This is a genomic window from Reyranella sp. (genome assembly GCF_004296935.1).
Taxonomy (GTDB): Bacteria; Pseudomonadota; Alphaproteobacteria; order Reyranellales; family Reyranellaceae; genus Reyranella.
In genome coordinates this window covers 1-57,671 of sequence record NZ_SCVH01000166.1, presented here as the reverse complement: position 1 = coordinate 57,671, position 57,671 = coordinate 1, and the positions used below count along the sequence as shown (strand labels likewise).

Genomic DNA, 57,671 nt, shown 5'->3' with positions numbered 1-57,671 from the left:
TTTTTCGGGATCCGATCTGTGTCGACGCCCACCTCCCCCATCGCGCGCTACAATTTCCACGAAACCGAAGCCAGGTGGCAGAAGGTCTGGGACGAACGCCAGACCTTCCGCGCCGTCATGGATCGCGCCAAGCCGAAATACTACGTGCTCGAGATGTTCCCCTATCCGTCGGGGCGCATCCACATGGGCCACGTGCGCAACTACACGCAGGGCGACGTGATCGCCCGCTACAAGCGCGCCAGGGGCTTCAACGTGCTGCATCCCATGGGCTGGGATGCCTTCGGCCTGCCGGCCGAGAACGCGGCCATGGAAAAGAAGGTCCACCCCAAGAAGTGGACCTACGAGAACATCGCCACCATGAAGACGCAGCTCAAGTCGATGGGCCTGTCGCTCGACTGGAGCCGCGAGCTCGCGACCTGCGATCCGAGTTACTACCGCCACCAGCAGAAGATGTTCCTCGATTTCTGGAACGCCGGCCTCGCCTACCGCAAGGAAGCCTGGGTCAACTGGGATCCCGTCGACAACACCGTGCTGGCCAACGAGCAGGTGATCGAGGGCAAGGGCTGGCGCACCGGCGCGCCCGTGGAACGGCGCAAGCTCACGCAGTGGAACCTCAAGATCACGCATTTTGCCGATGAGCTTCTGTCACGCCTCGACACACTCGGGCGCTGGCCGGAGAAGGTGCGGCTGATGCAGGCGAACTGGATCGGCAAGAGCCGCGGCGCCCGCGTCTTCTGGCAGCTCACCGACGGCTCGGGTGCGGCCTCATCGAAAAAAGATTGGGGCAAGCTGGAGATCTTCACGACGCGACCCGACACGCTCTATGGCGCCTCGTTCATGGCGCTGTCGCCGGAGCATCCGCTGACCGCCGAGTTGGCGCTGAAGGATCCGGGCCTGCAGCACTTCATCGCCGAGTGCCGCAAGACCGGCACCGCCGCGGCCGAGGTCGAGACCGCCGAGAAGCAGGGCTACAAGCTGCCGCTGCTGGCGAAGCATCCGTTGATCCCCGGCAAGACCGTGCAGGTCTACGCGGCCAACTTCGTGCTGATGGAATACGGCACCGGTGCCATCTTCGGCTGCCCCGGCCACGACGAACGCGACCACGAGTTCGCCATCAAATACGGCCTGCCGATCCTGCCCGTGGTGGCGCCGGCCGATGCCGACCTCAAGAGCTTCAGCGTCGCCCAGGCGCCGTTCATCGAGGACGGCGTCATCATCAACTCCGACTTCCTGAACGGCCTTGGCGTCGAGGAAGCGAAGGCCAAGGTCATCGCCCGCCTCGAGGAGATGGGCGTCGGCAAGGGCACGACGCAATACCGGCTGCGCGACTGGCTGGTGTCGCGCCAGCGCTACTGGGGCTGCCCGATTCCGGCGATCCACTGCGACAAGTGCGGCGTCGTGCCGGTGCCGGCGAAGGACCTGCCGGTGAAATTGCCGGACGACGTCACCTTCGACAAGCCGGGCAATCCGCTCGACCGCCATCCGACCTGGAAGCATGTCGATTGCCCCAAGTGCGGCGGCAAAGGCCAGCGTGAGACCGACACCTTCGACACCTTTATCGATTCGAGCTGGTACTTCGACCGGTTTACGTCGCCGGGACTGGAGACCGCGCCGTTTGACCGCCAGGAGAACGAATACTGGATGCCGGTCGACCAGTACATCGGCGGCGTCGAACACGCGATCCTGCACCTGCTCTATTCGCGCTTCTGGACGCGGGCCATGCGCGAAGTCCAGATGACCAGCCGTGACGAGCCGTTCGATGGCCTGTTCACCCAGGGCATGGTCTGCCACGAGACCTATCGTGCGACCGATGGCACCTGGTTGATGCCTGAGGAGATCGAGCGGGTGGACGGCAGCAAGGTCGTGCGCCTGTCCGACCGAACACCCGTCGAGGTCGGACGCTCGGAGAAGATGTCCAAGTCGAAGAAGAACGTCGTCGATCCGGACCAGATCATCCGCGACTACGGCGCCGACACCGCGCGCTGGTTCATGCTCTCGGACAGCCCGCCGGAGCGCGATCTCGAATGGACGGAGGCGGGCGTCACCGGCGCCTGGCGCTTCCAGCAGCGCCTGCACCGCATCGCCACGACGGCGCTCGCCGAGGTGCCGCCGGCCGGCGCGCCCAAGCCCGCGCAGTTCTCCGACGCCGCAACCGCCCTTCGCCGCGCGGCGCACAAGACCATCGCGGGCCTCACGGCCGACATAGAAGCCTTCCACTTCAACAAGGCCGTGGCGCGTCTTTACGAGCTCGCCAGCAGCATCGATTCTGCCAAGGCGGCAGGCGACGACTCGCTGAAGTGGGTGCTGCGCGAGGCGCTGGAGATCTTCGTGCGGCTGATCGGCCCGATGACGCCGCACCTCGCCGAGGAGCTGTGGCAGGCGCTCGGCCATCGCTCGCTGCTGGCCGAGCAGCCCTGGCCGCTGCCTGAGGATGCCTTGCTGGTCGACGACACGGTGACCGTCGCGGTACAGCTTAACGGCAAGCTGCGCGGCACCATCGCCCTGCCCAAGGACGCGCCGAAGGAAGCGGCCGAGAAGGCGGCCCTCGTTCAGCCCGACCTCGTGCGCGGACTGGAGGGCCGGACGCCCAAGCGGGTGATCGTGGTGCCGAACAGGATCGTAAACATAGTGGTGTGAATCCACCCACCGTCTTACTACCAGGCCAGGAGGCCATCGCCATGGCACGCAAGCCGAATTACGACTTCGAACGCCGCGAACGCGAACGGCTCAAGGCCATCAAGGTCGCCGAGAAGGCCGAAGCCAAGCGCCAGGCCCGCGAGAAGGCCCGTGCGGAGAATGCAGGAGCCGAGAATGCCGGCGAAGCGCCGCCGGCTGGCGTCGAGCCGGCTCCCGACAAGGGCTGATCACGCCCTCTCCGGGGTCAGGTCGAGATGAAGATCGAGCCGCGCCAGGTCGAAGCGTTCCTGAAGAAGCCTGATCCGCGGATTCGCGGCGTCGTGATCTACGGCAACGACGACGGCCTGGTCGCCGAGCGGGCGGTGGCACTGGCCAAAGCCGTCTGCGAGGACCTCAATGATCCGTTCCGCGTCGTCGACATCGCGGGCGACGTCCTGAAGAACGATCCAGCCCGGCTGGCCGATGAATTCGGCGCCATGTCGATGATGGGCGGCCGCCGTGTCATCCGCGTGCGACCGGCCGGCGAGGAATCGGTCGCGGCGCTGGAGAACCTCGTGGCTGCCACCGCCGGCGACGCGCTGATCGTGGTCGAGGGCGGCAACCTTACGCCGCGCTCCGGCCTGCGCGCGCTGGCCGAGACCGAGGCCTGCCTGGCCGCCATGCCCTGCTACATGGACAACGAGGCGGCGCTGGAAGGCCTGGTCGAGAGTGCGGCCCGCGCCCAGGGCCTCGCCGTCGACGCCGATGCGTTGTCCTGGATCGTCGAGCGGCTGGGCGGGGATCGCGGCCAGACCCGCAGCGAGATCGACAAGCTGCTGCTCTACAAAGCCAGTGACACCAACAAAACGATCACGCTCGAGGATGCCGTCGACATCCTGGGCGACACCGCGGCGATCGGCATCGACGACGTGATCGCCGCCACCTTCGATGGCGAGCTGGTGGCGCTCGACCGCGCGCTCGACCGCGTCTTCTCCGAGGGCGGCCATCCGGTGCAGCTCGTGCGCTCGCTGCAGCGCCACGCCGACCAGCTCCATCTCGTGTCGGCCCATGCCGGCAAGGGTGGCAACATGGAAGCCGCGATGTTCAAGGCCCGCGGCCTGCCGCGCGGTGGCCCGGTGCGCCAGCGCTTCGAGCGTCACCTGCGCGCCTGGCCGCTGCCGCGCCTCAGCGCCTCGCTGACGGTGATCCTCGATGCTGAAATCGACTGCAAGCGCACCGGCCTTCCCGACGAGGCGATCGCCCGGCGGCTCTGCCTGCGCCTGGCGCAGGCGGCACGATCGGCCAAGGCCGCGCGGCGCTAGTCCTCGGGCGGCACGAACATGTAGCCGGCGCCGCGCACCGTGCGGATGCAGGTCGGGTGCGCCGGATCGGCTTCGATCTTGCGGCGGATTCGCAGGATGCGGATGTCGATGGCGCGGTCGAACGCCTCCATCTCGCGATGGCTGGTCGTCTCGAGCAGCCAGTCGCGCGTGAGCGGCCGGTTGGGGTTCTCGGCAAACAGCCTCAGGAGCTCGAATTCGCCGGAGCGCAACGGGACTTCCTCGCCGCTGAGCGCCGTCAGCCGCCTCGACTGCAGATCGAGCAGGCACTTGCCCATGCGCACGCGCGGCGACGGCGTCGCGGCGTCGGCACCACCGGCCCGGCGCAGCACGGCCTTGATGCGGGCCAGCAGGGCGCGCGGCTCGTAGGGCTTGGCGATGTAGTCGTCGGCACCGGTCTCCAGCCCCACGACCTGGTCGATCGTATCGCCGCTCGCCGTCACCATGATGATGCCCACGCGGCGGCTGCGTTCGCGCAGGAACCGGGCGAGGACGAAGCCGTCCTCGTCGCCGGGCAGGCGCAGATCGAGCAGCACGAGAGCCGGAGGGTCCTTTTCGACCAGCTTGCGCAGCGCCGCACCGGAGTCGACGCCGGAAGCGCGATAATGATTCTCGTTGAGAAAGTCTATCAGCGTCTCGCGTTGGAAAGCTTCGTCCTCGACGACGATGATATGGGGACGCGTATCCTTCTGCTTCGCCACTGCGGAAAAAGTTAGCGCAATCCCGTTACATACGAAAGGCCCTTCAGAATTTCAGCGACCAGCGCAAGCTCGCGGCCACCAGGCCGATCGAACTCTGGTCGAAGTAGTAACGGTGAGCGCTGAGCCCGATCGCGAGCGTGCCACCCGAAACGTCGGCGATCGCGTGTCCGATCGAGACGCTGGTGAGCCTGGCTGAGCCCACCGTGAAGCTCGGCATGACGTATTGGGTGTAGTGCATCTGGCCGCCGGACACGCCGAGCGAAAAGCCGGCGTGCGACCACGAGAGGCCAACCGTGGCCATCCGCGTCGTCGTCAGCCGATCGTCGGAGAGATTGTCGGACAGGGCCGTGTCGACGCCTGTGATACCGAGCGCAAAACCATGGCGTCCGCCGAAGTCGGTGACCGCTGCGGTGGCGCCTTCCGGGCTGAAGGCGCGGGCTTCGCCACCGAAGAAGAGAGCGATGAAGAGCAGCGCGAGAGAGCGGAGCATCGGCGTCATCCTTCCTTGCATGAACCCAGCATGACCGTGCCGGGTATCACGCCGATTGCGCGGGCCGGCCTTCGTGTATCGTCGATTGCGCGGGCCGCGATCGATCTGGTGCCAGATCTCGAACGAAAACGGCGCCCCGCGAGGGGCGCCGCTGATCGTGAGGCCGCGAGGCTTACTTCGTGCCCGGCAGCTTGCCCGGCAGTGTCGGCTTCGAGGGCGGCTTCGGCGCGGGCACGCTCACGGGCGGCTTCGCCGGTACGCTCACGACCGGAGTGCTGACCGGCGGCTTGGGAATGCTGACGGCGGGCTTGTTCATGTTGATGGACGGTGCGGAAACGCGCTGGGCATTGGCCGACGGGCTGGCAGCGACGGCGAGAAGGGCGGCAGTGGCGGTGGCGATGGCGAACTTGGCAAACATTGGATCTCTCCCCTGAGATATGGCGGGCGGCGGGATGCCGTCCGTCGATGGGAGCAAGCTAGGCCTCCGTGATTTCCCGCCGACTGCGCGACACGGCCGATTGGTTTCGCCGGTTGCGCGGCGTGACGGAAGGACGGGGCGGAACGCCCGCCGGGGCTCGCGTAACCCACGAAACATTTCCGGCCCGGCGCGTTACAAAGGGGAAACGGGGGAGGGCGTAAAAGGCATCATGTCCGACAACCGAAATTCGACTGCCAACGAACCGCCGAACGCCAGCGATGCAGCGACGGCACAAGCCCAGCTTCGCGAGGCGCGCGCGGAACTTGCCGCCGTGCGCGACCTCATGAAAACCCTGTGCGAGAACATGACGGACGGCATCGCCCTGTTCGACGCCGACCGCCGGCTGGTCCACATCAACAAGGCGGCGCAGGACTTCCTGGATGTCGGGCCCGTGCCGGCGGGCACGAAAGCCGAGGATATCCTGCGGGCCCGAGAGGCCGCCGGCGACGTGGCGACCGTCGACGGCAGGGTGTTGTCCATCGAGGAGCGGTTGGCCCACATCCTCGTTCCCCAGGGCAGCCGGTTCGAACGCAAGCTGCCACATGGCCGCCACGGTGAGATCGTGTTCCGTCCCCTGGACGGCGGACGCACGCTTTGCGTCTGCCGCGACATCACCGAATTGAAGCTGCGGGAAAAGGAGCTGGGACAGGCGCATGCCGAGACGGCGGCGGCGCGGGCATCGTTGAGCGAAGTGCTCGACAGCCTGACTGACGGCGTCGTTCTGTTCGGTTCGGACCAGCAGCTCCTCTATTCGAACAAGGCGCTGCGCGACTATTTCGGAGTGAGCTCGGCAGCGGCCATTCAAGGCAAGAAGCTCGTCGCACTCCTGCAGTACCAGCATGACGCCGGCGAGCGCGTGGTCGTCGAGGGCAAGGCGCTATCGGTCGAGGAAAGACTGGCGCGCATCCTCGATCCGGCGGGCGAGCGTATCGAACGCGTGCTTCCCTCGGGGCGGCACATCGAGCGCTTCTATCGCCCGCTGAGCGACGGCAAGAGGGTGGGTATCTACCGCGACATCACCGACCTGAAGCAGCGCCAGGTCTCGCTGGAGCGCGCCCTCGACAGGGTGGAATCCATCCAGCGACTGCTGAGCGTCGTCCTCGACGGCATGCCGGAGGGGGTCGTGCTGCTGGAAGGCCAGCGCATCGTCTATTCCAACAAGATGATGAGCGAGCTGTTCGGCTTCGCCGGGGTGATCATCCAGCCCGGCATCAACCTCTCGGAGGTGATTGCCGCCCAGGAGAAGGCGGGCGACCAGGTCATCGTCGATGGCAGGTCCCTCTCGGTCGAGGAGCGGCTGGCGCGCGTTCTGGCGCCTGAGGGCAGCCGCTTCGATCGTGAGCTGCTCTCGGGCCGCCATGTCGAGTTCCAGTTCATGCCGATCGGCGAGGGCCGCACGCTGGGCATCTATCGCGACATCACCAACCTCAAGCACAAGCAGCGTGAACTCGCCAAGGCGCGCGACGAAGTCGCGGCGACCCAGGACCTGATGGCCGCGATCCTCAAGGGCGTGCCCATCGGCATCAGCGTCTTCGACCAGCAGCGCCGGCTGGTCTATTCCAACCGCGAGGTGTCGGCAAAGGCGCTGGGGATTGCCGAGGATTCGCTGCCCAGTCCCATCAGGCTGGACGACATCATTCGCGCCCAGATGGCCGTTGGCGATCACCTCTACGCTTCCGACGGCACGCAGCTGACGCTCGAGCAGCGGCTGGCCCTGTGTGTCGATCCCAAGGGCAGCCGCTCCGACCGGATGTTGCCGTCCGGCCGCCATGTCGAGTTCGCCTTTCGACCGGTCGGCGAGGGCAACACGATGGTCGTCGTCCGCGATATCTCGGACCTCAAGCGCCGGCAGGCCGACCTCGAGCTCGCGCGCGACGAGGTCGCCTCGGCGCACAAGCTCACGAGCACCATCCTGGAGACCATGACGGACGGCATCAGCCTGTTCCAGGCCGACGGCCGCGTCGCCTTCATGAACAACGCGGTCCGCGAGGAGTTCGGAATCCCGGAAGAAGCGGCGCGCAACCTCACGCTGCCTCAACTTGTGCGGCTGCAGATCGAGGCTGGCGATCAGGTCGTCGTCGACGGCAAGACCCTCTCGATCGAGGAACGAGTGGCGCGCATCCTCGACCCCGCCGGTTGCCAGTTCGAACGCATGATGCCCTCGGGAACCCACGTCGAGTTCAACTTCCGGCCCGTGGGCGATGGCCGCACGCTCGGCATCTACCGCAACATCACCGAGCTCAAGCGGCGGCAGACCGAGCTCGAGCGGGCGCGCGACGCCGCGGAGGCGGCCAACCAGGCCAAGTCGACCTTCCTCGCCACCATCAGCCACGAGATCCGGACACCGATGAACGGCGTCATGGGCACCGCCGAGCTACTGGAACGCGAGCCGCTCGACGACCGCCAGAAGAGGCTGGTGACGACCATGCGGACCTCGGCGACGGCGCTGCTGCGGATCATCGACGACGTGCTCGACTTCTCGAAGATCGAGGCCGGCCGCATGGAACTCGAGGAGGCGCCGTTCCTGCTGCGCGCCCTCGTCGAGGGCACGGCCGATACGCTGTCCGTCCAGGCCGAGCGTCGCGGCCTCGCCATCGCGACCGCGATCGAGCCCGGCACGCCGGATCTGCTGCGCGGCGACGCCACGCGCGTCCGCCAGATCCTGTTCAATCTGGTGGGCAACGCCATCAAGTTCACGGAAGCGGGCGAAATCCGCATCTCGGTGCGGGCGCTGTCGGTCGCCGGCCGGCGGGTCCGCGTCGCCCTGTCGGTCTCCGACACCGGCATCGGCATGACGGCGGAGCAGGTGGCGCGCATGTTCCAGCCCTTTTCGCAGGCCGACAGCTCGACGACGCGGCGCTATGGCGGCACCGGCCTCGGCCTCTCGATCGTGCGCCGGCTGGCCGAGCTCATGGGCGGCGACGCCCGCGTCGAAAGCACCCCGGGCAAGGGATCGGTCTTCACCGTCACGCTCGATCTCGCCTTGCCGGATGCCGCGGACGGGCAGGCCGCGACAGCGCAGCCCATCGTCGAGAACCAGGCCATCGCCGGCCGGGTGCTGGCGGTCGACGACTACCCGGTGAACCTCGAAGTGCTGACGGGCCAGCTCGAGATCCTGGGGGTGCCGGTCGACACCGCGGAGGACGGGCTGGAAGCGCTCGCGCGCTGGCGCGAACGACCCTATGCGCTGCTGCTGACCGACATCCACATGCCCGACATGGACGGCTTCGAACTCACCCGCCACATCCGCGCCGAGGAGGCACTGAGCCGCGCCGGGCGGCGGACGCCGATCATCGCGCTGACGGCCAATGCCCTGAAGGGCGAGGCCGACCGCTGCCTGGCCGCCGGCATGGATGGCTACCTGACCAAGCCCTTGACGCTCGACCGGCTGCGGCAGGAGATCGAACGCTGGATGGGCGAGCCGGCGGACACCTCATCCGGCAACGCCGGCGGCACGAGCCCGCTCAGCGACCCGCCACGCGACCCGATCGATCGATCGGTCCTCGCCCACATGTTCGGCGACAACCGGGCGACGATCGACCGCCTGCTCGGCCGCTTCCGCGCCTCGGCGGCAACCGTCGTGGCCGAGATCGCGGCAACCCAAGGCGATGTCGCCCGGCTCACCGACCTCGCGCACAAGCTCAAGGGCGCGGCGCGGGCGGCAGGCGCCGTGCACCTCGGCGACATCGCGGCAAAGCTGGAAGATTCCGCCAGCCCCGCCGACGTGGCCGAGCTGTTGGCCGAGTGGAAGCTGGTCGAGGCCGCGCTCGGCGCCGGGTGAGGCGCTCGACGATCCCGTCGCCGGACAAGAATCTTCGCCAAGGCAGCAGAATCCGGCTACGCTTCGATCTGTACGCTTCCCCCCGGGCAAGGCTGACAGCACCCATGAAATTCGGCGTCGTTCTCGGCCTGGTGTTCGTTGCCCTCGCGCCTCTTGCCGCCATCGCCCAACAGGCCCCGGCCTTCGTTGCTCCGCCGCGCAGCGTCGCCGACATCGCGGCCATTCTGGACCAGGAGAAGCCTGACCCCGCGCGCGTGGCGAGACTGCAGGCCCGAGCTTCGGCGGAGCCCGCCACCGGCCTGAACGACGGCGCCCTGGCCGCGTTCTATTTCGACCGGGCCCTCGCACGCTCGGAACTCGGCCGCGGGCTCGAGGCCATCGCCGATGCCGAGAAGTCGGTGGAGCTCCGCCGGAAGCTGTCGCGGAACGTGTTTACCCAGCAGCAATTCATCGCCGCTCAATACACCGGTGGTTTCCTCGGCGATCCCAAGCCGGCCCTCGTCTTGCTGACGGAGATGGAGAAGGCCCACCCGACGAGCGGCTGGACCGACCAGGCATTGCTCAACATTTACCGGCACATAATCACCCACCTCGTGTCCCTGGGCGACTTCAAGTCGGCGGAAGCCTATCTGGCAAAAAGCGACGCCTTCTTCGAGGCCAAGCGGAACGGTCCGAAGGCTGCCCTGGTCGACAGCAGCTTCGAGGCCGATCTCGAATTCGCCCGCGCCTGGTATCTCGGAGGACTGGGCCGGCATGCCGAATCCGAAGCGGCTTACGCAAAATCGGAGGTGGCGCGGCGCGACTCGATGGAGAAGTCGGACAAATGGCCGGACACGCCGCCGCGCGCCAGCTTCCTGCGCACCATCGACGCGACCGTCGTGAGGCTCGGGCGGGCCAAGGCGCTGCAGGGTCGCGTCGCCGAAGCCGAAGTCGACGTCCGCCGGGCCCTGCTCAGCCAGCTCGGACGGGCAGGAAGATACCATCCAGTCACCTTGACCTTCGTCTCGCGGCTCGCCGAGGTGCTGATCCAGCAGGGCCGCTATCCGGAAGCCGAACGGCTGGCCCGAATCGCGGTCGAGACACTCCGTACCATCGGCTTTGCCGAAGACTCATTTACGTTCGTTGCCCCTCTCAATCAGCTCGCATCGACCTTGTACTTTCAAGGCCGCTGGTCCGAGGCCGCCGAGGTTCAGGCCGCCATCGACAAGGCCACGGCGGGTTGGGAATCCGACCGCAGGGACTTCGTGAGGCTGACACCCGCCCGGATCTACACGCTCTACAATACGGGACAGCTTGTGGCGGGCGTCGATAGGGCGAGGGAGATGATCGCCCTCCAGAGGCGGCGGGTCGGCGAAAACCACATCAACTACGCCATCGCGCGCGGCATCCTGGCGGAAGGTCTGGCTCGGCTCGGTCGCGATCCGGCCGCGCTGGAGGAATTCCGGGCCGCCATCCCGGTGCTGGCCTCCCAGTCGCGGGCCGCAGAGGACGACGACAGCTCGACGGTTGCCGCCCGGCATCTGCAGGTCCGCAACATCGTCGAAGCCTATATCGGCCTGTTGGCACGCGGGCCAGCCTCGGCCGACACGGCCGCCACCACCTTCGCGCTCGCCGACACTGTCCGGGGACGCTCGGTCGGAACGGCCGTCGCCGCGGCCAGCGCCCGCGTCACCTCCAACGACCCGGTGCTGTCGGCGCTGACCCGCCACGAGCAGGACCTGCGCAAGCAGATGGGGGCCAGCCTCGGAACCCTCAACAATCTCCTGTCCTTGCCGGTGAGCGGACGCGACGAGGCGAGCGTGGCGCAGCTGCGCGAGCAGATTGCCCGGCTCGGCCGGGAGCACGAGGCCGCGCGCCTCGAGATCGGGGTGCGCTTTCCCGACTACGCCGAACTGATCGATCCCAAGCCCGCCACCGTCGAACAGACGAGAAATGCCCTGCGTACAGGTGAGACGTTCCTGTCCTTCTACTTCGGCCGCGACAAGGATTTCGTCTGGGCGGTGCCCAAGGAGGGGCCGGTGCTGTTCGCCGAGATTGCGGCGCCACCGCAGGAGATCGAGGCCAGGATCCGCAAGCTGCGCGAGTCGCTCGAACCGAATGCGTCGACCATCGCCGAAATTCCCGCTTACGATACGGCGCTCGCCTACGACCTCTATGCGCTGCTGTTGAAACCCGTCGAGGCGGCGTGGAAACCCGCGCGCAACCTGATTGTGGCGACCAACGGCTCGCTCGGTCTGTTGCCGCTGGGCGCCTTGCCGGTCGAGCCGGTCGTGGCCGCGACGGATGCCGGAACGGCCTTCGCCAACTATCGCAAGGTGGCGTGGCTGGCGCGAACCCACGCCGTCACCATGATGCCGTCGGCGGCGGCGTTGCGGACGCTGCGCCAGCTGCAGCCGGGCTCGGCGAAGCGCGAGCCCGTGATCGGCTTCGGCGATCCCTTCTTCAATCGGCAGCAAGCGACCGAGGCCCAGAAGCTGGAGTCGTCGACGCCGGCGACGTCGGGTTCGTCGCGGGACACACCGCTCGACCGCCGCTCGTCGCCGCGCACCGAGGGGCTCGCCAGCGCCGGCATCAGCGAATTGCCGCGGTTGCCCGATACCGCCGATGAACTGCGATCGGTTGCGCTGGCCCTACGTTCCGACCCGGCGCATGTCCTCAACATGGGCAAGTCCGCCGACGAAGAGACCGTGAAGCGGACCGACCTCTCGAACTATCGCGTCGTCATGTTCGCCACCCACGGACTCGTCCCCGGCGAATTGGACGGCCTGCATCAGCCCGCGCTCGCGCTCTCCGCGCCCGATGTCACCGGCCAGCCGGGCGACGGTCTGCTGACCCTCGACGAGATCCTCGCCCTCAAGCTTGACGCCGACTGGGTCGTGCTCTCGGCCTGCAACACCGGCGCGGGCGACGGCGCGGGCGCCGAAGCGGCTTCAGGGCTGGGCCGCGCCTTCTTCTATGCCGGCACACGCGCCATCCTGGTGACCAACTGGTCGGTGCATTCGCAGTCCGCGCGCGAACTGGTGACCGACATCTTCCGCCGCCAGGCGGCCGACCCGAAGCTGGCCCGCGCCGAAGCGCTGCGCCTGGCAATGCTGGGCGTGATGGATGGCCCGGGCTATCTCGACGACAAGGGCAAGCCCCTGTTCACCTATGCCCATCCGCTGTTCTGGGCGCCCTACAGCATCATCGGCGACGGTGGCTGATCCGAACGCTTCACGAAAGGACGGACGACATGTTGCTGAAGCTGATCCCTGCGGGCGCCTCGCTCCTTGCCTTGACCGCCTCCTGCCTGATCCTGCTCGGGGCGACAGCGCAGGCCCAGCAGAGCGTCACGATCGGCGACAAGGAGGCCTTCCTGCACGTGCCGCCCAACGCCCGGGCGAGCGCCGTGCTGGTGCCTGGGAAGGGCGGCATCGATCCCAACGATCCATTGCTGCGCAACCGCGCGGCGCTGAATGCCCGCGGCATCGCCACCCTCACCGTGCCGCACGGCACGCGACTCGGCCAGGCGATCGAGTACATGCGCAAGGTGAAGGAGCCAGTGGCGCTGATCGGCGTCAGCGCCGGCGTGTTCTTCGCCGCCACCGGCGTCGGTCGTGGCGCCAAGCCCGACACGCTGGTCCTGATCTCGGGCTCGCTGATGGCGCCCGGCAAGCTGCCGGCGCAGGAAGCGCTGAAGACGCCCACCGTATTGCCGCCGACGCTGGTGATGGCCAACCGCAAGGACGCCTGCGACCTCACGCCGGTCGCGGCGGTGGAGCCGTTCGTCGCCTGGACGGGCGGCCGCGCCACCCTGCAGTGGATCGGCGGCGGCGGCGGCGGCCGCGATCCCTGCGGCCCCAGCTCGGCGCACGGTTTCATGGGTGCCGACGCCCAGGTGGTGGATGCCATCGTGCAGTTCATTGTGCGGTGAGGATGAAGATGGCGCGAGGCGCCGAGGCTGGTCGTGTGAGGTAGAACGATGATCGGGCGCTACGGGACCGCCGAGTGGCCTTGTGCAGCGGAGGCCAGACCTGGACCGGAGTCGCGACGTAATTCGAGAAGACTTGGGGGCAGAACAGTGAAGATAATGCAAGTGGGTGCGTTCACCGCACTTTTTCTCACCGTACAGCCCGCTTGGGCCGACGCGCCAGTCGCCGTCGTCGAGGACGTGTCGGGCAAGCCGGCCGGCGTCGAATTCATGGACTATGTCGAGCCCGGCAAGGTGATCAAACTCGCCGCCGGCGACTCGATCGTGCTGGGTTACCTCAAGTCATGCTGGCGCGAGAGCATCCGCGGTGGAACGGTGACGGTGGGCACCGAGCAGAGCGACGTGCAGGGCGGCGCCGTCGACCGGACCAAGGTCGGCTGCGACGGCGGCAAGATGGAACTGGCCGCCGCTCAATCGAAGCAGAGCGCGGCCATGGTGTTCCGCAAGGCACCCGGCCCCAACACGCCGCCCAAGCCCCAGTTCAAGATCTACGGCCGCTCACCCGTCGTCGAGCTGAAGGGGGGTGGCACGCTGGTCATCGAGCGCGCCGATGTCGCCGGCGACCGGATGGAACTGGTCCTGGCACCGGCCCAGGCGGTGCATGGCGCTTTCTACGATCTCGCCAAGCTCAACAAGAGCCTGAAGCCCGGCGTCGTCTATCGCGCCAAGGTGGGCGACCAGCAGATCGTCTTCGAGGTCGATGCCGCCGCCAAGGAGGGCGCCGAGCCGGTGGCCGGCCGGCTGCTGCGCTTCCAGCCCGCGGGCTGACAAGGCTTTCGCCGGATGCGCCGCCACCTTCTCGTGGCTCTGGCGCTTGCCCTGGCGGCGGGCATCGGCGTCGCGACACCGCCGTTCGACGGATTGCGCGGCCTCTCGCTCGATGTCCTGACCGGGCTTCGCTGGAGGATCCTGGGCAACGACCGGCCGCCGCAGGACTCACCCGTCGTGGTCGTCGCCCTCGACGAGGAGACCTACCGCACACCACCGTTCGAAGGCACACCCAACGTCACCTGGACCCGCGAAATCGGGCGCGTGCTCACCGACATCGTTGAGGGCGGGGCGAGCGTGGTCGGCTTCGACGTCGTCTTCCCGGTGTCGATCGAGCAGTCGCGCATGCCCTTCGGCGACGAGACGCTGGGCGCCACACTGGGTGCCCGAGTGCGTGGCTTCGACCGCGACTACCTGCGCGCGCTGGCGGGGGCCGCCCGCGACGGCAAGCTGGTGCTGGGCCAGGTCCAGCATTCCGACCGGCCGATCCAGCCGTCGCCGGGCCAGCGCGTCGCCGTCGGCCAGCAACGCAACATCCGCGCGCTCAATGCCTACAGCGATTCCGACGACGTCATCCGCCGCATGCCGCTTTCCTTCACCGTCGACGGCGCCCGCATGCCGTCGATGGCGGTCGAACTGGCCGCGCGGGCACTGCGCGAGACTCCGGCATGGGACGATGCCGGCGGGCTGACGCTCGCGGGCTATCGCGTGCCGTCGCAGGTCGCCAACACACTGACACTGAACTTCGCCGGCGGCGCCGACGGCATTCCAACCTATTCGCTGGCCGACCTCAGCGCCTGTGCCGGGAAGGGCGACAAGGAGTTTTTCAAGCGGCAGTTCGCCGGCAAGGTGGTGATCCTGGGCACCCTGCTCGACGTCGAGGATCGCAGGCTCACCTCCAAGCGCCTGGCCACCGGCGCCGAGGCGGCGCGGGGCCCGCGCTGCGTGCTGCCGCCGCCGGCCGGGAGCGGCCCAGTGCGCGATTCGATCTCGGGCGTCTACGCCCACGCCACCGCCGTCAGCAATCTCATCAGGCGCGATGCCGTCACGGAACAGGGGCGCCCCGTCGTCGCCGCGATCGCCACCGTGCTCGCGCTGCTGGCCGCGGGTGCCGCGCTGTCGCTCAGCCCGGCGCGGGCGGCACTCGCTTGGGCAGCCGGCGCCGCGGTGTGGACAGGCGTGGCCACGGCGGTCTTTCGCGGCGGCCTCGCCCTGCCGTTGCTGCAGCCGCTGCTGGCGTCGCTCGTCGCGCTGGTGGCAACCGTGGGCTACCGCTTCATGGTCGCGGACAAGGACAAGCGGCTCTTGCGCCAGAGCTTCGCGCTCTACCTCGCGCCCGCCGTCATCGACCGCATGCTGTCGTCGAGCCGCCCGCCGGAGCTGGGCGGCGAGGCGCGGACGGTCACCATCTATTTCTCCGACGTCGCAGGCTTTTCATCGTTCTCGGAGCACATGCAGCCGGCCGAGATCGTGGCGATGATGAACGAGTATCTCTCGGCGATGACCGACATCATCGAAGAGGAGGGCGGCTTCGTCGACAAGTACATCGGCGACGCCATCGTGGCGGTGTTCGGCGCGCCAGCCGAGGATCCCGGCCACGCCGCCAGCGCGGTGCGCGCCGCCCTGCGCTGCCGGCAGCGCCTGGAAGAGATCAACGCCAGCGTCGAGCCCTTCAAGTCGCGCCCGGTCGGCCAGCGCATCGGACTCAATTCCGGCGAGGTGCTGGTGGGCAACATCGGCTCGCGGCGGCGCTTCAACTACACGGTGATGGGTGACGCGGTGAACCTGGCCTCGCGGCTGGAAGGCGCGAACAAATATTTCGACACATCGATCATGGCAGCCCAGGCAACGGTCGATCTCGCCGGCCCCGCCTTCGCCTGGCGCGAGCTCGACTGGATCCGGGTCAAGGGCCGGGACCAGCCGGTGCGGATCTACGAAGCCCTGGCCGAAGGCGAACCGTCAGCCGATCAGCGCGCGCACGCCGCCATCTACGCAGCCGGCCTCGAGCGCTGGCGCGCCGGCGACTTCGAGGCCGCTGCCGCCCGCTTCCGCGAAAGCGCGGCCGACGATCCCGTGGCGGCGAAGTTTCTCGCGCGCGCGTTGGAGCTTGCCGCCAAGCCGCCGGGACCGGGCTGGGAGCCCGTCAACACGCTCGGCGACAAGTAGGTTCAGCGCCGGGGAATTCCGGATCACGGCGCCCTAGCTGTTGCCGGCCGTCGGCTTCCAGCTCGGCGCGGACAGTGTCTCGGCGAAGTTCGCGAACATGAGATTGAACGCGATGCTGATGCGCTCGGTCGTGCCTTCGTTGGAAGGAACGTGGTGCCGGAGCCACGACGGGAATATCACCATGCGGCCCGGCTGGGTTTGCGCAACGGAGGCGTTGGCGGTGAGGCGACCGAGTTTGGCGGTCGGGGGAAGTATCAGGCCCGGCCGCGGGTCCTGAAAAAGAAGGTGCGACCCGGTCGCCGGCACGGCGACATAGTAGACGCCGCTCAGGTAATTGTTCGGGTGGTTGTGGGTCGGGTGGTAGCTGCCGGGTGGATTGATGTTGGCCCAGCAGCCGGTGATCATCAGCGGAAATTTCTCGACCTGCAGATATTGCGCGACGCTCCGTGCGACCTTCTCGACCAGCAGGGTGAAGTCGGCGAAGGCCGGACGCGTGTGCAGATCCTGCGGCGTCTGCCAGTTGCTGCCGCTCGGCACCTTGGGGCGTGGCGCGATGATGGCTTCGATTTCGGCTTTGAGCTTGGCGTTGAAGGCAACGGCGTCCGCCGGCGGAAGGTCGACGACCCAGAGCGGCGTGGGGAAAAGCTCCTGGATTTCCTGCTTCACCTTCATGTCGTTTTATATAATGGAACTTTGCTTCGCGTGCATCCGCTACAGCCGGTCGATCCGGGGAAATTGCCGCATCCGCGAACGGTCTCGGCGATCGTCATCGTCCGCGTCATCTGCTTGGCGATGGCGTCGCCGCCGCTAGCGGCGCGTCAGCTTCTCCACCACCGTGTCGAGCTGATCGAAGTCGCGGATCTCGAGCGTCAGCAAAGTCTGCTCGCCCGCGCCGCGCAGCTTGAGATCGGCCTTCAGGCCGAGCGCTTCCTCGATGCGCTTTTCGAGCGCCCGCGTGTCGGCGCTCTTGGCTGCCGCGGCGCCCGCCTTGCCGCCTTTGCCTTTTCGCTTCTCGGCGCCGGCCAGCCGCTCGAGCTCGCGCACCGTGAGCTTCTCCTCGAAGGCGCGTTGCGCCATCGCCACCGGATCGGGCACGCCCACCAGCGCGCGGCCCTGGCCGGCCGAGAGCTGGCCGAGCCGGATCATCTCCTGCACCGAGGGCGGCAGGTCGAGCAGGCGCAGCGTGTTGGCGATGTGCGGCCGGCTCTTGCCCATGGTCTTGGCGAGGTCGTCCTGGGTCTGGGTGAAGTCGTCCATCAGGCGGCGATAGCCCTGGGCCTCGTCGATCGGCGTGAGATCGGCGCGCTGCAGGTTCTCGATCAGGCCGAGCTGCAGCGCGTCCATGTCGCCGATCGAGCGGATCACCACCGGCACGTCGTGCAGCTGCGCCCGTTGCGCCGCCCGCCAGCGCCGTTCGCCGGCGATGATCTCGTAGGTGTCGGCCGAGTCGCGCAGCGGCCGCACCAGGATGGGCTGCAGCAGGCCGAACTCCTTGACCGATTCGACCAGCGTCTCGATGCCCTCGAAGCTGGTGCGCGGCTGCATCTTGCCGGGTTTCAGCTGGCCGATCGGCAGCGTGAGCGGCGGGCGGTTGGGCGCATAGGTGTTGGCGACGTCCTTGCTTGGATAGTCGGGCAGCGGCGCCGGTGGGGCGGGCGCGGGCGCTGCAACCGTGGCGGCAACCTCGTCATCGCCGAGGAGCGCGGAGAGTCCGCGGCCGAGGCCGCGTGGCTTAGGGGACTGACTCATGGGCGGCCTTCTGTTCTGCCTGCTCTGCTGCGGTACGTCGGCGGCGGATGAATTCGCTCGCCAGCAGAATATAGGCCTGCGATCCGGCGCAGGCGTTGTCATAGATCAGCACCGGCAGGCCATGCGAGGGGGCTTCGGCGATGCGGACATTGCGCGGGATGGTGGTGCCGAACACCAGCTCGCCATAGTGGGCGCGGACGTCGGCCTCGACCTGCTGGCTGAGAGTCATGCGGCGGTCGACCATGGTGAGGACCACGCCGGCGATGTGCAACCTTGGGTTGAGGCGTTTTTTGATGCGCTCGACCGTGGTGCCGAGCGCGCCGATGCCTTCCAGCGCCAGGAACTCGGCCTGCAGCGGCACCAGCACGGCATCGACGGCGACCAGGGCGTTCAACGTGACGAGGCCGAGCGACGGCGGGCAGTCGATCAGGATCGTGGTCCAGCGCGCGCGGGCGTCGCCGGTGGCGAGCGCTTCGACGAGGCGATGCTCACGGCGCTCCATGTCTATCAGCTCGATTTCGGCGCCGGCCAACGAGGTCGCGGCCGGGATGACCTCGAGGTTGGGGATCCGCGAGGTCCGCACGCACTCGGCGAGCGGCGACAGGCCGAGCAGGAATTCGTAAGAACCAGGTGAACGCTCACTTCTTGCAATGCCGAGGCTGGTCGAGGCATTGCCCTGCGGGTCCAGATCGATCAGCAGCACCCGTTCGCCGACCGCGGCCAGGGCGGTGGCGAGGTTAATCGCCGTCGTGGTTTTTCCGACCCCGCCCTTTTGATTGGCGATCGCGAAGACCGTAGGGGCCGATTCGGAGGATGACGGCGTCAAGGTCGGTCACGCTGGTGAAGGGCTTGCCGGGGATATCCCAGCCCTTCATGGCCTCGGCGAGTTCGGCCTTCCAGTCCTTCCCCTTGTGGAAAAGGCAAATAGCGGTATCCGTCCGGTGCGGCTCAGCCCATTTCAGCAACTGGCCGAGCGGCGCCAATGCGCGGGCGGTCACGACATCGGCTTTGGCCGGGGGTACCGTTTCGATTCGGCCGACCACGATTTTAGGCTGTTTTTCCAGGCCCATGCGGCGTCCGGCCTCGCCCAGAAAGGCTGCTTTCCTTGCATCCGCTTCGATCAGTGTGACGTCCAGATCAGGCCGCATCGCTGCGACGACCAGGCCTGGAAAGCCGGCGCCGCTGCCGAGGTCGGTCAGGGTTTTGGCGCTTGGCGGGATCAGGAGCTTGAGCTGGGCCGAGTCCAGGACATGGCGGATCCAGATACTATCCATGGTGGCATTGCCGACCAGGTTGATAGCCTTTTGCCAGCGCACCAGTGTGTTGACCAATCCTTCGAGCTGGTCCCGTGTTTCACGTGAAACATCGACCCCGATGTGCCGCATTTCGCGGACAAAGAGATCGCGGCTCATTCAAGCCGCCCGGCGACGGACGTATTTCAGCAAGGCCACCAAGGCCGCGGGAGTCACACCCGAGATCCGCGCCGCCTGTCCCAAAGTCGCAGGCTTGTGAATCTCAAGCTTCTGGCGAACTTCGTTGGACAGGCTGCCAACCGCGCCATAGTCGAGGTCGGCCGGCAGCTCCAACGCCTCGTCGCGGCGATAGGCGCCGATATCCTGGCGCTGGCGGTCCAGGTAACCGGCATAGCGAGCGTCGATCGTAAGCTGTTCGGCGATGTCCGCGGGAACCGGGCCAAGTTCTGGCCAGAGTTCGACAAGCCTCGGCCAAGTGATTTCCGGGTAAGCCAGCAGATCCGAGGCTGAGCGGAGGATACCATCCTGGTTAATCGCGATCCCGAGCTTGGCCAAGGCCGAGGGGCTGAGTTTCAATCCCGATGTCAGCTCACGGGCAGCAACGAGGGCTTGATGTTTCACGTGAAACATTCTTGCGCGCTCGGAACCGATGCAACCGATCTCCAGACCGCGCGGAGTCAGGCGCTGATCGGCATTATCGGCCCGCAACCACAGGCGATATTCGGCCCTGGAGGTGAACATCCGATAGGGTTCGGTCACACCCAGACTGACCAAATCGTCAATCAAAACACCGAGATAGCCGTCGGCACGGTCGACGATGAAGGGCTTTGCCAGCACTGCATTCAACCCGGCGATCAGGCCTTGAGCAGCGGCTTCCTCGTAGCCCGTGGTGCCGTTGATCTGGCCCGCCATGTAGAGCCCCGGGATCCGGCGGGTCTCCAAGGTGGCGTGCAGTTCCCGCGGGTCGATATGATCGTATTCGATGGCATACCCCGGCCGCAGCATGGCTGCATGCTCCAACCCCGGAATGGTCTGCAACATCGCGACCTGAACCTCGCGCGGCAGGGAGGTCGAGATGCCGTTGGGATAGACGGTGTCATCGTCCAGCCCCTCGGGCTCGAGAAAGATCTGGTGCCGCTCGCGGGCGGCGAACCGCACGACCTTGTCCTCGATCGAGGGACAATAGCGCGGCCCCACGCCCTCGATCTGGCCGGAATACATCGGCGCGCGGTGCAGATTGGCGCGGATGATCGCGTGCGTGGCTGCCGTCGTGGTCGTGATGTGGCAGGCAATCTGCGGCGTGGTGATGCGATCGCTCAGATACGAAAACGGCACCGGCGGATCGTCGCCATCCTGGCGCTCGAGTGAACTGTAATCGATCGTGCGCCCATCGAGCCGGGCCGGCGTGCCGGTTTTTAGACGCCCCAAACCAAAGCCAAACCGCTGCAACTTTTCCGCGAGCATCGTCGATGGTCTCTCAACCCCATCGCCCCGCGCCCGTCCGGCCGGCGTCTTGATTTCACCCAGGTGAATCAGACCTCGGAGGAACGTCCCCGTCGTCAGGATCACGCGGCCCGCGCCGATTTCAGCCCCGGATTCCGTCGTCACACCGGCACACGTGCCGCGTGCATCTAGAAGAATATCGGCAACCGCCGCGGCGCGGATCTCCAGATTGTCCTGCTCCGCCAGCAACGCCTGCGCGGCGGCGCGATAGAGCTTGCGATCGGCTTGCGCGCGCGGCCCGCGCACGGCCGGACCCTTGGAAAGATTGAGGGTGCGGAATTGTATGCCGGCCCGGTCGATGGCGCGGCCCATGAGGCCGTCCAGCGCATCGATCTCGCGCACCAGATGGCCCTTGCCCAGCCCACCGATGGCGGGATTGCAGGACATCTCGCCGATCGTGTCGAGCCGGTGGGTGAGCAGCAGCGTGCGCGCGCCCAGCCGCGCCGACGCGGCCGCGGCTTCGCAGCCGGCATGGCCGCCGCCCACCACGATCACGTCATAGGGAAAAGCCCACTGCATTGCGCGCCTTAAGTCGGGGAACTGGCCGCCGAGGTCAAGGGTCGTTGACAGCCCAATGCCCGCCGTCGAGGGTGCCGCGTGCCTCCCTTCCAGGTCCCCCTGACCGTCGGCGTGACCGGCCATCGCCAGATCGCGGGAGATTGCACTCAAGCGATCGAAGCCGCGGTCATCTCCCTCCTCGAGGGCGTGCGCACCAGGGCGCCCGACGTCCCGCTCGTCCTGCTGACCGGCCTGGCCGAAGGCGCGGACCGGCTGGTGGCCCGGCTCGCACAGGAACGCTTCGGGGCTGAAATCATCGTCGTGCTGCCGCGCGCGGCCGAGAGCTACCGCCGCGATTTCGCGACCGCCGACAGCCGGGAAGAGTTCGACCGCCTGCTCGCCGCGGCCAGGCTGGTCGTCACCTGTCCCGAAGACCACGCCGATCCGACGGTGGGCTATGCCTGGGCCGGCAATTTTACCGCGCTTCATTCCCATCTGCTGATCGCCTTGTGGGACGGCGACGAGGCGCGCGGCGACGGCGGCACCGCGGAGATCGTCCGCGCCAAGCTCAAGGGGCGCTACGCCGGCTGGAACAAGGGCGAGCCGCTGCAGTACGACGAGGGTGGGGCGGTCGCCCATGTGATCACGGCGCGCGCCGGCGAGACGCCGCCCGCCCATGTCGGCCAGATCAACTGGCTCTATCCCGACGTCGGGCTGATCGGCGCCCGGGGCGGCGAGAACCGCCACGCCGCCGTCCTGTCGGCCTTCAACACGCTCAACCGCCTGCTGAAGCGCGACGGCCGCGCGCGCGAGGCCTGGAGCACCAACCCCGCGGCGCCCTCGATCGATGCGCTGAAATCCGCGACCGACCACTTCGCCAACCAGTTCCAGCGTCGCACCCACATCGCCGTGCGCGTCATGGTGCTGGCCACCGTCGTGGCCGCCATCGCCTCGACGGTCGGCGTCCCGATCGTCACCCCGGCGGCCGTGGCCGTGGGCTTCGCCGTCTGGCTCTTCTCGAGCCGGAGCCGATGGCAGCGCCTGCATACCGATCTGCGCGCGCTGGCCGAGGCCGGCCGCATCCAGGTGGCGTGGGCCGCAAGCGGCCTGCCATTTTGCGTCGCCGATCACTACCATCCCGCCCAGGCGACGTCGGTCGCCTGGATCCGCCGTGCGATTCGCACCGTCTTCCTGCTCGACGACATCCAGCGGCCGCGCGCGGCACCGTCACCGCAGGACCGCAAGCGCCACGCCGAGGCAGGCCACGCCTGGATCGACGAACAGGTCGCGTACTTCCTCGGCAACAACGGCGTCGTCTCGCGCTATCGCCGGCAGGCCCGGATCTTCGCCATCCTGGGACTCGTCTGTCTCGGCATCGGCCTCTTGATCGTGGCCGGCAACAAGCTGCTCGACGTCACCCACATCCAGCAGACGGTGCTCGACACGGCGCTGCTGCTGCAGGTCGGCCGCATTGCGCTCGCGATCACCGCCAGCGTCCAGGCCTACCAGGCCTTCATGTCGTTCGGCGATCTGCAGCGCTCGTTCGCCGTCTCGGCGCATCTCTTCAGACTGGCGCGGGACGAGGCGCGCGCCGCCGCCGAGGCCGACGATCAACCGCGGCTGATCCGCCTGATCGTCCAGCTCGGCCGCGCCGCGCTGGTCGAGAATGTCAGCTGGGTGATCCTGCGCCGCCAGCGCCGCATCAAGCCGCCGTCGGCGTAGATTCACCTCACCCTGAGGAGGCGCGTAGCGCCGTCTCGAAGGGTGGGCTCCAGTCATGCTGTATCCATGCTTCGAGACGCCGCGCTTCGCGCGGCTCCTCAGCATGAGGTTAGGTGTGCGCGCCCGCTCAGGCGATATCGAACCCCGCCGGAAAATGCTCGGCCTTCACATGGCGCTCGGCGATCTGCCGGCCGATCTCGATCAGGGTCTCGATGCCGCGTGGATCGTCCATCTTCTGGATCTTCATCACCTGCGCGCGCGTCATGGTGATGCCGAGGCGGTCGATCAGCCAGTCGATCTCGAGCTGGCCGTCATAGCGAACGTAATGCAGCAGCGGCTGGTGCGTCAGCCGGTCGTCCGCCAGATCGCCGATCTCGCTGTCGATGATGCGCGGCGTCGGCGTGTCCGACGCCCATTGCAGCAGAAGCTGAACCAGCCGGCTGCCGTCGTCGATCATCGAGGTGAGCGCATTGACCGCCTGGAAGACCGATGGCGTGTAGCGCAGGCGCTCGACGCTGTGGCGTTGCCGGAAGAAGCCGGTGCCGACGGAGGCCAGCAGCAGCCGTTCATGTCCGAGCGGCCAGCCGATGTTGTAGCCCTTGAGGCTCGCCAGCATGAGAAGGTGCAGCGACGGGTCGTTGTGTGGGCTGACGCCGCCGTCGACGAAGGCGCCGAGTTCCTGGTCGTTCACCTTGATGAACTCGGGCCGGAAGAAGGTCGGCGCCGCCGTGCTGGCCAGAATCGCCGACGCGAGCGGAATGTCGCCGTTGGCGGTACTGCCGGCGCCGACCGAAGAGGCGGCGAAGAAGCGGCCGCGCGGATTGTTGTGCAGGATCCAGATGCTGCCGTTGTCGGCGCGCTTGGTAACGATTGCCAGGCCGGTCCTGATCTTGTCCGATCCGAGCGTGATGTCGCCGATGATCTCCTTGAGAACGGCGGCGAGTGGCCCGCGCGAAAACCGGGGACCAATGATGCCGAAGCTCCAGAACGGCCGCCGGAACACCCGGGTCGCCAGGCTTCGATAGAGCTCGAGCAGTTCCTGCGCCGACAGGCCCAGGGCCAGGCCCGAGGCGATGATCGATCCGGTCGAGGTGCCGCCGATCAGGTCGAAGTAGTCGCAGAGTCGAAACCTGTCGGGCGTGCTCGAACGCTCGCGGAGAATGGCCTCCATCCGCTCCAGGATGGCGAGCGTCAGGATACCGCGAACGCCACCGCCATCGAGCGCGAGGATGCGCTTGGGGCCGGCTGAGAAAAGATGTTGCTCGACCGCAGACATGGATCTCCCCCGATCACGACTGCCCAAGTCATGCTTGCTCGCGTTTGCTTACTTCAGGCCAGAATGACACGCCGCGCTGATGCGCGTTACCGCTTTTGCGGCGCGTCGGTGCGGACGTGGACGACGGCGACATCGTCGGCATGGAAGCGCCGCCAGCCCGGCAGGCGGTCGAGCTCGGCGACATGGGGATCGGCGGGATGGAAGAGCGTCCAGCCGATGTCGAAGTCGGCCAGCAGCTTCGGCATGTCGGCCAGGGCGTTGAACCGGCGCAGCAGCGGTTCGCCGTACATGTCCAGCCGGCCGTCGATGAACGGCTGGACGCCGGCGAAGATCAGGTAGCCGCCGACGTCGTAGCCGTTGAACACCCGCCCCGTGATGCCGGCCCGCTTGACCGCCTCGACCGCGGCGGCGGGGACATAGGTGTTGGGCACGACGAGGCCCGGCAGGCGCCAGGCCCCGACGCCGATGGCGATCGCCACCGCCGCGGCGAGCGCGCCGCGCCGCAACCCGGCGGAGGATGCCGCGCGGAGCCAGTCGCGCAGCGGCCGCGCGAAGGGCGTCTCGCCCAGACGCCGCAGCTCGACCGCCAGCGCCGGCGCCACGATCAGCGGCGCGCACAGGCCCAGCAGCTCGGCGTGCCGCTGATGCAGCAGCGCCATGTGCAGGATGACCAGGACCATGACGATCCGCGTGACCGGCAGGCGCAGGCCGAGCGACAGCGCGCCCAGCAGCACCAGCATCAACCACACTTCCAGGACGTGGCCGCGCTGCATGTCGGGCTGCTGCCATTCATCGATCCACGACAGCGCATAGCTCATGCGCTGCACTTCGAAGGGAAACAGCAGCCCCGAGAGTCCATGCGGCGTGGCGAGTGCCGCCGCCACCGCCACCACGATGAAGGCGCCCCAGCCGCGCACCGCCCGCCACGCCGCTCGGCGATCCGTGGCCTCGAAGAGCGCCTCGGCCGCGAACATGCCGGCGAGGCCGAGGCCGAAGACGTGGCTGCCGTGAATGTTGGCCCACAGCACCATCACCAGCGCGAGTCCCAAAGTGAGGCGTGCCGACGGCGCGCGATTGTCGGCGCGGGCCGCGACCAGCCCTGCCGTCCAGACGACGAGCAGCGGGAAGACCGCGACGTGCGGCCGGGCGACCAGATGGGGAAAGCACAGACCCCAGGCGGCGAGGACGGCGACGGCCATCGCCGCGACCGGCAGGTAGCGCAACAGGGCATAGGCGAGAATTGCCAGTGCGGCAGCAAAGCAGGTCGCCCCGGCAACGGCCAGCGCCGCCCAGCCCAGCCGGTCGTGGAGCAGCGCGATGGCAATTTCGACCAGCCACTCGTGGGCGATCCAGGGCGCCCCCGGCATCGAGTGCGAGAACACGTCGCCGGCCGGCACCTTGCCCTCCGCCAGGATCCAGCGGCCCACGGCAATATGGGAGAAGACGTCGGGGTCGCGGAGCAGTTGGCCGCCGCGGCCGATCGCCGTCGCCCATGCCAGCAGCGCCACGATCGCAGTGGCTGTGAGTCTCGTCCCCCGCGGGGTGGCGACCTTGACCGGCCCGGTCGGTGGGGTCATCGTTTGAATTGTCGCTCCAGTCAGCCGCGTAGGCGACGTGTCCCAACAGGGAATCCGACCATGAAATCGATCATCCTTGCGCTCGTCCTCGCCGTCAGCGGTGTTTCTGCTTTCGTCATGATGGCAGCAACCCAGGCCGAGGCAAACAACAGCGCGCCGAAACCCAAGGACTAGGTTCGGGAGCCGCGTCTCAGCGCGGGAGCTCGCCACCGAGCTGCACGATTCGCTCGCGGCAGTCGGCGGTGACGTCTACCGGCCAGCGTTCGCGCGGACTCCAGGCGAGCTTGTCCACGGCCGTGGCGAAGCAGGACTTGTACGCCGCCATCGCGCCTGCCTTGTCGCCCTTCGCCTCGAGCGTCAAACCGATCCGCTGGTAGTTGTTGGCCAGTGACTTGCGCCACCGGGAGTTCTTGATCGATCGGGAATCCAGATCGACGGTCATCTCAAGCGCGTCCCGGTAGGCCGACAGGGCGGCGTCGAGCTTGCCGGTCGCGCGAAGGCCGTCGCCCACTTTCTGTCGTGCATTGGCAACGTCGAAGAAGGCGTTGTTGCTTTGCGGCAGGCGGCCCTGGGTCTCGAGCGTGAGCTCGAGGTAGCGCGCGAACTCCGCCACGGCGGCATCGGGAGCGCCACTCAGCAGATAGAGATCGCCTATTCTCTGGTAGGCGATCGCGAAGCCCTGGCGCCACAGGTAGATCGATGGATCGCTGCTGGTGAGCTGTTGAGCGGTGTCGCGCGAGACCTGGTACTCGGCGAGCGCGTTCTTCCAGTCGCGCTGCTGCAACAGGATATCGCCCAGGCGCAGGCTGGTCCCGGTGACCAGCACGAGATAGTCCTTGTTGCCGCGTGCACGGGCGGACAACTGCCGGGCAATGGCGGCGGCTGCGCGGTAGGAGCTCGTCGATTCGGCCAGCTTGCCATGGGCCTGCAGCGTGTCGCCGAGTTCCTCGTGCGCCTCCGCCAGATAGCGGCGCCAGCGCGGGTTGCCGGGCTGGCTGGCATCGAGTGTCTCGGCGTGCGTCACCCACGCGTTCTGCGCGGCGGCGGCGTCCTCTATCTTGCCGAGGCTGCGCAAGGCGAGGCCGAGACGCCGGTGACTGTTCATGAACTCGCGCTGCGCCAGCTCTTCCTGCGGATTTTGCGCCACGTGTGGCGCCAGCTTGGCCAGCGCCTCGCGGGCATGATTGGCGGCCTCGGCCGATTCGCCGGTCTGGAAGAAGACATCGCTGAGCAGTCCCCGCGACTGGCCCTGCAGCAGCGCCCACCGCGAATCGCCAGGATGCCTGGCGGCAAGACCGTCGGCGAGGCTGAGCGCCTGACCGGCAAGCTCGCGTGCCGTCGCCACGTCCCCCAGCTCGACGCTGGCGAAGCTCAGGACGCCCAGCAGTTGCACGCGCGCCGCCGTCACGTCGTCCGGCTCGCCCGGCAGGCCCTCGACCGTCTTGCGCGAGCGGGCGGCAAGATCGCTCAGCAAAGGCCGCGACACGATGCCTTCATGGTAGCCATCGATCAGCTGCTGCAGGCTGCCGGCCGCCTGGTCGAGGGCGAGGCGATAGCTGTTCTCGGCCTCGTTGCGCGACTCCGTCGCCACGGTGCGCTGATGCCAGGCGTATCCCCCGGCCGCCATCGCCAGCAACAGCAACACCGACACCGCACCGGCAAAGCGCCGGCTGCGGCGAAGCTTGTCGCGCAACGCCGTCTGCCCGACCTCGTGGGCGCGGCGCTGTCGGTCGTGCTCAGCAGCGCTCGACGCCTCGACATAGGCCACCATGTCGAGGGCGAGGTCGCCGCCATGGCGCAAAAGCACGTCCTCGGCCTCGGCCAGCCGGCGGCCGGCCGGCAGCAGCATGTCGTCTTCATGGCCGTGCTCCGTCCAGGCGGCGGCCTCGGCCTGCAGACGGCGGCGCACGACCAGGAAGTCGCGATGCTCGGCGATCAGGTCGCGCAGGCGCGGCCAGTGGCTGAGCAGCGCCTCGTGCGCCAGCCGGAAGGTGCGGCCCTGGCCGCCGTCGTCCGCCACCGCCAGCCTGGCATCGACCAGCGTCTGCGCCAGGATGCGCTGCTCGGGATCGGTGATCGAGGCTTCGCGGACGACGCGCGACGTCGCGGCGGACGAGGCGTCGCCGGCCTCGACCAGAGAGAGCAGCAACCCCGGCAGCACGGCGGCGCGCCGGGGCGGCAGCTCCTGCACCAGCCGCTCGGCGCGCCGGGCGATGGCGCCCTCGAGCTGGCCGAGTTCGTTGTAGGTGGCATAGGTGAGCTGGCGCTGCTCGCGTCCCGCGACGTCGCCGGGTCGGTCGCGTCCCGCGACGTCGCGGTGATAGAGCTCGTCGAGCAGGAACGACAGCAGCGGCAGCGATGCCGCGTCGCGGGTGGCGGCCTCGCGAATCACCGCCGCCAGCGAGACGCCGCTGCGGGCGCTCTTCTCGAAGGTGATGCCGGCGGCTTCGGCCGGCCGGGTGATGATGAGGTCGACCTCGGCGCCGGTCGGCGGCACGAGGTGGTACTGCCCAAGGCCGGCGGCGAGCTCGGCGAGCTGGGGCAGATCGGGCATGTGGTGAAAGAAGTCGCTGCGCAGCGTCGCGATCACCCAGACCATGCCGGACGTCGCCAGCCGCGCCACGGCGGCATCGAGCGCCCGGCGATCGTCGTCGGAGATCGCGCCCGACGTGAAGACCGCTTCGAGCTGGTCGAGCACCAGAACCAGCCGGCCGACCCGGCGGTCGCCCGGCGCCGCGTGCGGATCGGCGGCGGCGACGCGCTCCAGCGCCACGCGCAACGGCCCGGCGCCGACCGCGGGCGGGCCGCCCAGCAGGGCGGCCAGCTCGGACTGGCCGTAGCCGATCGCCGCCAGTTCCGGCAGGGCATCGGGGCGCAGAAGCGCCGCCGCCAGCCCTTCGAGCGGCGACGGCGCGAGGTCGGCCGGATGGACGACGACATGGCGCCAGGTGGTCTGGCCCCCGTCCACACTCGGGACCACGCCGGGCGCCATGAGGTCGGGCACGAGTCCGGCGCGCACCAGCGACGACTTGCCGGAGCCGCTGGCGCCCAGGACCAGCATGAAGGCCTTGTTTTCGGCGGCGCGCTTGACCAGGGCCTCGGTGATCTCGCGCTCGGCGCGCTCGCGGCCGAAGAAGACGGCGGCGTGCTCGCGGTCGAAGGCCTGCAGGCCGCGGTAGGGCGAGCCCGACCACCATTCGATGCGCGCGCCTTCGCCCGCCGGCGTCGTGCGCCGCAGCAACTCGGGCAGGCGCCGGCGCAGCAGCTCGCGCAGGTGCTGTTCGAGCTGGGTCTCGAACTCCTCCAGCGTGGTGAAGCGGTTGAACGCGGCCTTGAACTGGCCGCTCGCGTCCTCGAAGTGGGACTGCCAGAAACTCTGCAGCGACTCCCACTGGTTTCTGATCTGGTCGAGCTGGTCGACGCGGCTGAAGCGCGCGAAGCCCTCGCCCTGCTTGCGGTAGACGAGAAGGTCGGGAACGCCGCTGCGCTGCTCGCGGGCGGCCAGCGCGCTCTCGAACTCCCATTCCGTGCCGGTCACCGGCGCGCGCCCGTCGATGCCGCGATACTCCCGTGTCGCCGTGCGTTCGGGCAGCGGCGTGCCCAGCCTGGACCACAGGATCAGCACCAGGATGTCGGCATCGGCCGGCGGGTCGATGATGTCCTGGAAATGGCCCGAGCTCAGCATCGGCTCGTATTCCCAGAGCACCGGCGTGATGTCGAAGAACGAGGCGAATTCGCGCTTCAGCCGGCCGATCACCAGGGCGGCGCGACGGCGCTCGTCGTTCACGTCACCCGGCGAGGAGATGAATATCCGGAAGCGCTGCGACATTGGGCGACGGGGTTCCGATCAAGGCGACCCCCGAGCATGGCGGACAATCCCCGCGGCGTCACCTTTTGGGGCGGAACCTCAGGCTGGCGGCAGGTGGCTGGTGTCGTTGATGAAGCCGACCCGGACGTCGCCCGCGGCAAGGACCTCGATCTCGTTCAGGGTGCAGGGGTCCTGGGACAGCCGCCAATAGGCCTTTAGCGGCTGGTCGAGGAGCTGCAGCAGGAGGGCGCGATTGACGCTGTCGTGCCCGACCAGGACGACAGTGTCGGTGGCATGCCGCGCCAGCACCATCCTGAGTGCGTCGGACGTGCGCGCCACCACATCCTGCAGCGACTCGCCGCCGGGAAAGCGCACGAGATGCGGCGCCTCGCGCCACAGCCGATAGGCCTCCGGCGTCTCGGCGCTCACCTCCTCGTGCGTGCGCATCTGCCAGGCGCCGTAGTCGATGTCGCCCAAGCCCTCGTGCACCGACGCTGTGATCCCGCAGGCCGCCGCGACCTTGGCCCCCGTCACCACGCAACGCTGTAGCGGGCTCGTATAGACGGCCACCGGCTTCCAGTGCCGGGCGATGCGGCGGGCGAGCGCGTCGGCCTGGGCGAGGCCGTGCCCGGTGAGGGCAAGCTCGGCGCGGCCGCGAAAGCGCGCCGGATGGATACCATCGACGTGGCCGTGGCGGGTGAGGAGGATCTTGGTCATGGCGCCCCGGCTGACTGGACCACTATCGAAACGGATTGACGATCGTCACGTCGTCGATCTGCTGCCCATGACTCATATCCTCCGATAGCAACTCGTGACAGCCGAGTGCCTGGGCCGCGGCAATGATCGCGCTATCCCAGTAAGAGAAGCCTCGCGCCGCACGGATTTCCAACGCGGCCGTCGCGATGCCGAGCGAAACCTCCTGAACCGGAAACCGCGTCCATGCGTGGATCAGCCCGGCGGCAATATCGTGTGGCAGTGCATCGGCGCGATTGGCGCGCGTTGCCTGGATATAAAACTCCTGCAGCACCTGCGCCGACAGCGCAAGATCGTCCGCGTCCAGCAATGCGACGGCACGATCGCACTTGGCCGCCTCGCCGGGATCGCGACTGATCGAGTAGAGCAGGATGTTGGTGTCGACAAAGCGCCGCCCCTTCATCGGCGGCGCTCGTGGAGCTCATTGCGAGACAGCCTGTCGCCGGCGCGGAACGACACGATCCGCTCGCGGAGCGCACGCTCCTGTCTTGCGAGCCGCTCGAATTCGCTTTCACCGGCCGCAAGGTCCACGAGATAGCGCTTCACCAAGGCCGAAACAGAGGTGTCCAGTTCGGCAGCTTTGATGCGTGCCCGCCTGTAAGTTTCATCATCCAGTGTGACTGTGATATTTTTCACATTTACACAGTATCCCGGGCCGACCTGACCGTCAAGATTGCGCTCTCGCTTTTACTTCCCGATGCAGAAGTCGCGAAAAATGACGTCCAGCAGTTCCTCGACCCGCACCGTGCCGGTGATGCGGCCGATGGCGCGCAAGGCGAGGCGCAGGTCCTCCGCGGCCAAGGCGATCTCGGGCGCCACCAGCGCGCGGCCGAGGCAGGCATGGGCTTCGGCCAGCGCCTCGCGGTGACGCGCCCGGGTGAGTGGCGGCACCGCGGCGCCTTCCTCCATCATCAGGCCGGCCGAGCGTTCGAGGCGGGCCAGCAATTCCGGCAGGCCGGCGCCCGATGTCGCCGAGAGCGGCACGATGTCGGCGGCGTCCGCTGCCGCGAGATCGACCTTGTTCACGACCACGATGTCGCGCGCCGGGTCCCATCGGTCGGTCGCGGCGACGAGGTCGCGGCGCGCCGCCCTCCAATCGCCCGATGCATCGAGCACGAGCACGCGGAGATCGGCCCCGGCGGCGCGGGCACGGGCGCGGCGCACGCCTTCCTGTTCGATGGCGTCGCCCGAATCGCGCAGGCCCGCGGTATCGGCCAGCACGACCGGCCAGCCGCCGAGATCGAGATGGACTTCGATGACGTCGCGCGTCGTGCCGGCGGTCTCCGACACGATGGCGGCGTCGCGCCGCGCCAGAAGATTGAGCAGCGATGATTTTCCCGCGTTGGGCGGACCGATGAGGGCGATATGCACGCCCTCGCGCAGCCGCTCGCCGCGGCGATCGCCGAGATGGGCGCCGATCTCGGCCTGCAGCTGCACAACGCCGTCGCGGACGCGGGCGGCGATGCCCGCGGGCAGATCCTCGTCGGGAAAATCGATCGCCGCCTCGAGATGGGCGAGCGTGGCGAGGCCCAGGGTGCGCCAGTCCTCGTAGAGCCGGTGCAGCGCGCCATCCATCTGCTGCAGGGCGAGGCGGCGCTGCTGTTCGGTCTCGGACGCGACCAGGTCGGCGATGCCCTCGGCCTCGGTGAGGTCGAGCTTGCCGTGCTCGAAGGCGCGGCGCGTGAACTCGCCGGGCTCGGCCAGGCGACAGAGGCCGAGCCGCCCGACCGCCTCCAGCGCGGCGGCGACCACGGCGCGCCCGCCGTGCAGGTGCAGCTCGGCCATCATCTCGCCGGTCTCGCTGTGGGGCGCCTCGAACCACACGAACAGGCCGCGGTCGATCGCCTCGCCGCTCAACGGATCGTAGAGCGTGCGCACGACCATGCGGCGCGGCTCCGGCAGCGCCGGATCGCGCGCCGAATGACCGCGCTCGAAGGCGCGCGGCTCGGTGAGGAAGACCAGCACGTCGGGCGCGTTGGGGCCGCTCAGGCGAATGACCGAGATGGCGCCCGGATGCGCCCGCGAGGGCACGGGCGTTGCCAGCGCATAGATGGTGGCGTCGTCCATCTAGGTCCGCTTTTGCGGCGGCGGGCGGCCCGGTGTCGGCGCCGGCGCGGCCGGCGGCGGGCGCGCCATCACCTTGTCGGCGATCTTTTCGTAGAGATGCTCGGGGATCAGCCGGCGCTCGACCAGCTCGGTCTTGGCCTTGAACGGCCGCGACCGGATGATGGCGTCGGCCCGGACTTCGCCGATGCCGTCGAGCGTCATCAGGTCGTCGCGGCTGGCGTTGTTGAGGTCGATCAGGTTGGCGGCGGGCGCCGGGGCCGGCGCTGCGCGCTGCTGCGCCGACGCGGGCTGGAAAGACAGGGGCTGGAAAGACAGGGGCTGCGCGAGCGCCAGCAGCGCCAACGCCATCAAGGAGACGATCCGGCTCATCGCGCGATTATCGCACGATCTCGTCCCAGGCGGGACTGGGACGCTCAGTGAAGGGCACTTTCCAGCGCTGGCAGTTCGACCGGTCGATCAGCTCGGCCGGCACCATGATCTCGGGCGGCACCGGCTTGCCCGCGAGGTGCCGCAGCACCGCCTGGGTGGCGATGGCGGCGATGTTGAAGGCGCTGAAGTCGATGCTGGCCAGCATGCGGCCGTGCTCGATGTGGTCGATGGCGGCGGGCAGGCCGTTCACGCCCACCACCTCGGCCGTCCGCCCGGCATCGGCCAGCGCCTCGAGGACGCCGAAGGCCATGACATCGTTGGCCGTCCAGACGCCGTCGATGCGCGGGTGGGCCGCCAGCAGCTCGGCCATCGCCTTGCGCGCCGGTGCCGCCTGGAGATAGCCGATGCGCGAGCCCAGCAACCTGATGCCGGGGACTTCCGCCACGGCGCGCTGCAGTCCGACGGTGCGGTCGCGGGCGGTGCGCGCCGACGGCGTGCCGTCGAGCGCGACGATGCCGCCCGTCCCGCCCAGGCCCAGGATCAACGCCTTGGCGGCCTTGTAGCCCACCGCGACATCGTCCGAGCCGACGAAGGTCAGGACCTTGCCGGGCATGCGGTTGATGAAGACCGCGACCGGGATGCCGGCGGCGGCGAATCGCGCCAGATCCCCGGCCATCTCGACGTCGTCGGTCGGATTGAACAGGACGGCATCGGGCCGCGCCGCCAGCGCCTCGCTCACCAGGGCCTTCTGCTCGCCGACATGGTCGGGGGTCTGCGGCACATAGTGGATGGTCCGGGCGCCGGCTTCGGCGGCCAGCCGGTCGGCAATCAGCCGGGCCGCGTCATAGGCCGGATTGACCCGGTTTTTGGTGAAAACGGCGAGGGTGGGTGGCGGCATGGTCCCTATGTTAGACGAGCGCCGCCCTGTAGTATCCCGCCCGAAATGGCCAATCCCTACGATCATATCCCCGACCGCCGAAAGATCGTGCGCCGCCGCGTGCTCGAAGAGGCGTTGGGCGTGCTGGTCGAGGACCTGCCCTCGGGCGGCGAGCCGCCCCGGCCGCCGGTGCTGGCGCTGCTGCGCGACGCCCTGGCCAAAGGTCGGGCCGAGATCCGCCGCCGCTTCGAGGAGCCCGGCCCGCTGCGCAACGACGGTCCGGCGGTGCTGGCCGCCACCTCCTACCTGATGGACCAGATCGTCCGCGTCCTGTTCGACTTCGCCGACCGCTACGCCTATCCCGCCGCCAACCCGAGCGCCGCCGAGCGGCTGGGCGTAGTGGCGACCGGCGGCTACGGCCGCGGCGAGCTGGCGCCGCTCTCCGACCTCGATCTCCTGTTCCTGCGCCCCTACAAGCAGACGCCCAGGGGCGAGCAGATCGTCGAGTTCATGCTCTATCTCCTGTGGGACCTCGGCCTGAAGGTCGGCCACGCCACCCGCACCGTGGCCGAGAGCCTGCGCTACGCCGAGAACGACCACACCATCCGCACGGCGCTGCTCGAGATGCGCTACCTGTGGGGCGACCGCGAGCTGTTCGACGAGCTGCACAAGGGTTTCGCGCAGAAATTCCATACCGGCGACGGCCGCGATTTTGTCGAGGCCAAGCTCGCCGAGCGCGACCAGCGCCACCAGCGCATGGGCGACTCGCGCTATGTCGTCGAACCCAACGTCAAGGAAGGCAAGGGCGGGTTGCGCGACCTGCACCTGCTGTTCTGGATCGCCAAATATCTCTATCGCGTGAGCGAGCCCGGCGACCTCGTGGCCAAGGGCGTGCTCACCAAGGAGGAGGCGCGCCTGTTCGAGCGCGCCGAGCGTTTCCTGACCACGGTGCGCTGCCACATCCACTACCTGACGGGCCGCGTCGACGATCGCCTGTCGTTCGACCTGCAGCGCGAGATCGCCGAGCGGCTGGGCTATCAGGACCGCCCGGGCAGCCGCGGCGTCGAGCGCTTCACCAAGCACTACTATCTCCACGCCAAGACGGTGGGCGACCTCACCCGCATCTTCGTCGCCGCCCTCGAGGACAGCCACCGCCGCAAGCCCAAGCTCGCGGCGCTGTGGCAGACGCTGCGGCCACGCCAGCTCGAAGGCTTCAAGCTCGACGGCGAGCGCCTCGCGGTGGCGTCGCCCGATACCTTCACCAAGGATCCGGTGGCGATCCTGCGGCTGTTCCACGTCGCGCAGGAAAACGACCTCGACATCCATCCGGCGACGCTCCGGCTCATCACCCAGAACATCCGGCTGGTCGACAGGCTCAGGAACGATCCCGAGGCCAATCACCTGTTCATGGAGATGATGACGTCGCGGCACGACCCGGAGACGACGCTGCGTCGCCTCAACGAGGCCGGCGTGTTCGGCCGGTTCATTCCCGACTTCGGCCGCGTCGTCGCCCAGACGCAGCACGACATGTATCACACCTACACCGTCGACGAGCACACCATCCGGGCGATCGGCATCCTGGCCAGCATCGAGAACGGCACGCTCAAGGAAGACCATCCGCTGTCGGCCGAGGTCGTGCACAAGGTGCTGTCGCGGCCGGTGCTCTATCTTTCGGTGCTGCTGCACGACATCGCCAAGGGCCGCGGCGGCGATCATTCGGTGCTGGGCGCCGATGTTGCCATGCAGGTCGGCCCGCGGCTTGGCCTCAGCGCCGCCGAGACCGAGACCGTGGCCTGGCTGGTGCGTCATCACCTCGCCATGTCGGGCACCGCCTTCCAGCGCGATCTGATGGATCCCAAGACCATCGAGAATTTCGCCGCCCTCGTGCAATCGCCGGAGCGACTCAGGCTGCTGCTGGTGCTGACGGTATGCGACATCCGCGCCGTCGGCCCCAACGTCTGGAACGGCTGGAAGGCGGCCCTGCTGCGCCAGCTCTACAACGCCGCCGAACAGGTCATGTCGGGCGGCACGCTGGCCGGCGGCCGCGCCGACCGCATCCGCCAGATCCAGGCCGAGGTCGGCAAACGCCTGGCGAGCTGGACCGACCAGGAGAAGGACGAGCACTTCGCCCGCGGCTACGCGCCCTACTGGCTGTCGTTCGATCCCGACACCTTGGCGCGCCAGGCCGAGCTGGTGCGCGGCGCCGAACGCGGCCGCCAGCCGCTGGCGATAGAGCACCGGGTCGACACGGCGCGCGCCGTCACCGAAGTCACGATCTACACGCTCGACACCCACGGCCTGTTCGCCCGCCTGGCCGGCGCCATGGCGGTGAGCGGCGCCAACATCGTCGACGCCAAGATCTTCACGCTCGCCAACGGCATGGCGCTCGATACCTTCTGGATCCAGGACCTCGAGGGCAAGCCGTTCGACGATTCACGCCGCCTGGCACGGCTCGCCGCCCGGGTCGAGCTGGCACTCTCCAACCGCCTCGACATCCAGCGCGAGCTCGACACCCAGCGCGGCTCTTGGCCCAAGCGCGACCAGGTCTTCACCGTCCAGCCGCGCGTGCTGATCAACAACAACGCGTCCGACACTTTTACGGTGATCGAGGTCAACGGCCGCGACCGGCCGGGCTTTCTGCATGTCGTCACGCGGGCGCTGACGCGGCTCAACCTGCAGATCGCCTCGGCCCACATCACCACCTACGGCGAGCGCGCCGTCGACGTGTTCTACGTCAAGGACCTGTTCGGCCTGAAGGTCGTGAACCAGGACAAGCTCAACCAGGTGGCCGCGACCGTCGAGAAATCCATCCGCGACTTCGACACCCGCTTCGAGCCACTGCCCAAGGCGGCGGAATAGGCTGGGGGCGCGCCACTCCAGTGGCGCGCCCCCAGCAATTACTCCGGCTTGAAGCCCGCGTCCTTCAGCAGCGCGGTGTTGGTCTCGACCTCTTCCTTGATGAAGGCGGCGAATTCCTTGGGGCCCCGCGCGGTCGGCACGATGCCGAGCGACGTCGTCTTGGCGATGAAGTTGGGATCCTTGGAAACCTCGGCCATGCCGGCGGCCAGCCGGTTCACGACGGCGCCGGGCGTGTCCTTGGGTGCCCACGCGCCGTACCAGGAACTGAGGTTGAAGTCCTTCAGTCCGACCTCGTTCGTCGTCGGGATGTTGGGGGCGAGCGGCGTGCGTTCCTTGGAGGTGACGAAAACGCCCTTGGCGCGGCCCGAAGTGGCGAGCGGCAACAGTGCCGTCCAGGGATCCATGAAGAGTTGCACGGCGCCCGACATCAGGTCGGTATTGGCCGGCGCGGTGCCCTTGTAGAGGATGGTGTCGAGCGGCAGGCCGGTGCGCTTCAGAAATGCGAGCGTGGCGATGTGGCCGGCCGATCCACCCGACGACAGGGCGAAGAAGTATTTCTTCGGCTCCTTGGCGATGGCCGCCATCATGCTCGCATAGTCTTTGCCCGGCACGTCGTTGTTGGCCAGCAGCACCAGCGGCGCCTCGCCGGCCTGGGCGATCGGCCGGAAGTCGGTTTGCGCGTCGTAGGGACAGCTCGGCACGACCGCTTTTCCCAGCACGAACAGGCTGGCGTTGAACAGCAGGGTGTAGCCGTCGGGATCGGCGCGACGCACCGCGTCGGAGCCCACGGTGCCCGAGGCGCCGCCGATGTTCTGGATCACGATCGGCTGCCCGAGCTTCTCGGACAGGAACTGTCCGGTGATGCGGCCGAGCCCGTCGGTACCGCCGCCCGGCGGGTAGGGCACGATCATCTTCAGGGGCTTGTTGGGAAACGCACCCTGTCCAAGGGCCGGGCCGAGAGCAGGTGCCGCGAGCAAAGACGCGCCGGCAGCACCAAGAACAGTTCTTCTATTGATCACGGATTCACCGAAACAGAGGAAGCACAGGCCTTGCCGCCGGTGGCCTCGCAGATCGTGCGCACGACGCGGCGCGTCTTGACCTCGGCGCACGGCGCACCGAGGGCTACGGAAGTATCGAGATGCTGCTTCAAGGTCGCCTTCCCTCCGGGACTGATCGGATAGAGCACACCCTCACGGTAGGCCGATTTCAGTTCGACGGTGCGCTCCTGACCATTGCCCAGCGCCACCACGACATCGACCTGCAGATAGTCGATGGTCTCCGCCGACTTGTTCTCGACCACGAGGCTCGGCACGCAATTGCCGAAGACCGTGGAGTCCACGCCGCGCTTGACGTCGATGCCATTCGCCGCGTGTGCCGATGAACCAGCAAAAATCAGACCAACTGCGATGAGATGAGCACGCATGACCGACCTCCTTGGTTGTCTGGTTTCTATTGAGCCTGAAGCCTCTGCTCGCGTCGTGTGGCGAGCATCTGCAGGATGGCCGCCGCCGTCTCCTCGATCGACCGTCGCGTGACGTCGATGGTCACCCACTTGCGGCGTGCGTAGAGGCGGCGCGCATCCTGGATCTCGCGTTGCACCTGTTCCATGTCGGTATATTCGGTCTCGGTCTCCTGCTGCAGCAGGCGCAGGCGATTGACCCTGATCTGCACCAGCCGCTCGGGATCGGTGATCAATCCGACGATCAGCGGCCGTTTCGAATCCTCGAGTTCCTGCGGCGGCGGCACCTCCGGCACCAGCGGCACATTGGCCGCGCGCACGCCGCGGTTGGCGAGATAAACGCAGGTCGGTGTCTTGGAGGTCCGCGACGGACCGACCAGGATGACATCGGCGTCCTCCAGGTCGTGCGTCGACTGGCCGTCGTCGTGCGCCAGCGTGTAGTGCATGGCGTCGATCCGGTCGAAATAGCCTTCGTCGAGCTGATGCTGGCGGCCCGGCCACTGCTCGCTCTTGGAATGGAAATGAACAGCCAACACGCTCATTGCCTGGTCGAGCACGCCGACGCAGGGCAGTTGCAGCCGCCGGCAATGATCGCGTACGAGATCGCGCAGTTCCTGGTCAACCAGCGTATAAAGAACGGGCCCGCGGTCGCGTTCGACCGCCTGCACGACCTTTTCCATCTGACCGCGCGTTCGCACCAGGGACCAGACATGCTCCTGCACGAAGATGCCCTCGTATTGGACCAAGCAGGCGCGTGCCACGCTGGACACCGTTTCACCGGTGGAGTCGGACACGAGATGAACGTGAAAATTGCGATTCGCCACGCCGTGTTTTACCCCACAGCGGGGCTGGGAGAAACGCGGGATTGCCAGCTGGATCGCGGGGACAGTCGAGTCGATTGGGCAAAGTCGACCAATTCGGGGCCCGACTCGCCTTCGCCCTCCAGATATTCGTCCCTTGCGGACAGTCCGGGAGGAAAGGCCTGCGAGTCGGGAATCACACCAAGCAACCGCCTGAATCCGGCCTCTGCCGGTCCACAGCGTCCTGGGGAGAAGAGTCCAATAGGGCGCATCCCCACGTGCCACAGGCCCTACTACTGCTACTACCTATTAAGATTAGAGTAAGAGGAAGCATGAGGGACAAGACTTGAGCAGGCAGAAAGCAGAGGGGAAGTTTCTGCAGACGCTGGCCGGGACGCGATTTCCGACGCCACCGATCTGGCTGATGCGTCAGGCCGGCCGATACTTGCCGGAGTATCGCGCCGTTCGTGCCACGACCAAGTCCTTCCTCGAATTCTGCTACACGCCGGACAAGGCGATCGAGGTGACGCTGCAGCCGATCCGCCGGTTCGGCTTCGATGCTGCAATCATCTTTTCCGATATCCTGGTCGTGCCCGATGCACTGGGCCAGAAAGTCTGGTTCGAAGAGGGCGAGGGGCCGAAGCTCGAGGCACTGACCGATCCGTCGCAGTTCGGCCGGCTGTCGCGGGCTCGCATCGCCGACCATCTGGCGCCAGTCTACGAGGCGATCCGCCAGACGCGTGCGGCGCTGCCGCCGGAAACGGCGCTGCTGGGTTTCGCCGGCGCGCCGTTCACGCTCGCCTGCTACATGATCGAAGGCAGCGGCAGCAAGGATTTCGCCAAGGTGAAGACCTGGGCTTATAGCCATCCCGAATCCTTCGGTCTGCTGATCGACCTGCTGGTCGAGGCCGTGGTCGATCACCTCGCCTACCAGGTCGAGGCCGGCGTAAATGGCGTACAGCTTTTCGATTCATGGGCCGGCGTGCTGCCGGAGGAGCAGCTCTTCCACTGGTCGCTCGATCCGATGATGCGCATCGCCAAGGGCCTGCGCGAACGCCACCCCGAGGTTCCGATCATCGCCTTTCCGCGCGCCGTCGGGCCGGCGATGCTGATGTACCGGCGCCCGGATACTTTCAGCGCGCTGTCGATCGATACCGGCATCGGTGCGCATTGGGCGGCCAAGGAGCTGCAGCCGCACATCTGCCTGCAGGGCAATCTCGATCCGATCATGCTGGTCGCCGGCGGCCAGGCGATGGAACGCGAGGCGATGCGTATCCTCGACAAGCTCGGCCACGGGCCTTTCGTGTTCAATCTCGGCCACGGCGTGGTGCCGCAGACGCCACCCGATAACGTGGCGCACCTGGTCGAGATCGTGCGCAACTGGAAGCCGGGCGCTCCATGAGTATCGGGCCATGAAAATCGCCATCGTCCTGTTCAATCTCGGTGGCCCGGATTCGCCCGAGGCGGTGCAGCCGTTCCTGAAAAACCTTTTCAGCGATCCCGCGATCATCTCGTTGCCGTCGTTTCTGCGCCTGCCACTGGCAAGTTTCATCTCCAGCCGGCGCGCGCCCAAGGCAAGGAAGATCTACGACCAGATCGGCGGCAGCTCACCGATCCTCGGGCAGACCGAAGCGCAGGCGCGGGCGTTGGAGGCGGCGCTTGGAAGCGGGGCCGGCAGCGGATACGAATGGCGCGGCTATGTCTGCATGCGCTATTGGCATCCGATGACCGAGGCCGTGGTGCGCTCGGTCAAGCGCTTCGCGCCCGACCGCATCGTCCTGCTGCCGCTCTACCCGCAATTCTCGACCACCACGACCGACTCCTCGGTGAAGGCGTGGAAGGCCGTCACAGCCGCGGCCAAACTCGCCGTCCCGACGCAAACCGTATGCTGCTATCCCGACGAGCCGGGTTTTATCGCCGCCTCCGTCGATCTCGTGAAGCAGGGTCTTGCCGAAGCAGGCAGTGGCCCGGTCCGCCTGCTGTTCTCCGCCCATGGCCTGCCGGAAAAAGTCATCAGGCGCGGCGATCCCTATCAGGTGCAGGTCGAACGCACGGCGCAGGCAATCGTGGACCAGATCGCCAGGCAGACCGGGGCCCTCGACTGGTCGGTCTGCTACCAGAGCCGGGTCGGCCCGCTGAAGTGGATCGGGCCCTCGACCGACGCCGAGATCCGCCGCGCCGGTGCGGACGGACGCTCCGTCGTGCTCTATCCGCTGGCTTTCGTGTCGGAACACTCCGAGACATTGGTCGAGCTCGACATCGACTACCGCCATCTCGCGGAGAGAAGCGGCGTGCCGGTTTACCGGCGCGTCCCGGCCGTGGGCACCCATCCATCGTTCATCGGTGGCCTGGCGGACCGGGTGCGCGCGATCCTCGCCGAGCCGCAGGTCGCCATCTGCCACGGCGCCAAGACCATGCCTTGCGGCTCCCAGCACCTTGGCTGCCCCCTCATCGCCGGAGCGATGTGATGCTCTACGAAATCCTGAAGGCGCTGCACATCGTGGCGGTGATCGCCTGGATGGCGGGGCTGCTCTATCTGCCCAGGCTGTTCGTCTATCACGCCGACGCCGAGAAAGGTTCGAAGCAGAGCGAGACCTTCAAGGTCATGGAGCGGCGTCTGGTCTATGCGATCATGGAGCCGGCCCAGGGCGCGGTCTGGATCCTGGGCCTGCTGCTGGCCTGGCGGGGCGAATGGTGGGCCTCCGGCTGGTTCCAGGCGAAGATCGTGCTGGTCCTGCTGCTGACCGGCGTGCATCACGTCTACGGCCGCTGGCGCAAGACCTTCGAGGCAGACCGAAACACCAGACCTGCCAGTTATTATCGCTGGTGGAACGAGGTGCCGACGGTGCTGATGATCGCTATCGTATTCCTCGTAGTGCTGAAACCGTTTTAGGAAATCAGATGAACGTCGAGTTGAAGAGCGCCGAGTGGAAGGACCAGATCTTCGATGTCTTCCAGGACCACGACATCAAGCAGGTCTTTCACGTGCCCGATGCCGGCCACAGCCGGCTGATCGAGCTCTGCCAGAAATCGAACTCGATCCGCACGTTGGCGCTCACCACCGAGGAGGAAGGCATTCCGCTCGCCGCCGGCGCCTGGCTGGGCGGCCAGCGCTCGGTGCTGCTGATGCAGAGCTCGGGTGTCGGCAACACCATCAATCTGATGGGCATGCCCAAGACGCTGCGCTTTCCGTTCCTGACCCTGATCACGATGCGCGGCGACTACGGCGAGTTCAATTCCTGGCAGTACCCGATGGGCCAGGCGACGCCCAAGGTCCTCGAGGCCATGGGCGTGCTGGTTTACTCCGTCGACAAGCCTGAAGAAGTGAAGGCAACCGTCGACGCCGCCGCGCGCTCGGCCTTCAACGGCGGCCAGTCGGTCGCTGTCCTGCTGCGGCAGAAGCTGCTCGGCATCAAGAATTTCGGGAAGAAGTGAGATGAGCAAAGCAACGCTCCAACGCCGCCCGCTGGTGAAGAAGATCCTCGAAGGCGCCGACGACAATCTCCTGGTGATCGCGGGACTGGGCTCCGCCAACTGGGACGTGACCGAAGCGGGCGACCGACCGCTCAACATGCCGCTGTGGGGCTCGATGGGGGCGCCGGTACCGATGGGCCTGGGCTTGGCACTCGCACAGCCCAAGAAGCGCGTTCTGGTGATCACCGGCGACGGCGATATGCTGATGAGCCTCAGCTCTCTTGCCACCGTCGCCGCCCAGCAACCCGACAATCTCGCGATCGTCGTGCTCGACAACGAAAAGTTCGGCGAGACCGGCAATCAGGCGACGGCCACCGCTCCGCGCAACAACGGTCCGACCGATTCGGGCGCCGGCACCGACCTCGCGATGATCGCCAAGGGCTGCGGCATCGCCGACAGCGGCACCGTGCGTGAGGCGGGCGAGGTCGCGCAGCTCGTGAAGGACGCCCGCATCACCAAGGGCCCTGTGTTCCGGCTCGTCAAGGTGATGGTCGAGAAGCTCGAATTCGTCATGCCGCCGCAGGACGGCGCGCATCTCAAGGATCGTTTCCGCCAGGCGCTGGGCATCAAGCCGACGTAGGAGGGGAACATGACCGACTACGCGCCCTTCCCGCTGATCGACCTCGCCGGAAGCCCGCGCGAGCGCGGCCGCACGCACGGCAAGGCCGCCGCCGACCGGCTGCGGCGCGGCGCCAGGATGTACGCCGAGTCGCTGCTCGCGAGCGGTGTCGACTGGAAGGAACTGGAGCGCCGCGCCGAGGCGACGGTGCCAGCGATCGAGCAGTTCGATCCGGCCTATGTCGAGGAGATGCGCGGTATCGCCGAGGGCGCGGGCGAGCCTTTCGCTGCCGTGATGCTGATGAATGCCCGCACCGAGATGGTGGCGGCGGCGCGTCGCCAGAAGGCGGCCCAGCATTTTCCGGACGGCTGCACGGCTGCGCTGGCGCTGCCCGAGGCCAGTGCCGACGGCGTGCTGCTGCATGGCCAGAACTGGGACTGGCGCGCGGAGTGCGCCGAGACCGGCGTGGTGCTGCGCATCCGGCGCGACGACGGGCCCGACATCCTGACCTTCACCGAGGCCGGCGGACTTGCCCGCTCCGGCCTCAACTCGGCCGGCATCGGCCTCACCGCCAATGCGCTGGAATGCGACCGCGACTACCAGCGCGGCGTCGGCGTGCCGCTGCCCTTCATCCGGCGCAAGGTGCTGGAGGCGGCCCATCTCGCGCAGGCGGTGCAGACGATCGTCTCGACGCCCAAGCCCGGTTCCAACCACATGGCCGTCAGTCACGCGACGAGCAATGTGGGGGGCAATGGCGGCGGCGGCGGCGAGGCGTTCGGCTTCGAATGCGCCCCCGACGACACGTTCTGGCTGGCGCCCGATCGCGGCCTTTATGTGCACGCCAATCACTGGATCGCCGAGTCGGCGCGCGCCAAGGTCAAGGACACCGGCCTCGCCGAGACGCCGTGCTCGATCTATCGCGACAAGCGGGTGCGCGATCAACTTGGTCCGAAGCGCGGCAAGCTCACGCTGGAAGATTTTCGCGCCGCCTTCTTCGATGACTGGAATTCACCCTGGTCGGTGTGCCGGCCGCCGCGGATGAACACGCGTGGCGTCATGACGGCCACGACGGCAATGATCCTGATGCGCCCCGGCGAGGGCCATCTCGAGGCCTGCCCGATGCCGGCGCTGAACAAGACTTTCAAGACCTACACGCTGACGCCCGACCAGACCGCCCAGCGCCGCGCCGCCGACTAGGGCTGCCGTCTCAGCGGACGCAGTAGTTCTCGCCGAGGAAGCGGAGAAACATCCGGCGGGACTCGCCCTGGGCACCGTCCAGCGCCCGCCCGATCGGGGCGCAGGCGAAGGGGATCCAGCCGTCGGCGGTCAGGCGGTGAAACAGCACCGTGCGGCCGTCGGACGCGAAGAAGCTGTGAAAGGCCAGGGTCACGCGATACCAGTCGTAGTCGGGCACGACGACATCGCGCACGTAGTCGCCTCCCGCCGCCCACTTGAAATAGATCCGTGGACCGAAGGTCGCCTCGCGTCGCGGCGGCCAGGACGGCGCCGGCGACGCATCGACATCGACGACACCGGAACCGCCGCGCTGCTCGAGGAAGCGGCCGAACAGGACGAGATCGACACCGTAGGAAATCGCGCCGGCGGCCATGATGGCGGCGAACAGCATCAGGGGCCGCCGCGCCCGCGCCAGCCAGTCGCCGGCGGGGGCGGCCAGCGCCAGCGCGAGCGCGAGAACCAGCACGTACGTGCCGGTGTGGCGGGCGTAGATCCAGGTCAGCATGCTGGCGCCGTTCAAGGCGAACCACAGGCCGAGCACGGCAACCGCCGTCATCGCCCAGGGCGGTAGACGCCAGCGCAGGCGCGCGACCTCGGCACCCGGCGCCAGCAGCAGCAGCCAGAGTGCCGCCAGCATGGGAAACATCGCCAGCGTCGCCAGCATCCACCATGGATCGACATGGTCGTAACGGTTGGCGGCGAGTGCCCGGGCGATCGTCGGATTGGCCGGCGGCATCAGGCTGGAGGTCGCGGCGTAGGCAACCACCAGCAGGGCCGCCATCGCCGCCGCCGCCATCACCGTCCGTCCCGGAAAGGGACGGCCGAAGGCCAGGAGGGCGCCGCCGGTCACGGCATAGAGCAGGCTCATCGCGGCCAGCGACGGATGGGTAAGGGCCATCGCCAGGCCGAGCCCGAGGGTCGTGGCCACCACCTGGCGCGTCGATCGCGTCGGATCGGCCGCCACCGCGGCCCAGATCATCCAGAGCCCGGTCCCGACGATCAGCTCGGTCGGGAAATAGACCAGCACCAGCGTCATCGCGAGGTAGAGCCGCGAGAAGAGACGCTGTGGCTCGACGGTGCGCATCGCCGCCCACAACAGCAGCGGCACGGCGAAATAGAGCGCATGGGCGACCGTGACGTAACTTGCTGGCGCGAGATCGAATGCCCGGCGCGCCAACCAGGCGGGGCCGAAGGCCACGAGCGTCGAGACGGCGCGGCTCGCGATCTGGTCGAGATAGAGGTTCCAGGCGTTGCCGAGCCAGCCGGCCGACAGCAGGACGGCGCCATCGTTCACCAGCAGGCAGCCGTTCCAGGTGCCGAGGGCGGCAACGATGGCGAAGGCCGCCAGGAGCGCGCCATCGCAACGGTCCAGTCGTTTCGACGGCGACACTGGCTTCGCTATTTCCATCGGGCGGCGTATATACCAGCCCATGACCCAGCCTGCATCCTCGCCCGAATTCCGCGGCCGCATCTATAACGACATCACCGAGACCGTCGGCGCGACGCCGCTGGTGCGGTTGAACCGCCTGCCCAGGCGCGACGGCGTGAAGGCCGAGATCCTGGCCAAGCTGGAATTCTTCAACCCGCTCGCCTCGGTGAAGGACCGGATCGGGCTCGCCATGATCGATGCCGCCGAAAAGACCGGCAAGATCGTGCCCGGCGTCAGCACCATCATCGAGCCGACCTCCGGCAACACCGGCATCGGCCTTGCCTTCGTGGCTGCCGCCCGCGGCTACAGCATCATCCTCACCATGCCCGATTCGATGTCGGTCGAGCGGCGCAAGATGCTGGCCATCCTGGGCGCCCGGCTCGAGCTCACGCCGCGCGAGAAGGGCATCAACGGCTCGATCGCGCGAGCCGAGGAGCTGCTGAAGGAAATTCCCAACAGCTTCATGCCGCAGCAGTTCCAGAACCCGGCCAATCCCGCCGTGCACAGGCGCACCACGGCCGAGGAAATCTGGAAGGACACAGGCGGCAAGCTCGACTTCTTCGTGGCCGGCGTCGGCACCGGCGGCACCATCACCGGTGTCGGCGAGGTGCTGAAGCCGCGCCTGCCCGGCCTGAAAGTGGTAGCCGTCGAACCGGCGCTCAGTCCCGTGCTGTCGGGCGGCAAGCACTCGCCCCATCCCATCCAGGGTATCGGCGCGGGGTTCGTGCCCGATATCCTCGATCGCAAGGTGATCGACGAAGTGGTGCAAATCGACAACGAGACCGCCTTCAAGACGGCGCGCGACATGGCGGCGATGGAGGGCATTCCCGTGGGCATCTCCTCGGGCGCGGCGGTGGCTGCCGCTCTGAAGATCGGCGCGCGGCCGGACAGCGCCGGCAAGCGCATCGTGGTGATCATTCCCTCGTTTGCCGAGCGCTACGTCAGCACGCCCCTGTTCGAAGGGCTCTGAGTTCGAAGGCCTCTGATCAGCCCGGGTACCAGGAAGGCTTGCGCTTCTCGCGGAAGCTGGCGAGGCCTTCGCTCGCCTCAGGCTGCTGGCGGGCCCGGGCGTGTTCGTCGATCAGGTCGCGCAACTCGCCGTCGTCGATGAAGGCGCGGGCCGCCGCCAGCGTTCTGAGCTTGGTGGCGGTCGTGGCGCCGGGCGCGTTCATCAGCACCGCCTCGATGATCCCGGCCCCGGCTGCCTCGAGACCGCCGGTCGGGCAGACCTCGTGGGCCAGCCCCAGCCGCCGGGCTTCCTGGGCGCCGAAGCGCTCGCCGGTCAGGGCGTAGCGCCTGACCTGGCGCACGCCCATCGCCCGGCAGAGTTGCGGCAGGATGATCCCCGCCATCAGGCCCCAGCGGGTTTCGGCGATGGAAAAGATCGCGTCTTCGCTCGCCACCACGACATCGCAGGCCGCCGCGATGCCGGTGCCGCCGCCGAAGCAGCCGCCCTGGACGAGGGCCAGCGTCGGCACCGGGCAGGTGTCGAGCCGGCGGATCGCCTCGGCGGTGAGCCGGCTCGCGCGTTCGTTCTCTGCCGGCGGCTGTTTGGCGACGCCGCTGATCCAGGCGAGGTCGGCGCCGGCCTGGAAATGCTTTCCGTTGCCGCGCAGCACGACGAGGCGCAGGCCGGCCTCGCGGCCGAGCGCGTCCATCGCGGCGTGCAGGCCTTCGATCAGATCGCCGTTGTAGGCGTTGTTGACCTGCGGCCGGTTGAGCGTGACCGACGCCACGCCGCGCCGGTCGATTTCCCAGAGAACCGTGTCGTTGGCCACGTCACTCGGCCTTGAGGTAGCTGTCCTTGAGGGAGATCTTGCCGTCCTTCACCTCGTAGAGGTCGATGCCGTAGCGGTCGAACGGCTTGCCGGCATGGTCGATGCCGGTGACGCGGAAGGTGCCGAACAGTTTGTCGCCGGCGCGATGGATGCGGGCCTCGGAATAGCGTGCCTCGCGATGCGCCGTGGACTTGTCGGCGAAATGGGCGCGCAGGCCTTCCTTGCCTTTCAGCACCCTGCCGGACGGCGCGCCGCCGGCGTTCAGGCGCCACTCGAAATCGTCGGTGACGCAGGCCGCGATCTCCTCGGCGTCGGCCTTGTTGAAGGCCTTGCCGAAGCGGCGGAACAGATCGTCGATGGCGTCGGCCATGGTGTCCTCCCAGGTTGTCGGCAGTAGACCATATTTCCCGCTCATATCTCCCACGGCGGCGGCGTGAATTTCTCGATGAGGAAATTGACGAAGGCCGTGACCTTGGGCGCGAGATGTCGCCGGTGGGGATAGACCGCATGGATCGGCACCGGCTCCTCGGCATAGAAGTCTCCAAGCAGCGGCACGAGTTCGCCGCGCCGGATGGCGCCGGCCAGCGTCAGCCGCGTCAGGCAGACGATGCCCAGCCCCTGCAGGGCGAGCCGCATCTGCGCTTCACCCTCGTTGACGGCCAGGCGGCCGTTGACCTCGATCAGGCGGATGTTGCCGTCGATGCGGAACGGCCATCGGTTGAGTTCGGGCCGGTCGCGATTGACGATGCAATCGTGGCGCGCGAGATCCTCGGGCCGCTGAGGCGCGCGGCGACGGGCAAGGTAGCTCGGCGCGGCACAGATCAGGCGGACGTCCTCGCCGATCTTGCGCGCCATGAAGCTCGTGTCGGCGAGCTTGCCGATCCGGATGGCGACATCGATGCGCTCGTCGATCACGTCGACCACGCGGTCGGTCGGCAACAGTTCGAGCTGCACGGCGGGGTAGCGCTGCAGGAACTCGCCGATGATGGGCGCGAGCTGGTGGGTCGAGAAGGCGAGCGAGGTCGTGACCTTGAGCGGCCCATGCGGCGTGCCGCTCTGGCCGGTAATCTCGCTCTCGAGCGTCGCGATCTCGGCCACGATGCGACGGGCGGCGGCATAGAAGGCCTCGCCATCGGCAGTGAGATGCAGCGCCCGCGTCGTGCGTTGCAGCAGCCGCACGCCCAGCCGGGTCTCCAGCCGGGTCACCAGCTTGCTGACGGCCGAGGGCGTCAGCCCCAACGCCGGCGCGGCGGCTGAAAAGCCCTGGGAATCAACGACCCGCACGAAGGCGGCCATTTCGCTCGCATGGTCAATCATTGCGGAATTAATGAATTATATTCATCATTGTTCTTCATTATCTCCGGATTATCCATTTGCTGGCAAGGAATTACGTTCCTTTCAATCCAAAGGAGATATTCATGTTCACCACCCCGTATCCCTCGACCCCCGAGTATCAGGCCTACATGGTGCGGGCTCACCGCCTGCGGGCCGCAGCCGTCGCCGGCCTGTTCCGCGACTTCGGTCGTTGGATTTCGAACAGCTTCCACGCCGGTTGGATTTCCGCCGCGGCCCGATAAACAAGGCGCATGACTGCGCCCTGGGGCCACTACGCCCGCTACAACCGACTGGCCAACGAGACGCTCTACGAGGCCTGCGCCGCGCTCAGCGATGAGGAGCGCCGGCGCGACCTCGGGGCGTTCTTCAGGAGCGTCCACGGCACGCTGAACCATCTGCTGCTGGGCGACCGCATCTGGATGACCCGCTTCGAGGGCGGCCAGCATCCTTCAACCGATCTCGGCGCCGTGCTCTACGACGATTTCACCGAGCTGCGCGCCGCGCGGGTCGCGATGGATGCCCGCATCGAGCGGTTCGTCGCGGATTTGCCGCGCGCCTTCGCGGCCGGCACGATCCGCTACCTCAACAATTCCGGTTTCACGTCAGAGGACCCGCTCGACGTCCTGCTGCCGCACTTCTTCAATCACCAGACCCATCACCGCGCCCAGGTCCACACGCTGCTGTCGCAGCTTGGCCGGGATCCGCCGGTGCTCGACCTGCATCGCGTGCTCAGGCCGAATCCGGCTTGAAGTCGGGCTTGATCTCCTGCTTGCGCCACTTGAAGCGCAGCTCCGAGAGGCCGGTGCAGATCACGTAGAACACCGGGGTGAAGATCAGGCCGAAGAGGGTGACGCCCAGCATGCCGGCGAACACCGCGGTGCCCAGCGACTGGCGCATCTCGGCGCCGGCGCCGACGCTGATGACCAGCGGCACCACGCCCAGGATGAAGGCGAGCGAGGTCATCAGGATGGGTCGCAGCCGGGTCTTGGCGGCGGTAACCGCGGCGTCGAAGCGGTTCATGCCCTGCTCGTGCGCCTGCTTGGCGAACTCCACGATCAGGATGGCGTTCTTGGCGGCGAGGCCCACCAGCACCACGAGGCCGATCTCGACCAGGACGTTGCGGTCGAGGCCGCGGATGTTCACGCCGATCATGGCCGCCAGGATACACATCGGCACGATCAGGATGACGGCGAGCGGCAGCAGCCAGCTCTCGTAGAGCGCCGCCAGCAGCAGGAACACGAACAGCACGGCGAGACCGAAGGCCAGGATGGCGGTGTTGCCGGCGAGCTTTTCCTGCAGCGCGATCTCCGTCCATTCGAAGTCGAAGCCCGAGGGCAGCACCTTGGCGGCCAGCGCCTCCATGGTGGCGATGCCCTGGCCCGAGGAGTAGCCGCGCTGCAGGGCGACCTGGACCTCTGCCGCCGGATAGAGGTTGTAGCGCGCCACGCGGTAGGGGCCGGTGGTGTCGTTGAAGGTCGCGACCGAACCGATCGGCACCATCTCGCCGCTGACGCTGCGGGTCTTGAGATTGGCGACGTCGCGCAAGGTCAGGCGATAGGGATTGTCGGCCTGGGCGGTGACGCGATAGGTGCGGCCGAGGATGTTGAAGTCGTTGACGAAGGCCGAGCCCATGTAGACCGACAGCGTCTGGAAGACGAAGGCGATCGGCACGCCCAGCTGCTCGGCCTTGGTGCGGTCGATGTCGGCCCAGATCTGCGGCGTGCGCGTGCTGAAGAGCGTGAAGGCCTGGGTGAGGCCGGGCGCCTGCCCGGCGGCGCCGGCCAGCGCCCAGGTCGCGCCCTCGAGCGCCGGCAGGCCACGTGCCGCGCGGTCCTGGACGTAGCCTTTCAGGCCGCCGCCGGTGCCGATGCCCGGAACGGAGGGTGGCTCGAGCACGAACACGAAGGCCTCGCGCAGCCCGAACATGCGCCCGCGCAGTTCGGCCAGGATCATGTCCTTGGTGATGCCCGGCCGCTCGGCGAAGGGCTTCAGGGTCACGAAAATCACGCCGGTATTGGGCGCGTTGGTGAAGGTGGCGCCATCGAGTCCGACGAAGGCCACCGCGTCCTTGACGCCCGGCTGCGAGACGATGATGTCGGTTGCCTGGCGTATCAGCGCGTCCGTGCGCTCGAGGGTGGCGCCGGCCGGCAGCTGCATGGCGGCAATCAGGTAGGAGCGGTCCAACTGCGGCACCAGGCCGGTCGGCGTCGAGGCCAGGCGATTCTGCGTCAGCGCCAGCAGGCCGGCATAGATCACCAGCATGATGACGCTCATGCGGATCAGGCGTGCCGTCGCGCGGCCGTAGAAATTCGCCAGCCCTTCGAAGCCGCGATTGAAGTGGCCGAAGAACCAGTTGACCGGCCACATCGCGCGGTCGAGCAGGCTGGGCTTGGCCTTCTCGACGTGCGACAGCGCATGGGTCTTGAGCAGCAGGGCGGCCATCGCGGGCGACAGCGTCAGCGACACGAAGGCCGAGATCGCCGTCGAGGCCGCGATGGTGATGGCGAACTGCTTGTAGAAGGTGCCCTGCAGGCCGCTGATGAAGGCGGTCGGCAGGAAGACCGCGATCAGCACCAGCGAGATGGCGATCAGCGCGCCGCCGACCTCGTCCATGGTCTTGTGCGCCGCCTCCTTGGGCGACATGCCCTGGGTCAGGTAGCGCTCGACGTTCTCGACCACGACGATGGCGTCGTCGACCACGATGCCGATCGCCAGCACCAGGCCGAACAGCGACAGGGTGTTGAACGAGACGCCGACGGCCGACATCACGGCGAACGAGCCGATCAGTGACACCGGGATGGCGAGGATGGGGATGATCGCGGCCCGCCAAGTCTGCAGGAACAGGATCACCACGATCACGACCAGGATCAGCGCCTCGAACAGCGTCGTGATGACCGCGTCGACCGAGGCCTGGATGAATTCCGTCGGGTTGTAGACGACCGAATAGCCGATGCCGGCCGGGAAGCTCTTCTTCAGCCGCTCCATCTCGGCGATGATGGCGTCAGACGTCGCCAGCGCGTTCGAGCCGGGGCGCTGGAAGATGCCGATCGCGGTGGCGTTCTTGTTGTTGAGATAGGCGTTCAGCGTGTAGTCCTGCGCGCCCAGTTCGACGCGGGCGACGTCGCGCAGCCGGGTTACCGAGCCGTCGGGCTCGGCGCGGATGACGATGTTCTCGAACTGCTCGGGGGCGCTCAGCCGCCCCAGCGTCTGCACCGACAGCGTAAAGGCGCCGGGCGAGACGGCGGGCGCCTGGTTGATGGCGCCGGCGGCGACCTGCAGGTTGGCGGCGCGCAGCGCCAGGACGACCTCGGTGGCGGTCAGGTTGCGCGAGGCGACGCGCGCCGGATCGAGCCAGACACGCATCGAATAGTCGCGCGCGCCGAAGATGAGCACGTTGCCGACGCCGTCGACGCGGCTCAGCACGTCCTTCACGTAGAGCGTCGCGTAGTTGGAGATGTACTGCTGGTCGCGCGTGCCGTCGGGCGAGATCATGTGCACGACCATCATCAGGTCGGGCGAGGCCTTGCGCACCACGATGCCGAGCCGCTGCACGTCCTCGGGCAGGCGCGGCTGGGCGACGGCGACCCGGTTCTGCACCAGCACCTGGGCCTGGTCGATGTTGACGCCGGGCTTGAAGACGACGTTGATCGACAGCCGCCCGTCGCCGGTCGACTGCGAGCTGATGTAGAGCATGTCGTCGACGCCGTTGATCTCCTGCTCGAGTGGCGTGGCGACGGTCTCGGCGATGACCTCGGCCGAGGCGCCGGGGTAGGTCGCCGTGACGTTGACCGTGGGCGGGGCGATTTCGGGATATTCGGCGACCGCCAGGCCGCGCTGGGCGATGAAGCCCACGATCACGATGATGACGGACAGGACCGAGGCGAAGATCGGCCGGTCGATGAAGAAGTGCGAAAGGCGGATCATCGGCTAGTTCGCCTTCGCGACGATCTCGCCCTTCTGCGGCACCACCTTGACGCCCGGCCTCACCATCGGGTTGGCCAGTCCGTCGAGCACCACCTTGTCGGTTGCGGTGAGCCCGCTGCGCACGACGCGCAGGCCGTCGACCAGTGGGCCGAGCACGACGGGCTTGGCCGCGACCACGTTCTCGGGCCCGACCGTGAACACGATCTTGCGCGCCTGATCCGAGATGATCGCCGAATCGGGGATCAGCAGGGCGTCGTATTCGCCGCCGAACAGTTGGAGCCGGCCGAAGATGCCAGGGGTGAGGAGCTGGTCCTTGTTCTCGACGATGGCGCGGGCGCGGATGGTACCGGAGCGGGTGCCCAGTGTGTTGTCGACGAAGTCGATTCTGCCGGTGCGCGTCCATTCGGTCTCGTCGGAGAGGCGGATGCGGACCGGAATGACGGTATCGCCGCGTTCCGACGGTCTCGAACCGGACAGGAACAGACGCTGGTAGCGAATGTAGTCAGCCTCGGAGATGTCGAACACGAAGCGGATCGGGTCGAGGGTGACGATGGTGGCGAGCAGGGTGGCGCCTGTCTGGCCGCCGGAGACCAGGTTGCCGGCGTCGACCTTGCGATCGGAGATGCGTCCGGCCAGCGGCGCGCGCACGTCGGCCCAGTCGAGATTGAGTTCGGCCGATTTCAGGCCGGACTCGGCCGCCTTCTGCTGCGCGCGCGCGACATTGAGGTTGGCCTTGCGCTGGTCGTGCTCCTGGTCGGTGATGGTGCGCGACTTGATCAGCGTTGCACTGCGTTCGACCTGGTTTTCGGCCAGTTCGACCTGCGCCTTGGTACGCGCGACTTCAGCCGCTGCGCTCTCGACGGCGATCTCGAACGGCCGCTTGTCGATGGTGAGCAGCAGGTCGCCGACATTCACGAGCTGGCCGTCGCGGAAATGCAGCTTGTCGATGAAACCGGAAACCCGCGCCCGCACCTCGACCGCGGCGACCGGCTCGAAGCGGCCGGAATATTCGTCCCACTGGGTGACGCGCTTGGCGATCGGTTCGGCGACACCGACCGGCATCGCGGGTGGGCCGCCCTGGGCCACGGCCGGCGTGGCAGCAAAGGCAAGGACGGCGGCAAAGAAGAGCTGGCGGAAAACAGGCAACGGAACTCCCCCGCGACTCATTCTGCGTCGCTCCGGCAGATGTGGTTCCGCCGACTTCCAGTGTCAATCCGCCTGCCGACGCGATCATTTGTTGCGGCAATTGCCACGGTCGACGCAATCAACAGGTGATCACTGGCGGCGATCCCGACAGATGCTCACACTGTGCCTCATGGTTGGGCACGCCAGCATTGCTGTCATCGTCAATCCCGCCGCCCACAAGGGCGGCGCAGCGCGGCGCTGGCCGGCGATCGAGGCCGAACTCAGCGCGCGCCTGGGTCCCTTCACGCCCAGCTTCACCGAGGCGCCGGGTCATGCGACCGACCTTGCCAGGCGTGCGGTGGCCCAGGGCGCGCGGCGGATCGTGGCGGTGGGTGGCGATGGCACGGTGAACGAGGCACTGAACGGCCTGCTCGATGCCTCGGGCCGCCTCGTCGCGCCGGACACAGTCCTCTGTCCGGTGCCCGCCGGCACGGCCAACGAACTCTGCCGCGCCCTCGGCCATCTCGAGCATCCGGCTCGCGCCTACGAGGCCGCCGCCGGCCGCGGCAGCCGGCCCGTCGATCTGCTGCGCGTGCGCTGCGTCGATCTCGCCGGCCGTCAGGTCGACCGCTTCGGCTACCTCATCGTATCGCTGGGTGCCGCGGCCACCATCAGCCACCGCACCTCGCGCTCGCGCTGGCTGAAGAAGCTGGGCGAGATCGCCTATCTGCTGATGACGCCGGCCGTGACGCTGGGCTACCGCCACCGAGACATCGCCATCACCATCGACGGGGTGGCCGACGGCACGCGCCGGCTATTCACTGCCATGGTTGCCAACACCGAGAACGGCGGCGGCGGCATGAAGCTGATGCCGGGCGCCAGATTCGACGACGGCATCCTCGACCTGATCGAAATGGGCGACGTCTCGCGGCTGGGCGTCCTGTTTGGAGTCATGCCCAAGCTCTACAGCGGCGCCCACATCGGCCATCCCAAGGTGCGGGTGAGCCAGGGCACGTCGTTCCGCTTCGAGTCCGAGTCCGAGACCCTGGTCGATCTCGACGGCGAGACGGTGGGCCGCCTGCCGCTTGAGGTCTCGGTGCTGCCGCGCGCCTTCCTGGTCGGTGCGCCCTGAGGGGGAACCCCTGGTGCCGGCCCGCGTTGAGGGTGCGGAGGAATTTCATCATGCAAGTCATCCGTTTGGTTCTCGTGTCGGCGCTTTGTGCCGGCCTCGCCTCGCCTGCCTGGGCCGACAACGACAAGAACAAGGGCAAAGGCGGCGACAACAACCGCGGCCAAAGCCAAAACGACAACAACCGTGGCAACGACAACAGCCGTGGCCAGAACCAGGGCAACCGCATCGACAGCGGACCGGCCGGCACGCCGACGCGGGTCGTCGTCACCGACCGCGACCGGACGACCGTCTACACCTACTATCGGAGCGAGTTCACGAACGGCAATTGCCCGCCGGGTCTCGCCAAGAAGAACAACGGCTGCCTGCCGCCGGGTCAGGCCAAGAAGCTCTGGAGCGTCGGCCAGCCGCTGCCGCCGACCACGGTCTACCATCAGCTGCCGCAGCCGCTGATGATGCAGCTCGCGCCGCCGCCGCCGGGCTACGACTATGTCCGGGTCGACGACGATATCGTGCTGATGAATCGTGACACACGGCTGGTGACCGAGATCATCAGCAATCTCGGCCAGTTGATGAACTGAGGCCGGGAACGGAAGGCCCGCTTCCGCCCCTCACTTCACATCTAGTGGCGGAAGTGGCGCATCCCGGTGAAGACCATGGCGAGGCCGGCCGCGTCGGCGGCCTCGATCACTTCCTTGTCGCGCATCGATCCGCCGGGCTGGATGATGGCGGTGGCGCCCGCTTCGGCCGCAGCCAGCAGGCCGTCGGCGAAGGGGAAGAAGGCATCCGACGCCACGACGGAGCCGACCGCGGGACTCACCTTCAGGCCCGCCGTCTCGCCCGCTTCGGCGGCGCGGATGGCCGCGATGCGTGAGCTGTCGCGGCGATTCATCTGGCCCGCACCGACACCCACCGTGGCGCCGTCCTTGGCATAGACGATGGCGTTCGACTTCACATGCTTGCAGACGGTGAAGGCGAACAGCAGGTCGTCGAGTTCCTTCGCCGTCGGCGCGCGCTTGGTCACGACCTTGAGATCGCTCTTCTTCAGGTGGCCGTTGTCGCGGCTCTGGAAGAGATAGCCGCCGGCCACGCTCTTGATCGTCATGCCGGGCGACATTGGATCCGGCAGGGTGCCGGCCAGCAGCACACGCACGTTCTTCCGGGTGGCGAGGATGGCCAGCGCTTCCGGCGTGGCGTCGGGCGCGATCACGACCTCGAGGAAGAGCTTGGCCAGGTCGGCTGCCGTCCTGGCTTCGAGCGTGCGGTTGACCGCCACGATGCCGCCGAAGATCGACACCGGATCGCAGGCATAGGCCTTGAGGTAGGCGGCGTACTGGTCCTTGTCGACGGCGACGCCGCACGGGTTGGCGTGCTTCACAACGACGATGGCGGACTCCGAAAACTCGGCGACGCATTCATAGGCCGCCTCGGTGTCGCCGATGTTGTTGTAGGAAAGTTCCTTGCCCTGGACCATGCGTGCGGTGGCGACGCCCGGCCGCTTGCTGCCGTCGGAATAGAACGCGGCCTGCTGGTGCGGATTTTCGCCGTAACGCAGCGTCTGCACGCGCTCGGCCGAGACCGTCAGCCGCTCGGGGAAGGTGTCGTTCTCCTGCTTGGCGAACCAGGTGGCGATCGCCGAATCGTAGGACGCCGTGCGGGCATAGGCCTTCGCGGCCAGCTTGCGGCGCAGCGCCAGTGTCGTGGCACCCTTGTTGGCCTTGAGCTCGTCGAGCACCGCGGCGTAGTCCTTCGGATCGACGACGATCGTGACGAAGTCGTGGTTCTTGGCCGAGGCACGGATCAGCGCCGGGCCGCCGATGTCGATGTTCTCGACGCAGGTCGGGAAATCGGCGCCGCGCGCCACCGTGGCCTCGAACGGGTAGAGGTTCACCACCACGAGATCGATGCCGGCGATCCTGTGATCGGTCATAGCCTTCTGGTGTCCGGCGTCGGTGCGCCGCGCCAGGATGCCGCCATGGATCGTGGGCTGCAGGGTTTTTACCCGCCCGTCCATGATCTCGGGAAAGCCGGTGTGGTCGCTCACCTCGACGACCTTCAGGCCGGCGTCGCGCAGCGCCTTGGCCGAGCCGCCGGTCGAGAGGATTTCGACCCCGTGGGCTGCCAGCGCCTTGCCCAGCTCGATAAGGCCGGCCTTGTCGGAGACGGAGATCAGGGCGCGCTGGATGCGGGCGAGATCGGGGGTGGGCGAGGGGATGTAGGAGGGGGCGGCGGACATGGGCGCCCTTTTAGCCCGCGGTGCGGTGGGTTGTAAGGCGGCGCTTTTACGCGTCCGCCCCCTCCAGAACGCGGACCTTGAAGCCGTCGGCCTGCAGGGCGGCCAAAAGCTCTCCGAGGTGGGCGCGGTCGCGGGTTTCGACGGTGACGTCGAGTTCGGTGGCCTTGGCGACCACGCCGAACAGCCTCTGGTGCAGCACTTCCACGATATTGCCGCCGGCACCGCCGATCAGGCCGGCAACCCGGGCGAGCTGGCCCGGCGCGTCGCCGATCATCAGCCGGAGCCGTACGATCCTTCCGTCGCGCACCAGCCCGCGCAGCAGGACGGAGGCGAGCAAGCGGGTGTCGATGTTGCCGCCGCTCAGGACGAGGCCGACCTTGCGACCGGTGAAATGCTGCGGATGAGCGAGAAGGGCGGCGAGGCCGGTGGCACCGGCGCCCTCGGCCACCGTTTTCTCGACTTCCAGGAAGAGCGCGATGGCGCGTTCGATGGCCACCTCGTCGACGCTCAGCACGCGGTCGACCAGGGCGCGGGCGATGGCCAGTGGCGTCTGCCCGATGTCGCGC

Annotated in this window: 48 protein-coding genes and 1 pseudogene; 21 read left to right on the top strand and 28 right to left on the bottom strand. The window is 67.7% G+C overall.

All coding sequences use genetic code 11. From position 1 onward, the window contains the following. Positions 1 to 18: 18 nt before the first annotated feature. Genes leuS through holA form a run of 3 tightly spaced genes read left to right on the top strand, consistent with a single transcriptional unit; the run spans position 19 to position 3,938 of the window. Positions 19 to 2,637: a leucine--tRNA ligase gene (gene leuS, locus EPO55_RS24610; protein WP_296340126.1), complete on the top strand. Its 2,619-nt coding sequence runs from the start codon at positions 19 to 21 to the stop codon at positions 2,635 to 2,637. Between the two features lie 41 nt (positions 2,638 to 2,678). Then, entirely contained in the window at positions 2,679 to 2,864 is a 186-nt protein-coding gene (locus tag EPO55_RS24605) for a hypothetical protein (RefSeq protein WP_296340124.1), read from the top strand. A 27-nt stretch (positions 2,865 to 2,891) separates the two neighbouring features. Continuing rightward, entirely contained in the window at positions 2,892 to 3,938 is a 1,047-nt protein-coding gene (gene holA, locus EPO55_RS24600; RefSeq protein WP_296340122.1) for a DNA polymerase III subunit delta, read from the top strand. Here holA and EPO55_RS24595 read toward each other — a convergent pair. The 3 genes from EPO55_RS24595 to EPO55_RS24585 form a co-directional block, all read right to left on the bottom strand. Then, on the bottom strand, positions 3,935 to 4,657 hold the full coding sequence (locus tag EPO55_RS24595; RefSeq protein WP_296340121.1) for a response regulator: 723 nt from the start codon (positions 4,655 to 4,657) through the stop codon (positions 3,935 to 3,937). The genes holA and EPO55_RS24595 overlap by 4 nt on opposite strands. A 43-nt stretch (positions 4,658 to 4,700) precedes the next feature. Then, entirely contained in the window at positions 4,701 to 5,147 is a 447-nt protein-coding gene (locus EPO55_RS24590) for a hypothetical protein (RefSeq protein ID WP_296340119.1), read from the bottom strand. Positions 5,148 to 5,319: 172 nt separating this feature from the next. Continuing rightward, positions 5,320 to 5,565, bottom strand: coding sequence for a hypothetical protein (locus EPO55_RS24585; protein ID WP_296340118.1), 246 nt, complete (start codon positions 5,563 to 5,565; stop codon positions 5,320 to 5,322). Positions 5,566 to 5,794: 229 nt separating this feature from the next. Here EPO55_RS24585 and EPO55_RS24580 point away from each other — a divergent pair, with 229 nt between their 5' ends. The 5 genes from EPO55_RS24580 to EPO55_RS24560 all read left to right on the top strand — a co-directional run bounded on the left by EPO55_RS24580 (position 5,795) and on the right by EPO55_RS24560 (position 16,310). Further along, positions 5,795 to 9,406, top strand: coding sequence for a PAS-domain containing protein (locus tag EPO55_RS24580; protein ID WP_296340116.1), 3,612 nt, complete (start codon positions 5,795 to 5,797; stop codon positions 9,404 to 9,406). Positions 9,407 to 9,510: 104 nt separating this feature from the next. Continuing rightward, positions 9,511 to 12,609 (top strand): CHAT domain-containing protein, encoded by a 3,099-nt coding sequence (locus EPO55_RS24575; protein WP_296340115.1) that lies wholly within the window; start codon positions 9,511 to 9,513, stop codon positions 12,607 to 12,609. Between the two features lie 29 nt (positions 12,610 to 12,638). After that, the gene (locus EPO55_RS24570) at positions 12,639 to 13,319 is read left to right on the top strand and encodes an alpha/beta hydrolase (RefSeq protein ID WP_296340113.1); all 681 of its coding nucleotides are present in this window, start codon (positions 12,639 to 12,641) and stop codon (positions 13,317 to 13,319) included. A 162-nt stretch (positions 13,320 to 13,481) separates the two neighbouring features. Continuing rightward, entirely contained in the window at positions 13,482 to 14,144 is a 663-nt protein-coding gene (locus EPO55_RS24565; protein WP_296340111.1) for a hypothetical protein, read from the top strand. Between the two features lie 15 nt (positions 14,145 to 14,159). Then, on the top strand, positions 14,160 to 16,310 hold the full coding sequence (locus EPO55_RS24560) for an adenylate/guanylate cyclase domain-containing protein (protein ID WP_296340110.1): 2,151 nt from the start codon (positions 14,160 to 14,162) through the stop codon (positions 16,308 to 16,310). A gap of 33 nt (positions 16,311 to 16,343) precedes the next feature. Here the strand turns inward: EPO55_RS24560 and EPO55_RS24555 are convergent, their stop codons facing one another. The 5 genes from EPO55_RS24555 to mnmG form a co-directional block, all read right to left on the bottom strand. Continuing rightward, positions 16,344 to 16,982, bottom strand: a complete 639-nt coding sequence (locus EPO55_RS24555) for a TIGR02466 family protein (RefSeq protein WP_296340109.1) — start codon at positions 16,980 to 16,982, stop codon at positions 16,344 to 16,346. Between the two features lie 135 nt (positions 16,983 to 17,117). Beyond that, positions 17,118 to 18,059: a ParB/RepB/Spo0J family partition protein gene (locus EPO55_RS24550; RefSeq protein WP_296340108.1), complete on the bottom strand. Its 942-nt coding sequence runs from the start codon at positions 18,057 to 18,059 to the stop codon at positions 17,118 to 17,120. Continuing rightward, the gene (locus tag EPO55_RS24545; protein WP_296340107.1) at positions 18,043 to 18,885 is read right to left on the bottom strand and encodes an AAA family ATPase; all 843 of its coding nucleotides are present in this window, start codon (positions 18,883 to 18,885) and stop codon (positions 18,043 to 18,045) included. Before EPO55_RS24545 ends, EPO55_RS24550 begins: the two co-directional genes overlap by 17 nt. Continuing rightward, a complete protein-coding gene (gene rsmG / locus EPO55_RS24540; RefSeq protein WP_296340106.1) occupies positions 18,797 to 19,471 on the bottom strand; it encodes a 16S rRNA (guanine(527)-N(7))-methyltransferase RsmG in 675 nt (224 codons plus the stop codon). Before rsmG ends, EPO55_RS24545 begins: the two co-directional genes overlap by 89 nt. Beyond that, a complete protein-coding gene (mnmG, locus tag EPO55_RS24535; RefSeq protein WP_296340105.1) occupies positions 19,472 to 21,334 on the bottom strand; it encodes a tRNA uridine-5-carboxymethylaminomethyl(34) synthesis enzyme MnmG in 1,863 nt (620 codons plus the stop codon). A 78-nt stretch (positions 21,335 to 21,412) separates the two neighbouring features. Between mnmG and EPO55_RS24530 the strand changes: the two genes are divergently transcribed. Next, on the top strand, positions 21,413 to 23,035 hold the full coding sequence (locus EPO55_RS24530) for a hypothetical protein (protein ID WP_296340103.1): 1,623 nt from the start codon (positions 21,413 to 21,415) through the stop codon (positions 23,033 to 23,035). Positions 23,036 to 23,162: 127 nt separating this feature from the next. On the opposite strand, the gene EPO55_RS24525 is transcribed toward EPO55_RS24530, so the two are convergent. The 9 genes from EPO55_RS24525 to EPO55_RS24485 all read right to left on the bottom strand — a co-directional run bounded on the left by EPO55_RS24525 (position 23,163) and on the right by EPO55_RS24485 (position 33,783). Further along, positions 23,163 to 24,311 (bottom strand): patatin-like phospholipase family protein, encoded by a 1,149-nt coding sequence (locus tag EPO55_RS24525; protein WP_296340101.1) that lies wholly within the window; start codon positions 24,309 to 24,311, stop codon positions 23,163 to 23,165. Positions 24,312 to 24,397: 86 nt separating this feature from the next. Continuing rightward, positions 24,398 to 25,888, bottom strand: coding sequence for a hypothetical protein (locus EPO55_RS24520; protein ID WP_296340100.1), 1,491 nt, complete (start codon positions 25,886 to 25,888; stop codon positions 24,398 to 24,400). Positions 25,889 to 26,078: 190 nt separating this feature from the next. Beyond that, positions 26,079 to 29,717 carry an AAA family ATPase gene (locus tag EPO55_RS24515; protein ID WP_296340099.1) on the bottom strand — a complete coding sequence of 1,213 codons (3,639 nt, stop codon included), beginning with the start codon at positions 29,715 to 29,717 and terminating at the stop codon, positions 26,079 to 26,081. A 78-nt stretch (positions 29,718 to 29,795) separates the two neighbouring features. Continuing rightward, positions 29,796 to 30,413 (bottom strand): histidine phosphatase family protein, encoded by a 618-nt coding sequence (locus EPO55_RS24510; RefSeq protein WP_296340098.1) that lies wholly within the window; start codon positions 30,411 to 30,413, stop codon positions 29,796 to 29,798. 22 nt (positions 30,414 to 30,435) lie between these two features. Then, complete coding sequence (locus EPO55_RS24505; protein WP_296340097.1) at positions 30,436 to 30,852, bottom strand: PIN domain-containing protein; 417 nt, start codon at positions 30,850 to 30,852, stop codon at positions 30,436 to 30,438. Continuing rightward, positions 30,849 to 31,085 carry a hypothetical protein gene (locus EPO55_RS24500; protein ID WP_296340096.1) on the bottom strand — a complete coding sequence of 79 codons (237 nt, stop codon included), beginning with the start codon at positions 31,083 to 31,085 and terminating at the stop codon, positions 30,849 to 30,851. The genes EPO55_RS24505 and EPO55_RS24500 overlap by 4 nt, the downstream gene beginning before the upstream one ends. 51 nt (positions 31,086 to 31,136) lie before the next feature. Then, a complete protein-coding gene (gene mnmE / locus EPO55_RS24495) occupies positions 31,137 to 32,516 on the bottom strand; it encodes a tRNA uridine-5-carboxymethylaminomethyl(34) synthesis GTPase MnmE (RefSeq protein WP_296340094.1) in 1,380 nt (459 codons plus the stop codon). Beyond that, on the bottom strand, positions 32,517 to 32,885 hold the full coding sequence (locus tag EPO55_RS24490; RefSeq protein ID WP_296340093.1) for a helix-hairpin-helix domain-containing protein: 369 nt from the start codon (positions 32,883 to 32,885) through the stop codon (positions 32,517 to 32,519). It lies immediately after the preceding gene. A gap of 7 nt (positions 32,886 to 32,892) precedes the next feature. Further along, entirely contained in the window at positions 32,893 to 33,783 is an 891-nt protein-coding gene (locus EPO55_RS24485; protein ID WP_296340092.1) for a sugar ABC transporter substrate-binding protein, read from the bottom strand. Between the two features lie 45 nt (positions 33,784 to 33,828). On the opposite strand from EPO55_RS24485, the gene EPO55_RS24480 reads away from it, so the two are divergent. Next, a complete protein-coding gene (locus EPO55_RS24480) occupies positions 33,829 to 36,621 on the top strand; it encodes a [protein-PII] uridylyltransferase (protein WP_296340090.1) in 2,793 nt (930 codons plus the stop codon). Between the two features lie 38 nt (positions 36,622 to 36,659). Here EPO55_RS24480 and EPO55_RS24475 read toward each other — a convergent pair whose 3' ends face one another. From EPO55_RS24475 to EPO55_RS24465, 3 genes are all read right to left on the bottom strand, one after another. Beyond that, a complete protein-coding gene (locus EPO55_RS24475; RefSeq protein ID WP_296340089.1) occupies positions 36,660 to 37,532 on the bottom strand; it encodes a tripartite tricarboxylate transporter substrate binding protein in 873 nt (290 codons plus the stop codon). A gap of 104 nt (positions 37,533 to 37,636) precedes the next feature. Next, complete coding sequence (locus tag EPO55_RS24470) at positions 37,637 to 38,044, bottom strand: hypothetical protein (protein WP_296340088.1); 408 nt, start codon at positions 38,042 to 38,044, stop codon at positions 37,637 to 37,639. Between the two features lie 26 nt (positions 38,045 to 38,070). Continuing rightward, on the bottom strand, positions 38,071 to 38,904 hold the full coding sequence (locus EPO55_RS24465) for a pyruvate, water dikinase regulatory protein (protein ID WP_296340087.1): 834 nt from the start codon (positions 38,902 to 38,904) through the stop codon (positions 38,071 to 38,073). 322 nt (positions 38,905 to 39,226) lie between these two features. On the opposite strand from EPO55_RS24465, the gene hemE reads away from it, so the two are divergent. From hemE to EPO55_RS24435, 6 genes are read left to right on the top strand one after another with little or no spacing between them, the layout of a single operon-like run. Next, on the top strand, positions 39,227 to 40,282 hold the full coding sequence (gene hemE / locus EPO55_RS24460; protein WP_296340086.1) for a uroporphyrinogen decarboxylase: 1,056 nt from the start codon (positions 39,227 to 39,229) through the stop codon (positions 40,280 to 40,282). A gap of 10 nt (positions 40,283 to 40,292) precedes the next feature. Further along, a complete protein-coding gene (gene hemH, locus EPO55_RS24455) occupies positions 40,293 to 41,348 on the top strand; it encodes a ferrochelatase (RefSeq protein WP_296340085.1) in 1,056 nt (351 codons plus the stop codon). Beyond that, positions 41,348 to 41,773: a protoporphyrinogen oxidase HemJ gene (hemJ, locus tag EPO55_RS24450; protein ID WP_296340084.1), complete on the top strand. Its 426-nt coding sequence runs from the start codon at positions 41,348 to 41,350 to the stop codon at positions 41,771 to 41,773. The genes hemH and hemJ overlap by 1 nt, the downstream gene beginning before the upstream one ends. 8 nt (positions 41,774 to 41,781) lie before the next feature. Then, positions 41,782 to 42,315: a thiamine pyrophosphate-binding protein gene (locus EPO55_RS24445; RefSeq protein ID WP_296340083.1), complete on the top strand. Its 534-nt coding sequence runs from the start codon at positions 41,782 to 41,784 to the stop codon at positions 42,313 to 42,315. A 1-nt stretch (position 42,316) separates the two neighbouring features. Then, positions 42,317 to 42,934, top strand: a complete 618-nt coding sequence (locus tag EPO55_RS24440) for a thiamine pyrophosphate-dependent enzyme (protein WP_296340082.1) — start codon at positions 42,317 to 42,319, stop codon at positions 42,932 to 42,934. A gap of 9 nt (positions 42,935 to 42,943) precedes the next feature. Beyond that, positions 42,944 to 44,110 (top strand): C45 family peptidase, encoded by a 1,167-nt coding sequence (locus tag EPO55_RS24435; protein WP_296340081.1) that lies wholly within the window; start codon positions 42,944 to 42,946, stop codon positions 44,108 to 44,110. A 10-nt stretch (positions 44,111 to 44,120) separates the two neighbouring features. Here EPO55_RS24435 and EPO55_RS24430 read toward each other — a convergent pair whose 3' ends face one another. After that, complete coding sequence (locus EPO55_RS24430) at positions 44,121 to 45,539, bottom strand: hypothetical protein (protein WP_296340080.1); 1,419 nt, start codon at positions 45,537 to 45,539, stop codon at positions 44,121 to 44,123. A gap of 40 nt (positions 45,540 to 45,579) precedes the next feature. Here EPO55_RS24430 and cysK point away from each other — a divergent pair, with 40 nt between their 5' ends. Beyond that, positions 45,580 to 46,548 carry a cysteine synthase A gene (gene cysK / locus EPO55_RS24425; protein WP_296340079.1) on the top strand — a complete coding sequence of 323 codons (969 nt, stop codon included), beginning with the start codon at positions 45,580 to 45,582 and terminating at the stop codon, positions 46,546 to 46,548. Positions 46,549 to 46,564: 16 nt separating this feature from the next. Here the strand turns inward: cysK and EPO55_RS24420 are convergent, their stop codons facing one another. From EPO55_RS24420 to EPO55_RS24410, 3 genes are read right to left on the bottom strand one after another with little or no spacing between them, the layout of a single operon-like run. Further along, the gene (locus EPO55_RS24420; protein ID WP_296340078.1) at positions 46,565 to 47,356 is read right to left on the bottom strand and encodes an enoyl-CoA hydratase-related protein; all 792 of its coding nucleotides are present in this window, start codon (positions 47,354 to 47,356) and stop codon (positions 46,565 to 46,567) included. Position 47,357: 1 nt separating this feature from the next. Next, positions 47,358 to 47,726: a nuclear transport factor 2 family protein gene (locus EPO55_RS24415; protein WP_296340077.1), complete on the bottom strand. Its 369-nt coding sequence runs from the start codon at positions 47,724 to 47,726 to the stop codon at positions 47,358 to 47,360. A 41-nt stretch (positions 47,727 to 47,767) separates the two neighbouring features. After that, the gene (locus EPO55_RS24410) at positions 47,768 to 48,673 is read right to left on the bottom strand and encodes a LysR family transcriptional regulator (RefSeq protein ID WP_296340075.1); all 906 of its coding nucleotides are present in this window, start codon (positions 48,671 to 48,673) and stop codon (positions 47,768 to 47,770) included. Positions 48,674 to 48,774: 101 nt separating this feature from the next. Between EPO55_RS24410 and EPO55_RS24405 the strand changes: the two genes are divergently transcribed. Both EPO55_RS24405 and EPO55_RS24400 read left to right on the top strand, forming a co-directional pair. Beyond that, positions 48,775 to 48,933, top strand: a complete 159-nt coding sequence (locus EPO55_RS24405; RefSeq protein ID WP_296340073.1) for an RSP_7527 family protein — start codon at positions 48,775 to 48,777, stop codon at positions 48,931 to 48,933. A 9-nt stretch (positions 48,934 to 48,942) separates the two neighbouring features. Continuing rightward, positions 48,943 to 49,440, top strand: coding sequence for a DinB family protein (locus EPO55_RS24400; RefSeq protein ID WP_296340072.1), 498 nt, complete (start codon positions 48,943 to 48,945; stop codon positions 49,438 to 49,440). On the opposite strand, the gene EPO55_RS24395 is transcribed toward EPO55_RS24400, so the two are convergent. Next, a complete protein-coding gene (locus tag EPO55_RS24395; RefSeq protein WP_296340319.1) occupies positions 49,421 to 52,612 on the bottom strand; it encodes a multidrug efflux RND transporter permease subunit in 3,192 nt (1,063 codons plus the stop codon). The genes EPO55_RS24400 and EPO55_RS24395 overlap by 20 nt on opposite strands. A gap of 6 nt (positions 52,613 to 52,618) precedes the next feature. Next, complete coding sequence (locus EPO55_RS24390; RefSeq protein ID WP_296340071.1) at positions 52,619 to 53,761, bottom strand: efflux RND transporter periplasmic adaptor subunit; 1,143 nt, start codon at positions 53,759 to 53,761, stop codon at positions 52,619 to 52,621. A gap of 151 nt (positions 53,762 to 53,912) precedes the next feature. Here EPO55_RS24390 and EPO55_RS24385 point away from each other — a divergent pair, with 151 nt between their 5' ends. Together EPO55_RS24385 and EPO55_RS24380 are read left to right on the top strand one after the other, a co-directional pair. Beyond that, entirely contained in the window at positions 53,913 to 54,872 is a 960-nt protein-coding gene (locus EPO55_RS24385) for a diacylglycerol kinase family protein (RefSeq protein WP_296340070.1), read from the top strand. Positions 54,873 to 54,922: 50 nt separating this feature from the next. Then, on the top strand, positions 54,923 to 55,450 hold the full coding sequence (locus tag EPO55_RS24380; protein WP_296340068.1) for a DUF1236 domain-containing protein: 528 nt from the start codon (positions 54,923 to 54,925) through the stop codon (positions 55,448 to 55,450). A gap of 41 nt (positions 55,451 to 55,491) precedes the next feature. Here EPO55_RS24380 and purH read toward each other — a convergent pair whose 3' ends face one another. Both purH and EPO55_RS24370 read right to left on the bottom strand, forming a co-directional pair. Next, on the bottom strand, positions 55,492 to 57,105 hold the full coding sequence (gene purH, locus EPO55_RS24375; protein WP_296340066.1) for a bifunctional phosphoribosylaminoimidazolecarboxamide formyltransferase/IMP cyclohydrolase: 1,614 nt from the start codon (positions 57,103 to 57,105) through the stop codon (positions 55,492 to 55,494). A gap of 46 nt (positions 57,106 to 57,151) precedes the next feature. Next, positions 57,152 to 57,671: pseudogene (locus EPO55_RS24370) on the bottom strand (threonine ammonia-lyase); the annotation flags it as partial.

Coding starts and splice junctions, on each gene's coding strand:
- EPO55_RS24580 (WP_296340116.1), top strand. CDS start 5,795: ATGTCCGACAACCGAAATTCGACTGCCAACGAACCGCCGAACGCCAGC.
- EPO55_RS24485 (WP_296340092.1), bottom strand. CDS start 33,783: ATGCCGCCACCCACCCTCGCCGTTTTCACCAAAAACCGGGTCAATCCG.
- hemJ (WP_296340084.1), top strand. CDS start 41,348: ATGCTCTACGAAATCCTGAAGGCGCTGCACATCGTGGCGGTGATCGCC.
- EPO55_RS24440 (WP_296340082.1), top strand. CDS start 42,317: ATGAGCAAAGCAACGCTCCAACGCCGCCCGCTGGTGAAGAAGATCCTC.
- EPO55_RS24410 (WP_296340075.1), bottom strand. CDS start 48,673: ATGATTGACCATGCGAGCGAAATGGCCGCCTTCGTGCGGGTCGTTGAT.
- rsmG (WP_296340106.1), bottom strand. CDS start 19,471: ATGAGCCGCGATCTCTTTGTCCGCGAAATGCGGCACATCGGGGTCGAT.
- EPO55_RS24470 (WP_296340088.1), bottom strand. CDS start 38,044: ATGCGTGCTCATCTCATCGCAGTTGGTCTGATTTTTGCTGGTTCATCG.
- EPO55_RS24560 (WP_296340110.1), top strand. CDS start 14,160: ATGCGCCGCCACCTTCTCGTGGCTCTGGCGCTTGCCCTGGCGGCGGGC.
- EPO55_RS24550 (WP_296340108.1), bottom strand. CDS start 18,059: ATGAGTCAGTCCCCTAAGCCACGCGGCCTCGGCCGCGGACTCTCCGCG.
- EPO55_RS24480 (WP_296340090.1), top strand. CDS start 33,829: ATGGCCAATCCCTACGATCATATCCCCGACCGCCGAAAGATCGTGCGC.
- EPO55_RS24380 (WP_296340068.1), top strand. CDS start 54,923: ATGCAAGTCATCCGTTTGGTTCTCGTGTCGGCGCTTTGTGCCGGCCTC.
- EPO55_RS24415 (WP_296340077.1), bottom strand. CDS start 47,726: ATGGCCGACGCCATCGACGATCTGTTCCGCCGCTTCGGCAAGGCCTTC.
- EPO55_RS24475 (WP_296340089.1), bottom strand. CDS start 37,532: ATGATCGTGCCCTACCCGCCGGGCGGCGGTACCGACGGGCTCGGCCGC.
- EPO55_RS24400 (WP_296340072.1), top strand. CDS start 48,943: ATGACTGCGCCCTGGGGCCACTACGCCCGCTACAACCGACTGGCCAAC.
- EPO55_RS24585 (WP_296340118.1), bottom strand. CDS start 5,565: ATGTTTGCCAAGTTCGCCATCGCCACCGCCACTGCCGCCCTTCTCGCC.
- EPO55_RS24515 (WP_296340099.1), bottom strand. CDS start 29,717: ATGTCGCAGCGCTTCCGGATATTCATCTCCTCGCCGGGTGACGTGAAC.
- EPO55_RS24385 (WP_296340070.1), top strand. CDS start 53,913: ATGCTCACACTGTGCCTCATGGTTGGGCACGCCAGCATTGCTGTCATC.
- EPO55_RS24575 (WP_296340115.1), top strand. CDS start 9,511: ATGAAATTCGGCGTCGTTCTCGGCCTGGTGTTCGTTGCCCTCGCGCCT.
- EPO55_RS24490 (WP_296340093.1), bottom strand. CDS start 32,885: ATGAGCCGGATCGTCTCCTTGATGGCGTTGGCGCTGCTGGCGCTCGCG.
- EPO55_RS24520 (WP_296340100.1), bottom strand. CDS start 25,888: ATGACCCCACCGACCGGGCCGGTCAAGGTCGCCACCCCGCGGGGGACG.
- EPO55_RS24445 (WP_296340083.1), top strand. CDS start 41,782: ATGAACGTCGAGTTGAAGAGCGCCGAGTGGAAGGACCAGATCTTCGAT.
- EPO55_RS24505 (WP_296340097.1), bottom strand. CDS start 30,852: ATGAAGGGGCGGCGCTTTGTCGACACCAACATCCTGCTCTACTCGATC.
- EPO55_RS24435 (WP_296340081.1), top strand. CDS start 42,944: ATGACCGACTACGCGCCCTTCCCGCTGATCGACCTCGCCGGAAGCCCG.
- holA (WP_296340122.1), top strand. CDS start 2,892: ATGAAGATCGAGCCGCGCCAGGTCGAAGCGTTCCTGAAGAAGCCTGAT.
- EPO55_RS24605 (WP_296340124.1), top strand. CDS start 2,679: ATGGCACGCAAGCCGAATTACGACTTCGAACGCCGCGAACGCGAACGG.
- mnmG (WP_296340105.1), bottom strand. CDS start 21,334: ATGCAGTGGGCTTTTCCCTATGACGTGATCGTGGTGGGCGGCGGCCAT.
- EPO55_RS24570 (WP_296340113.1), top strand. CDS start 12,639: ATGTTGCTGAAGCTGATCCCTGCGGGCGCCTCGCTCCTTGCCTTGACC.
- EPO55_RS24555 (WP_296340109.1), bottom strand. CDS start 16,982: ATGAAGGTGAAGCAGGAAATCCAGGAGCTTTTCCCCACGCCGCTCTGG.
- EPO55_RS24590 (WP_296340119.1), bottom strand. CDS start 5,147: ATGCTCCGCTCTCTCGCGCTGCTCTTCATCGCTCTCTTCTTCGGTGGC.
- hemH (WP_296340085.1), top strand. CDS start 40,293: ATGAAAATCGCCATCGTCCTGTTCAATCTCGGTGGCCCGGATTCGCCC.
- cysK (WP_296340079.1), top strand. CDS start 45,580: ATGACCCAGCCTGCATCCTCGCCCGAATTCCGCGGCCGCATCTATAAC.
- EPO55_RS24525 (WP_296340101.1), bottom strand. CDS start 24,311: ATGTCTGCGGTCGAGCAACATCTTTTCTCAGCCGGCCCCAAGCGCATC.
- mnmE (WP_296340094.1), bottom strand. CDS start 32,516: ATGGACGACGCCACCATCTATGCGCTGGCAACGCCCGTGCCCTCGCGG.
- EPO55_RS24510 (WP_296340098.1), bottom strand. CDS start 30,413: ATGACCAAGATCCTCCTCACCCGCCACGGCCACGTCGATGGTATCCAT.
- EPO55_RS24405 (WP_296340073.1), top strand. CDS start 48,775: ATGTTCACCACCCCGTATCCCTCGACCCCCGAGTATCAGGCCTACATG.
- purH (WP_296340066.1), bottom strand. CDS start 57,105: ATGTCCGCCGCCCCCTCCTACATCCCCTCGCCCACCCCCGATCTCGCC.